The 57,671-nt window shown below is 37.6% G+C and carries 55 protein-coding genes and 1 other RNA gene (2 of these 56 running past the window's edge); 16 read left to right on the forward strand and 40 right to left on the reverse strand.

The features are described from left to right. On the forward strand, positions 1-40 hold the 3' portion of the coding sequence (locus I573_RS02115) for a 5-bromo-4-chloroindolyl phosphate hydrolysis family protein (RefSeq protein WP_016184923.1). Its footprint begins 605 nt before the window's first position; only the last 40 of its 645 coding nucleotides appear in the window; its start codon lies beyond the left edge, outside the window; it ends in the stop codon at positions 38-40. Positions 41-110: 70 nt separating this feature from the next. Next, on the forward strand, positions 111-1,292 hold the full coding sequence (locus I573_RS02120) for a toxic anion resistance protein (RefSeq protein WP_016184924.1): 1,182 nt from the start codon (positions 111-113) through the stop codon (positions 1,290-1,292). Between the two features lie 33 nt (positions 1,293-1,325). Here the strand turns inward: I573_RS02120 and I573_RS02125 are convergent, their stop codons facing one another. From I573_RS02125 to I573_RS02255, 27 genes are all read right to left on the reverse strand, one after another. Further along, positions 1,326-2,000 (reverse strand): CPBP family intramembrane glutamic endopeptidase, encoded by a 675-nt coding sequence (locus tag I573_RS02125; protein ID WP_016184925.1) that lies wholly within the window; start codon positions 1,998-2,000, stop codon positions 1,326-1,328. Further along, complete coding sequence (gene sapS / locus I573_RS02130) at positions 2,001-3,035, reverse strand: two-component system sensor histidine kinase SapS (protein ID WP_016184926.1); 1,035 nt, start codon at positions 3,033-3,035, stop codon at positions 2,001-2,003. 10 nt (positions 3,036-3,045) lie between these two features. After that, positions 3,046-3,720, reverse strand: coding sequence for a two-component system response regulator SapR (gene sapR / locus I573_RS02135; protein ID WP_016184927.1), 675 nt, complete (start codon positions 3,718-3,720; stop codon positions 3,046-3,048). 111 nt (positions 3,721-3,831) lie between these two features. Next, positions 3,832-4,539, reverse strand: a complete 708-nt coding sequence (gene nagB, locus I573_RS02140) for a glucosamine-6-phosphate deaminase (protein ID WP_016184928.1) — start codon at positions 4,537-4,539, stop codon at positions 3,832-3,834. Between the two features lie 81 nt (positions 4,540-4,620). Next, a complete protein-coding gene (locus I573_RS02145) occupies positions 4,621-6,120 on the reverse strand; it encodes a phosphohexomutase domain-containing protein (protein WP_016184929.1) in 1,500 nt (499 codons plus the stop codon). 125 nt (positions 6,121-6,245) lie between these two features. Continuing rightward, positions 6,246-7,676: a 6-phospho-beta-glucosidase gene (locus tag I573_RS02150; protein ID WP_016184930.1), complete on the reverse strand. Its 1,431-nt coding sequence runs from the start codon at positions 7,674-7,676 to the stop codon at positions 6,246-6,248. Between the two features lie 319 nt (positions 7,677-7,995). Then, positions 7,996-8,586, reverse strand: coding sequence for a sugar O-acetyltransferase (locus I573_RS02155; RefSeq protein ID WP_016184931.1), 591 nt, complete (start codon positions 8,584-8,586; stop codon positions 7,996-7,998). Between the two features lie 54 nt (positions 8,587-8,640). Continuing rightward, the gene (locus I573_RS02160; protein WP_016184932.1) at positions 8,641-9,408 is read right to left on the reverse strand and encodes a tyrosine-protein phosphatase; all 768 of its coding nucleotides are present in this window, start codon (positions 9,406-9,408) and stop codon (positions 8,641-8,643) included. 99 nt (positions 9,409-9,507) lie between these two features. Continuing rightward, positions 9,508-10,983: a helix-turn-helix domain-containing protein gene (locus I573_RS02165; RefSeq protein WP_016184933.1), complete on the reverse strand. Its 1,476-nt coding sequence runs from the start codon at positions 10,981-10,983 to the stop codon at positions 9,508-9,510. Between the two features lie 130 nt (positions 10,984-11,113). Further along, positions 11,114-11,911: a class A sortase gene (locus I573_RS02170; protein WP_016184934.1), complete on the reverse strand. Its 798-nt coding sequence runs from the start codon at positions 11,909-11,911 to the stop codon at positions 11,114-11,116. After that, entirely contained in the window at positions 11,889-12,977 is a 1,089-nt protein-coding gene (locus tag I573_RS02175; RefSeq protein WP_016184935.1) for a WxLIP family cell surface protein, read from the reverse strand. Before I573_RS02175 ends, I573_RS02170 begins: the two co-directional genes overlap by 23 nt. Positions 12,978-13,053: 76 nt before the next feature. Next, complete coding sequence (locus tag I573_RS02180; RefSeq protein ID WP_211213389.1) at positions 13,054-13,827, reverse strand: WxL domain-containing protein; 774 nt, start codon at positions 13,825-13,827, stop codon at positions 13,054-13,056. Between the two features lie 8 nt (positions 13,828-13,835). Next, positions 13,836-14,618 (reverse strand): WxL domain-containing protein, encoded by a 783-nt coding sequence (locus I573_RS02185; RefSeq protein WP_016184937.1) that lies wholly within the window; start codon positions 14,616-14,618, stop codon positions 13,836-13,838. 23 nt (positions 14,619-14,641) lie between these two features. Further along, positions 14,642-15,388, reverse strand: a complete 747-nt coding sequence (locus I573_RS02190) for a WxL domain-containing protein (protein ID WP_016184938.1) — start codon at positions 15,386-15,388, stop codon at positions 14,642-14,644. Then, a complete protein-coding gene (locus tag I573_RS02195) occupies positions 15,385-15,735 on the reverse strand; it encodes an EF2685/EF0750 family sortase-dependent surface protein (protein ID WP_016184939.1) in 351 nt (116 codons plus the stop codon). Before I573_RS02195 ends, I573_RS02190 begins: the two co-directional genes overlap by 4 nt. A gap of 12 nt (positions 15,736-15,747) precedes the next feature. After that, positions 15,748-20,265: a WxL domain-containing protein gene (locus I573_RS02200; RefSeq protein WP_016184940.1), complete on the reverse strand. Its 4,518-nt coding sequence runs from the start codon at positions 20,263-20,265 to the stop codon at positions 15,748-15,750. Positions 20,266-20,418: 153 nt separating this feature from the next. After that, a complete protein-coding gene (locus I573_RS02205; RefSeq protein WP_016184941.1) occupies positions 20,419-22,242 on the reverse strand; it encodes a bifunctional lytic transglycosylase/C40 family peptidase in 1,824 nt (607 codons plus the stop codon). A 233-nt stretch (positions 22,243-22,475) separates the two neighbouring features. Beyond that, entirely contained in the window at positions 22,476-23,987 is a 1,512-nt protein-coding gene (locus I573_RS02210) for a helix-turn-helix domain-containing protein (protein ID WP_016184942.1), read from the reverse strand. Between the two features lie 206 nt (positions 23,988-24,193). Then, on the reverse strand, positions 24,194-25,090 hold the full coding sequence (gene rbsU / locus I573_RS02215) for a ribose/proton symporter RbsU (RefSeq protein WP_016184943.1): 897 nt from the start codon (positions 25,088-25,090) through the stop codon (positions 24,194-24,196). 16 nt (positions 25,091-25,106) lie between these two features. After that, positions 25,107-25,502, reverse strand: coding sequence for a D-ribose pyranase (rbsD, locus tag I573_RS02220; protein ID WP_016184944.1), 396 nt, complete (start codon positions 25,500-25,502; stop codon positions 25,107-25,109). Then, complete coding sequence (gene rbsK, locus I573_RS02225) at positions 25,499-26,413, reverse strand: ribokinase (protein WP_016184945.1); 915 nt, start codon at positions 26,411-26,413, stop codon at positions 25,499-25,501. Before rbsK ends, rbsD begins: the two co-directional genes overlap by 4 nt. A 97-nt stretch (positions 26,414-26,510) precedes the next feature. Continuing rightward, a complete protein-coding gene (gene rbsR / locus I573_RS02230) occupies positions 26,511-27,509 on the reverse strand; it encodes a ribose utilization transcriptional repressor RbsR (RefSeq protein WP_016184946.1) in 999 nt (332 codons plus the stop codon). Between the two features lie 129 nt (positions 27,510-27,638). Then, positions 27,639-28,082, reverse strand: a complete 444-nt coding sequence (gene dtd / locus I573_RS02235) for a D-aminoacyl-tRNA deacylase (protein WP_016184947.1) — start codon at positions 28,080-28,082, stop codon at positions 27,639-27,641. 2 nt (positions 28,083-28,084) lie between these two features. After that, entirely contained in the window at positions 28,085-30,298 is a 2,214-nt protein-coding gene (locus I573_RS02240) for a RelA/SpoT family protein (protein WP_016184948.1), read from the reverse strand. Between the two features lie 100 nt (positions 30,299-30,398). After that, positions 30,399-31,160, reverse strand: a complete 762-nt coding sequence (locus I573_RS02245) for a 16S rRNA (uracil(1498)-N(3))-methyltransferase (RefSeq protein WP_016184949.1) — start codon at positions 31,158-31,160, stop codon at positions 30,399-30,401. Next, on the reverse strand, positions 31,138-32,103 hold the full coding sequence (gene prmA, locus I573_RS02250; protein WP_016184950.1) for a 50S ribosomal protein L11 methyltransferase: 966 nt from the start codon (positions 32,101-32,103) through the stop codon (positions 31,138-31,140). Before prmA ends, I573_RS02245 begins: the two co-directional genes overlap by 23 nt. A gap of 11 nt (positions 32,104-32,114) precedes the next feature. After that, positions 32,115-32,600 carry a DUF3013 family protein gene (locus I573_RS02255; protein WP_016184951.1) on the reverse strand — a complete coding sequence of 162 codons (486 nt, stop codon included), beginning with the start codon at positions 32,598-32,600 and terminating at the stop codon, positions 32,115-32,117. Positions 32,601-32,733: 133 nt separating this feature from the next. Here I573_RS02255 and I573_RS02260 point away from each other — a divergent pair, with 133 nt between their 5' ends. Further along, positions 32,734-34,014: a replication-associated recombination protein A gene (locus tag I573_RS02260; protein WP_016184952.1), complete on the forward strand. Its 1,281-nt coding sequence runs from the start codon at positions 32,734-32,736 to the stop codon at positions 34,012-34,014. 62 nt (positions 34,015-34,076) lie between these two features. Then, positions 34,077-34,271, forward strand: a non-coding RNA gene (gene ssrS / locus I573_RS11655) — 6S RNA. Between the two features lie 68 nt (positions 34,272-34,339). On the opposite strand, the gene I573_RS02265 is transcribed toward ssrS, so the two are convergent. After that, positions 34,340-34,765, reverse strand: a complete 426-nt coding sequence (locus I573_RS02265; protein WP_016184953.1) for a phosphate-starvation-inducible PsiE family protein — start codon at positions 34,763-34,765, stop codon at positions 34,340-34,342. A gap of 137 nt (positions 34,766-34,902) precedes the next feature. Here I573_RS02265 and I573_RS02270 point away from each other — a divergent pair, with 137 nt between their 5' ends. Next, positions 34,903-35,184 carry a hypothetical protein gene (locus tag I573_RS02270; protein ID WP_016184954.1) on the forward strand — a complete coding sequence of 94 codons (282 nt, stop codon included), beginning with the start codon at positions 34,903-34,905 and terminating at the stop codon, positions 35,182-35,184. 66 nt (positions 35,185-35,250) lie between these two features. After that, positions 35,251-35,727: a universal stress protein gene (locus I573_RS02275; RefSeq protein WP_016184955.1), complete on the forward strand. Its 477-nt coding sequence runs from the start codon at positions 35,251-35,253 to the stop codon at positions 35,725-35,727. Between the two features lie 38 nt (positions 35,728-35,765). Here I573_RS02275 and I573_RS02280 read toward each other — a convergent pair whose 3' ends face one another. Then, positions 35,766-37,160 carry a 6-phospho-beta-glucosidase gene (locus tag I573_RS02280; protein WP_016184956.1) on the reverse strand — a complete coding sequence of 465 codons (1,395 nt, stop codon included), beginning with the start codon at positions 37,158-37,160 and terminating at the stop codon, positions 35,766-35,768. Positions 37,161-37,302: 142 nt separating this feature from the next. Between I573_RS02280 and I573_RS02285 the strand changes: the two genes are divergently transcribed. Together I573_RS02285 and I573_RS02290 are read left to right on the forward strand one after the other, a co-directional pair. Further along, positions 37,303-38,283 carry a LacI family DNA-binding transcriptional regulator gene (locus I573_RS02285; RefSeq protein WP_016184957.1) on the forward strand — a complete coding sequence of 327 codons (981 nt, stop codon included), beginning with the start codon at positions 37,303-37,305 and terminating at the stop codon, positions 38,281-38,283. A 93-nt stretch (positions 38,284-38,376) separates the two neighbouring features. Further along, complete coding sequence (locus I573_RS02290; protein ID WP_016184958.1) at positions 38,377-40,116, forward strand: pyruvate oxidase; 1,740 nt, start codon at positions 38,377-38,379, stop codon at positions 40,114-40,116. 41 nt (positions 40,117-40,157) lie between these two features. Here I573_RS02290 and I573_RS02295 read toward each other — a convergent pair whose 3' ends face one another. From I573_RS02295 to I573_RS02315, 5 genes are all read right to left on the reverse strand, one after another. Further along, positions 40,158-40,469 (reverse strand): heavy metal-binding domain-containing protein, encoded by a 312-nt coding sequence (locus I573_RS02295; RefSeq protein WP_016184959.1) that lies wholly within the window; start codon positions 40,467-40,469, stop codon positions 40,158-40,160. Between the two features lie 109 nt (positions 40,470-40,578). Continuing rightward, the gene (locus I573_RS02300) at positions 40,579-41,604 is read right to left on the reverse strand and encodes a CAP domain-containing protein (protein ID WP_016184960.1); all 1,026 of its coding nucleotides are present in this window, start codon (positions 41,602-41,604) and stop codon (positions 40,579-40,581) included. Between the two features lie 322 nt (positions 41,605-41,926). Then, the gene (locus I573_RS02305; RefSeq protein ID WP_016184961.1) at positions 41,927-42,448 is read right to left on the reverse strand and encodes a DUF6580 family putative transport protein; all 522 of its coding nucleotides are present in this window, start codon (positions 42,446-42,448) and stop codon (positions 41,927-41,929) included. A 29-nt stretch (positions 42,449-42,477) separates the two neighbouring features. Beyond that, complete coding sequence (locus tag I573_RS02310; RefSeq protein WP_016184962.1) at positions 42,478-42,879, reverse strand: DUF4430 domain-containing protein; 402 nt, start codon at positions 42,877-42,879, stop codon at positions 42,478-42,480. A gap of 96 nt (positions 42,880-42,975) precedes the next feature. After that, positions 42,976-44,415, reverse strand: coding sequence for a glycoside hydrolase family 1 protein (locus I573_RS02315; RefSeq protein ID WP_016184963.1), 1,440 nt, complete (start codon positions 44,413-44,415; stop codon positions 42,976-42,978). 513 nt (positions 44,416-44,928) lie between these two features. On the opposite strand from I573_RS02315, the gene I573_RS02320 reads away from it, so the two are divergent. The 7 genes from I573_RS02320 to trpA are packed head-to-tail and all read left to right on the forward strand — an operon-like array spanning position 44,929 to position 51,153. Then, positions 44,929-46,290: an anthranilate synthase component I gene (locus I573_RS02320; RefSeq protein ID WP_016184964.1), complete on the forward strand. Its 1,362-nt coding sequence runs from the start codon at positions 44,929-44,931 to the stop codon at positions 46,288-46,290. Continuing rightward, a complete protein-coding gene (locus tag I573_RS02325; RefSeq protein WP_016184965.1) occupies positions 46,287-46,847 on the forward strand; it encodes an anthranilate synthase component II in 561 nt (186 codons plus the stop codon). Before I573_RS02320 ends, I573_RS02325 begins: the two co-directional genes overlap by 4 nt. Positions 46,848-46,862: 15 nt before the next feature. Then, positions 46,863-47,879 carry an anthranilate phosphoribosyltransferase gene (gene trpD, locus I573_RS02330; protein ID WP_016184966.1) on the forward strand — a complete coding sequence of 339 codons (1,017 nt, stop codon included), beginning with the start codon at positions 46,863-46,865 and terminating at the stop codon, positions 47,877-47,879. Next, positions 47,876-48,637, forward strand: a complete 762-nt coding sequence (locus tag I573_RS02335; protein ID WP_016184967.1) for an indole-3-glycerol phosphate synthase TrpC — start codon at positions 47,876-47,878, stop codon at positions 48,635-48,637. Before trpD ends, I573_RS02335 begins: the two co-directional genes overlap by 4 nt. Beyond that, positions 48,634-49,233, forward strand: a complete 600-nt coding sequence (locus tag I573_RS02340) for a phosphoribosylanthranilate isomerase (RefSeq protein ID WP_016184968.1) — start codon at positions 48,634-48,636, stop codon at positions 49,231-49,233. The genes I573_RS02335 and I573_RS02340 overlap by 4 nt, the downstream gene beginning before the upstream one ends. Then, the gene (gene trpB / locus I573_RS02345; RefSeq protein WP_016184969.1) at positions 49,214-50,404 is read left to right on the forward strand and encodes a tryptophan synthase subunit beta; all 1,191 of its coding nucleotides are present in this window, start codon (positions 49,214-49,216) and stop codon (positions 50,402-50,404) included. Before I573_RS02340 ends, trpB begins: the two co-directional genes overlap by 20 nt. Continuing rightward, positions 50,401-51,153, forward strand: coding sequence for a tryptophan synthase subunit alpha (gene trpA / locus I573_RS02350; RefSeq protein WP_016184970.1), 753 nt, complete (start codon positions 50,401-50,403; stop codon positions 51,151-51,153). Before trpB ends, trpA begins: the two co-directional genes overlap by 4 nt. A 2-nt stretch (positions 51,154-51,155) precedes the next feature. On the opposite strand, the gene I573_RS02355 is transcribed toward trpA, so the two are convergent. From I573_RS02355 to I573_RS02370, 4 genes are all read right to left on the reverse strand, one after another. After that, entirely contained in the window at positions 51,156-52,220 is a 1,065-nt protein-coding gene (locus I573_RS02355) for a DUF4767 domain-containing protein (protein ID WP_016184971.1), read from the reverse strand. Between the two features lie 113 nt (positions 52,221-52,333). Then, complete coding sequence (yghU, locus tag I573_RS02360) at positions 52,334-53,119, reverse strand: glutathione-dependent disulfide-bond oxidoreductase (protein ID WP_016184972.1); 786 nt, start codon at positions 53,117-53,119, stop codon at positions 52,334-52,336. Positions 53,120-53,222: 103 nt separating this feature from the next. Beyond that, a complete protein-coding gene (locus I573_RS02365) occupies positions 53,223-54,398 on the reverse strand; it encodes an MFS transporter (RefSeq protein WP_016184973.1) in 1,176 nt (391 codons plus the stop codon). 12 nt (positions 54,399-54,410) lie between these two features. Continuing rightward, positions 54,411-55,250: an aldo/keto reductase gene (locus I573_RS02370; protein ID WP_016184974.1), complete on the reverse strand. Its 840-nt coding sequence runs from the start codon at positions 55,248-55,250 to the stop codon at positions 54,411-54,413. 129 nt (positions 55,251-55,379) lie between these two features. Here I573_RS02370 and I573_RS02375 point away from each other — a divergent pair, with 129 nt between their 5' ends. Continuing rightward, positions 55,380-55,727, forward strand: a complete 348-nt coding sequence (locus tag I573_RS02375; protein WP_016184975.1) for a winged helix-turn-helix transcriptional regulator — start codon at positions 55,380-55,382, stop codon at positions 55,725-55,727. A 35-nt stretch (positions 55,728-55,762) separates the two neighbouring features. Here I573_RS02375 and I573_RS02380 read toward each other — a convergent pair whose 3' ends face one another. Next, positions 55,763-57,388, reverse strand: a complete 1,626-nt coding sequence (locus I573_RS02380; RefSeq protein ID WP_016184976.1) for a glycoside hydrolase family 13 protein — start codon at positions 57,386-57,388, stop codon at positions 55,763-55,765. Between the two features lie 22 nt (positions 57,389-57,410). Next, positions 57,411-57,671: the end of a carbohydrate ABC transporter permease gene (locus tag I573_RS02385; RefSeq protein WP_016184977.1), read on the reverse strand. 591 nt of this gene lie beyond the right edge of the window; the window shows 261 of its 852 coding nt (coding positions 592-852); its start codon lies beyond the right edge, outside the window; the stop codon is at positions 57,411-57,413.

Consider the following 57,671-nt stretch of genomic DNA (forward strand, 5'->3'; position numbering starts at 1 on the left):
ACTTTCTTTAGCCAAACAAAGTATCCAACAACAGAAATAAAAAATGGCATAAAAATCTAGCAGAATATGCTAGATTTTTTGCTACGATATCGCCTTTAGGAGGAAAAATTATGGATGAACAATTGAAACCTAGTACAACTCAAACAGATGCATTAGATGATCTTTTAGCAGATCCGTTTGATTTTCCATTGGAGCAAGCTACAGCAAATGCACCTGTAACACCTGTCAATACTCAAAAATTAATCGATAAATTACCAGAAGAACGTCAAAAGCAAGCACGCGATTTAGCAGAAAAAATCGATGTCACCAATCAGCAAGCTGTCATTACGTATGGTGCGAATGCCCAAACAAAACTAAGCCAATTTTCACAATCAATGCTTGATCATGTCCAAACTTCAGATATCGGACCCATCGGTGATTCTTTGAGCGAATTGATGTATCGATTACAAGAAGCGAATCCTGACGAACTTCGTGCTGGTGAGGGCAATATTTTTCAACGAATGTTTGGAAAAGTAAAACAATCCATTTATGAAGTTACGGCAAAATATCAAAAAATCGGCGCTCAAATCGATAAAGTAGCGGTCAAATTAACCCAAGAAAAAGATGGCTTATTAAAAGACAATCAGATGCTTGAAGAATTGTATCAAAAAAATAAAGATTATTTTGATGCATTAAATATTTATATTGCAGCCGGCGAGCTAAAAATAGATGAATTGCAACAAACGATCATTCCAGAAGCGACTGCAAAAGCGCGTGAGACTGGTGATCAAATGGATGCACAGATCGTCAATGATTATACGCAATTTTTAGATCGTTTAGATAAACGGACGCACGATTTAAAATTAGCTCGACAAATTACCATTCAGCAAGCGCCACAAATTCGTTTGATTCAAAATACGAACCAAGCTTTAGCTGAAAAAATCCAAGCATCTGTCTCTACGGCCATTCCATTATGGAAAAATCAAGTTGTGATCGCGTTAACGTTACTTCGTCAAAAAGACGCCGTGACTGCTCAACGACAAGTCTCCGAAACAACAAATGACCTCTTGAAGAAAAATTCTGAGTTGTTGAAGATTTCCGCTATCGAAACGGCTAAGGAAAACGAACGAGGCATCGTGGATATCGAAACGCTGCAAAAAACTCAAAATGACTTGATTGAAACGATTCAAGAAACCTTGCGAATTCAACAAGAAGGAAAAGAAAAACGTCGAAGTGCAGAACTAGAGCTTCATACAATGGAAAATGATTTGAAAGACAAACTGTTAGATCTAACAAGTCAACGAAACCAATAAAAAAACGAGATATCATAATGATATCTCGTTTTTTTAATTAATAAGTTTAGCCAATAATAACAATAGTGCCGGAAACAGGCTATTGCTTGCATTAAAAAATAAATGAGTAAAAATCGAACCCCAGATATTTTTAAAGAAATAACAAATCAATGCAAAATATGCACCTACGATCATATATGGTACGGTATCAATAACAGAGCCGTTAAAATTAAAGTAATGGATTAGTCCAAATAAAACAGAAGAAACAAAAAACATAAGGACTTTCCCTACTCCGGGCTTGATTTTCATAAATAGCAGATAACGAAATGTTAACTCCTCTGAAAACGGCGCCATTAATGGTTGGATACTAGCGGCGATCATCACGAATAAAGAAGCATACGTGATGGATTCTAAAGGATTGGCTTCTAGAGAACTTCCCATCAATCCTCTGGTGAAAGATAAAAGAATATACGCCCCAAGCGTCAGAATAATGTTTAAAAGCAATTTTAGCCATAAACGTCGCTTGTAATGTTGAAATTGCTCTTTTAAAAATGGTCCAAATAGATAGAGCATCGTAAGCAATCCTAATCCAAAAATAATAAAATTAATAATTAATGAAGCATTTGCACCAATATGTTTAAAGAATACTTTAAAAATCAAAACGGAAATCAACAATTCTATCGGAATCACACAAAGACCCAAATACTCTTTTTTTGTCCAACTGTTCACCTACTCATCCTCCTCGTATTCATTATAATAACTTAATTTAGGGAAGAATAAAGAAACAGTCGTTCCTTCCTTCCATTGCGATTGAACCGTCAACTCGATTCCTAATTTTTGTGCTAAATTTTTCGCTAGATAAAGTCCTAGCCCTGTAGAATGGATTTGGGCATTACGGCCATTCGTTCCGGTAAATCCTTTGTCGAAAATTCGTTTTAGATCTTCTGGAGGAATACCTATTCCTGTATCTACGATATGTAACATCACACCACGCTTTTGTTTTTCGATTCGTGTCATGACAACTCCAGCATCATCTGTATACTTAATGGCATTTGATACTATTTGTCGATAGATGAATGCGACCCACTTCGGATCAGTCAATACGACTTCATCTTCGCCAATCAAAGAAAAACGAATATTTTTTTGAATAAAATAATTCGCCTGACTACGAATGACTGGCTGAATCGTTTCTTTTAGCGAGCTTTCTTGGATCAAATAATCTTTTGTAAAACTTTCTAATCGCGCAACGTATAAGACTTGTTCAACATAATCATTCATGCGCGTTAATTCATTTTCTAGTGCGATATATTTATCATCTGGTATATCAAATTCGATTGAGCGTAGTAATAATTGACTAGCTGCTAAAGGGAGTTTGATTTCATGGACCCAAGAATCAATATATTCTTTTTGTTCTTCTTGCGCGGAGATTACTTCTTGCATCATCGCTTGATGCTCTTGAATAGCCTGATTTACATACTGTTGCTGCAATTTTTCAACTGAACTCCGCGCTCCGGTTAAATAATTTTGCAATACACTGTAATCTTCTGAGACTGCTAATTTTCGCCACCAACTACGTTTTAAAACATAATGAATCGACTGGATCCCGACTAGTCCGATAAATTCAATCACAAATAGATATCCCGCAATACTCCATTCGAATGGATAATTGGGCGTCAACCATATGACAAATACCGTAAGCATAAAAAATACGATCCAGCCAAGATACGTCAACCACTGATCCTTGATATAATTTCGTATCGTCATACCACTATCCTCACGGCACGATATAGCCTTGGCCTACTTTCGTTTCGATATAGCCGTAAACTCCCGCTTGTTCGATTTTACGACGAAGCCGATTGATATTCACAGTTAATGTATTATCATCAACAAATCGTTCATCGTCCCATAAAGCGCGTAATAATTTTTCTCGACTTAAAATTTTCCCGTGATTTTTCATTAAAATATACAGTAATCGATATTCATTTTTACTCAAATCAACAAGTTCACCTTTGATCTCGACACTACTATTGTCGACATTCAATACAAGCTCGTTATGAGATAAAGTTTCCTGACTAGCTTCAACATAGTTATATGATCGACGCAACAGTGCATTGATTTTAGCTACTAAAACATCTAAATCGAATGGTTTTGTAACGAAATCGTCTGCTCCCATATTCATTGCCATGATCATATCCATATTAGTATTACGACTTGAAATAAAAATAATCGGTACCTTCGAGATTTCACGGATTTTTTGACACCAATAATAGCCATCAAAAACAGGCAAGTTGATATCTAATAACACAAGTTGTGGTTGTTCTTGTTGAAAATCGTCAAATACTTTTTGAAAATCTGTAGTTCCGTAAGTTTCAAATTGCCATTTTTCTAATTCTTCGCTAATTAATTCACGAATCACTTTTTCATCTTCTACAATCATTATTTTCGCCATGATAACGTCCTCCTTTAATCCTTAACCCGTTCATATCCACTAAACGTATAGTTTATTTTCTTCTCCATTGTAACAAAAAAAAGAAGGAGATGCTCTCCTTCTTTACTCAATTTATTGACTTAATTCACAAGTTGCGTCTGAATCGGCAATAATAATCACATTTGGATGATTTTGCAATACACTTGCAGGCAGCTCTTCTGTGATCGGGCCTTCGATCATTCCTTTGATCGCCTCCGCTTTAGCTGTGCCAAAAGCAAGTAAAATAATCATGTTACTCTTCATAATCGATTGAATCCCCATAGAGATCGCTTGTGTCGGTACGTCTTCGATCTTATCGAAATAACGTTGATTTGCTTGAATAGTAGATTCGGTCAATTCAACTACATGTGTTGGTGTATCGAATGCAGTTCCAGGCTCATTAAAACCGATATGTCCATTACGTCCGATTCCTAAAATCTGCAGATCAACTGGATGATCCATTAAGATTTTTTCGTAACGCTGACACTCAGCAGATAAGTCCGTTGCTTTTCCATTTGGAATGTAACTTTCTTTAAATGGTTTTTGTGCGAATAAATGCTCGTGCATATACATATGATAACTTTGTGGATCGGTAGCTGAAAGTCCAACATATTCATCTAAATTTACAGAGGATAGCTTAGAAAAATCTAAATCGCTTGATACCATTTCTTGATAGAGCGTTTCAGGCGTACTACCTGTTGCTAAGCCCATCGTTTCTAAGCCATTTTCCATTGCTTCTTTTACTAAGTCAAACGCTTTTTTTCCGCCTTCTGCTGCATTGTTTACTTGAATAAGTTTCATATTCTGCACCTCTCTCTTTGGTATATACCAAATTTAACATAGGTTTCAAAAAAATGCAAGTATTGTCTAGACCATTTTGGGTTATTCTGCTAAAAAAGCCTTCATATTAGTTTGATCAACAACCGGAAAATGTGCGATTTGCTGCGCAATAGCCGCTGCTATTGCTTTCAAATGCCCAGGTTCATCATTTTCAATTTGTAGGACTAACAAAGGTTCATGAAGACTTAATCGAAGTAAATACCAGCCTGATCCATACGGTTCACTGATTTTCATGCGAATTCCCTCTTCATTTTCTGGATCTAAAGTAAATCCTGATGGTAAAAATGTCTTGAACGAATCAATTACTTGTTGACCATTTACTCGTGCATCTTCTTTGATCAAGAAGCGGATTTCTTTTGTTTCAGCTGGTTGTTTTAAGTCCGCCATCAATTCATCTAAACTTTTTTCTTCTTTAGCTAATTGAGGAAGTAACATCAAAATTTTAGCGATCACATAGGCACCATCATCCAAAAAGTAGTTTTCTTTAAAGGCTGCATGTCCACTAGTCTCGATCGCCAATTGAGAGTCGATCCCTTCGTTGTTTAGCGCGATTGCTTTATTGATGACATTACGATAGCCTGAGATATAACGCACTTGCTTTCCACCGAGTGATTCAATGAATACTTTTACATGATCAGAAGTTGGTGAATTGGTTACAATGCTCGTTCCAGGGTATTCGTGTAGGACAATCTGGCTTAATACAGCAATTAAATTATTACGATTCATCACTTCACCAGACTTTGTCACGACTGCTGAACGGTCAACATCCGTATCAAAGATCACACCTAAATCGGCTTGATGAGCTAGGACAGCTTTTTGAATACTCGCCATCGCTTCTTTATTATCTGGATTTGGAATATGATTAGGAAACGCGCCATCTGGCTCTAAAAATTGTGAACCATCCGTATTTGCGCCAAGTACTTCTAGTACATGTTTCGCAAAAAAACCACCTGCTCCATTTCCGGCATCCACGATAATGTGCCAATTTTTTAAAGGTTGTTCTTGATCTGTCTTCATACCAGCTTTGATTTTTTTTACGAGATCTGCAGCATACGGCGTTAAAATATCAGCTTTTAATAATTCCCCGTTTTCTTTTGTCTCCGACAAATGGCTATGTTCTAAAATAAAGCGAATATCTTCTTTTTCTGCACCACCATCGCGACTAAATATTTTGATCTCGTTAAAATAATAAGGCAAATGACTTGCTGTGAACATGATTCCAGCATCACAATTAAACGCCTCAAATTGTGTCGCCATAAACATTGCAGGTGTTGTCGCCAATTCAAAATCGATTACTTGAACACCTTGAGCACGTAAGGCCTTAATAAAATGCTGTACCAATATCGGTCCACTTAACCGACTATCACGACCTATCCCAATTGTTAAAGGATGTTGATATCCCTTTTGTGACATCAACCAAGATGTCACACCATAAGCGATTTTTTCTACTGCTTCTGGTGTCAAATTTGCTTGATGTTCATCGGTCTCAATCGCAATTCCTCGAATATCCGATCCATTTTGTAACGATGCTAGTGTTCCCACAATCAAATACCTCCCGTACTTTTCTTAATTTTAGTTTTTATTACTATAAAATAAGTGTACCTGAAACTTTTAAAATTAGATAGCAAAAAAACACGCTCTTTTTAAAAGAGCGTGTTCATCATTCTTTAATTGCTTAAATCTTCACCATTTGTCGCAATGACTTGTTTATACCAGTCAAATGATTTTTTCTTCGAACGTTTTAATGTCCCGTTTCCTTCATTGTCACGGTCGACGTAGATAAAACCATAACGTTTTTTCATTTCACCCGTTCCAGCACTGACTAAATCGATACAGCCCCAAGTGGTGTAACCTAATAGATCCACACCATCTAATTCAACCGCATCTTTCATTGCTTGAATGTGCGCTGCTAAATACTCGATACGATAATCATCGACTACATAACCATTTTCGTCAGGTGTATCGACAGCTCCTAAACCATTTTCTACGATAAACAATGGTTTTTGATAGCGATCATACAGGTCATTCATCGTTACACGTAAGCCTAGTGGATCAATTTGCCAGCCCCATTCACTTGCTTCTAAATAAGGATTTTTAACAGAAGCAAAGATATTGCCCGCGGTTTGTTCATTGATTTTTGGATCTGTTGATTGAACACGAGAAGAATAATAAGAAAATGAGATAAAATCAACTGTGTGTTCTTTCAATAACTCTAAATCGCCGTCTTCGATTGGCAATTCGATTCCTTTACGCGCCAATTCTTTTAAGGCATAAGCTGGATATTCTCCACGTGATTGTACATCGATAAAGAAGAAGTTTTCACGATCTGCTTTACGTGCTGCCCATACGTCTTCTGGTTTACAAGTATATGCATAGTTCGTTCCAGCTGCTAGCATACATCCCACTTGGTTTTCCGGATCAACTTCATGTGCGATTTTTGTTGCAACAGCACTTGCTAATAATTCATGATGTGCCGCTTGATATTTTACTTTTTCTTGATCTTCGCCTTCTTCAAAGTAAAGTCCTGCACCCATAAATGGAGCATGTAAAATCATGTTGATTTCATTAAATGTTAACCAATATTTTACAAGTCCTTTGTAGCGAGTAAAGATCGCACGACAAAGATTTTCATAAAACCCAACCATCTCACGGCTTCTCCAAGCACCGTATTTTTCAACTAAATGCATTGGACAATCAAAGTGCGTGATGGTCACTAACGGTTCGATCCCATGTTTATGACATTCTTTAAATAGATCTTCATAAAATTGTAGTCCGTCTTCATTAGGCTCTGTTTCATCACCTAATGGAAAGATACGACTCCAAGCAATCGACAAACGATACGTTTTAAAGCCCATTTCACCAAATAAGGCAATATCTTCTTTATAATGATGGTACATATCGATTGCTTCTTTTGCTGGATAAAAATGCTCATCGTCAAAATCAAACATTTTCATTTCGCCAGTGATCACTGGAAAACGATCTTTTCCAACAGGTGCTAAGTCAACATTTGCTAAACCACGTCCGCCTTCATTATAGCCACCTTCACATTGATTGGCTGCTGTTGCGCCGCCCCATAAAAAGTCTTCTCTAAATCCCATGAACTCGATCTCCTCTACTTGTTTAATTTTTGGTTGCGGTTTCACCGCATACTGCTATTGTACCATTTTCGACTGTTTGTTTCAGTCTTACTCCTTGAATATCGACGATTCAATTGGAGTGGGATAGTATAAAAGGTGCTGATCATATGAAAAAATAGCAAAAAAAGACCTGACTTAATAGACATAAAAAGAACACAACTGTATCCTTCATTTATCTAAAAAAATCAGGTCTAGCTTGTATTTAAACAATCACTATCCATCTTTTCTACTCTTTTACTATAACGAATCTGCCCAAAAAAGTCAACGCTTTCATTTAGTTTTAACTATTTTTTCTTTGCACGCGACAAGGATTTCCATATGCGACCACATTGCTAGGAATGTCTTTTGTAACAACACTTCCAGCACCAATCACTACATTATCTCCGATCGTTACCCCAGGCATAATAATCGCTCCGCCACCGATCCAAACATCATTACCTATACTTACAGGTGCAGTGAGTGTTTGACAAAATGAAAACTCTACTTGTTTACCAGTAGAGACAAATCGTTCTTTAGCTGATGTCGGATGATAGGCTGTATAGATTTGAACATTGGGTGCGATCAATGCTCGATCACCAAGTTTAATTATATTGTCATCTAAGAAAGTACAATTCATATTGATCTCGCAGCCTTCACCTAAATAAATATTTTCACCATAATCGACAAAAAAAGGAGGAGTTATCCAAACCTCATTTCCTACTTTACCTAATAATTGGTGCAATATCTCAGATTTTTTTTGACTATTTAACGAATCCAATTGATTATATTCACGTACTAAATCTTTTGCCTTATGCCATCTAGCAAGTAAACTCGGGTCACTGCAATCATAAGCTTCTCCAGCTAACATTTTTTCACGTTCAGTTCGTTTCACATCGATTCCTCCTTTTAGTTGAGTATAACAAAAAAAGACGAGTACTCTCGTCTTTTAAACTAAATAGATCAGTTGTAATTCATTTTTTTCAGCAGGTGTCACTTGGAGTGCTTCTGATAAAAATCGTTCCGTACTGCCATATGTTTTTTCCATTTGTTCAAAACTAGCAGCTAAATATTCTGATTTTGCTTCAAAAAAGACTGGTAATTCTTTGATGATCGCATCAGGTAGCGTCAGTTCCTTCACTTGTTCTTTCATTTGCGACAAGCTTGCAGTCAAGTGTTTATTTGTTTGTAAGTAGTCTTCAAAAATCGTTTCTTTCTCTACATCCATCAACAATAAAAACAAAGCAGCAGCAAAACCAGTTCGGTCTTTTCCAGCTGTACAGTGGAACAAAATACTTTGATCTGGTTGTTCATTTTTCAATAACATATCGAGATAGATCCGATATGTCGCATGAGCTTGTGGACTGGTAATGAAATTACGATATAAGTCTATCATGATCTCGTCTGCAGTTTTATTTTGTTGCAACTGTGTCATCAATCCTTGTGGCGAAGCAGAAGTATCAAATACTGGCAAAAAATAATTAGTTATTCCACACGGCGTGGCATCGGGTTTTGCTTCGCGTTCTTCTTTCGATCGAAAATCAATGATTTTACGTACACCATATTGATATAAGAATTCTTGATCTTCTGTCGACAGTTGACTTAAATCGGCTGAACGAATCAATTTTTTAGACCGAATCGTCCGTCCAAATCGATTTTGATAGCCTCCCATATCCCGTACATTTTCTGCATTATGTAAGTTTAATTGTATTTGCATATCCGCCACTCCTTTTTTGATACTTCTATAATACTCATTATCTACACAAAATTCATGTGAAGAAAAGAGAATTTTTCGAACAAGTTTGTAAGGTAGCGCCTACTTATTTTTATTAAAAAAATCAAAAAGCGCTTGGCGGATCGTAGACATATCTTCTACTAAGAATGCGGACGTCACAAAGCAACGAATCATAGGTTCTTGAACTTGTTTGGAGACCCGATGTTCATACTGATTCAAATGGATCATAATATCTGGAGCATCGTAGTCAAAAGTGATGTTATACAAATAAGAAAAAGATTCTCGGACGATATTTTCTGCTGTTCGAATTTCTAAAATCGTACGTGCTCCAATAAAACCAACTTTGATTTTTCGTTCCTGAAAGGACAAGTTAGTTAAATAGGCCACTAATTTGCCATAGTTTTTTTGCAAAACTTCGATCGGACCAATAATATAATTTGGATAGTACGCATTTAATTCTTTTAGATAGTTTGCCAAGTTATCCATTAATTGAGGCACACGAATATCTAATTCACGGTAATGAATCGAATTGATCCACTTTGGAAATAGCCAATCATTCAAATGAATCGTTAAAAAAAATGGATAAAGTTCGTTTTGATAAGAAGTAGAAAGTGCTGTGATTTCATATGAAAAAGCTGTCATCGCACTTTTTAAAAACATAGTTAAAGGCAGTTCTTCCGATGTAATCAGCGTCAGCACTTGTTTTCCTTTAGGGCGCATATAGAAAAAATCCTTAGCTAAAATTTGGAAAATCAAATATTCTTGTTCAGTAGTCGACAGACGAAATACGTCTAATGGCAATATATTTGCTTGTTGGATCAGTTCAATTACTCGCACGTTTTCTTGTAATCGTTCGGATAATTGAACTTTATATCCTAACTTGACACGAGTCATCTGAATCGCTAAATCATATTTGATTGTTTGGATGACTTCTGATTCCATTGCGCGTCGATACTTAAAATCAGAAAGTTCGAATACTTTTTCAATAAATAGATCGATTTGACGCTCGTCTACTGATTCGAATGGCCACGGTGAATATTCATATAAATTCATCAGTCCATCTCGTGCCAATCGACGAATGATGGATTCATCTCCTATCAGTATCAACTCTCCTTGAGATGTCTTGATATTTAAGGCGTATTCTTTTAATAGCTTTCGCATACTACTTAACCGGCGTTTTAAAGTCGATTCAGAAAGATAAAATTCTTCCATAAATTGAATTCGATTGACACGCTTTCCTAAGATCAAACGTACACCTAATTGGACGATGGCACATTGTTGGACGATATAATTCCGAAAAAAACGATAGTCACTGATATCATATACTTCCCACGTTACAATGTGATTATCAAAAGCAAATTCAATCGTGTGCACACCACTTTTTTTTAGAAAAGATGCAATCAATTCTCCATAACGCATGACTGTTTTTTCGTTCATCTCTAGCTGAACGGCAAGATCTTTCAATAAAATCTTTCCATCGACACGTTCTAGTGCATTTAATATATAAATTACTCGTTCAATCTCTGGATCGTACAATTGCGATAGGTCACTCCCCATATTACCTCCTCCTTTATATCCATTCACCAACATATAAAAAATAACACAAATATCATTTATCAACTTATATGATACTGTATAACATAATATATTAAAATAAAAATAAGACTATATGATTATTCATAAAGTCTTATTTTAAATAATATTTAAATAACATCCTATTAACTAAGATGATTATAAATAATAAAATTAAAATAACGATATAATTTATTTTATAAACTGTTGACTGTTCTTTTTGATAATTCGTCACTTTTTGCAGCTGTTTGTTTTGATGTTTGAGAGTTAACTGTTCAACGTTTGTTTCTGGATATGCACGAATCACAAATCGTTGACTCGTCACTACAGGTGTCGGACATGTAAATACAGTTAAAACTGGCGTGTCACTCGATTCTAAGATAGTTAGGTCTTGTTCATCGATCAAAAAAATATCACTGATTCGATACGTGCGTACTTCATCCAGATATGACACTATAATTTCTTGTCCAACACGTGCATTTGTCACCAATTGGCCAAACAAAAGTTGCTCTAGACCTAAATGATGACCAAAAATCACCATATTTTCTTTGGCTAATGTTCGTGTAGGAAACATGACGACACCACCATAAAATAAATTTTGGTTCGTCATGCCTACATAAAGTGGTTGGATCCAATCTAGTTCCGGGATTTGGATCGTTCCATACATGGTCAACTCTTTAGGTCCAATCTGTTTAAGACTATCTTGAAGTGATAAAGAATGGATTTTTTCTTCTATTGGATATGCCTCAGGTAATTCATTTGCATATTCTATAATCGCTTGATGATTGATTTGTTGACTAATTACTTTATCTTTCCATAATGGATACGTCAAAAGAACTAGACTAATGATCAATAACCCATCTATCAATAATTCAAGCGCTACATATTGATTATTTTTTTGCTTCTTCTTCATCCTTTTGCTTCTTTCGTTTCCAAATTAAGAAAAGAATAAGGAGGGCAATAATCAATAGAAGTAATCCAATGATCCAATATAACCAATTCGTATCACTTTTTTCAATCGTGACGTCTTGTTTATTGTATTTTTTAGCGGTTTCTCCACTGATTGAAAAATCTTTATCAAATTCCCATTGATTTGCAAATTTTGCAGTTTCTCCATTTTTAGTTTCTACTGAAATGGTCCCATCACTACTTTTATTTCCATAAGCGATCAAGTGTAAATGATAATTTCCTGGCTCCAAACGTTGACCATTCAAGGCAACAGGATATGAAAAATTAGAGTTAGGTGCCATCTGCAATCCTTCAGCATCGATCGTATAGTTTAGATCAGGATTGTCTTTATTTGTAATTTCACCTACTAATTTCAACTGATTCAAATAGCGTGCAACTGGATTTTGCAACTGGATATCAATCACATTTCGTGCATTGACTTGATTGGCTTCTACATTCATTAGATTCAACTTTGGTTCTACAAGATTCGCATTTTCTCTCATCAATAATGCAATGACATAAGAATATTCATTTTTGATTGCTAATCCTTTATCATTAGACGTTTCTTTCTTTTCTGTTTGTTTTTCTTTAAACGTTATTCCACCTGCTATCACTCCGTCAAATGTTTCTTTTGGCATGTGGATCTCAACAGGAACTTCAACTACACTTTTAGCTGGAATGGTAATTTCTTGTTCAATGTTCGCATATTCTTTTAAATTAAATGCTAACGTTTCATCAGGTTCAATCGCATTTTGACTATATTCAACTACCCCATTTAAGTTGGTTGTCGCACTATTGATTCCGGCTTCGATCACTACTTCTTTATCGGTATCATTTTTTAGTTGAATCTTTAGTGTCTGCTTTTGATCGGGAGATAATTTTAAATCAAAATAAGATTTATCTTTGTCTATTTGGTTATCTGGTATAACTGGATTTACTGCAAAGTTAAATTCAGATGCGTGAACGAATGTCGAGATCCCTAAAAACAGCAGGGCGATACCTAGCGTATATATAACTTTTATTCTTCTCATGATGATTCTCTCCTATTATGTAAAGGAAAAGGAAGTATTCCTTTTCCTATGCTTTTGCTTATGTGGCTACAGTTGTTTAGTTTTCTGGAATCTCCGACAATGTCCAAGTAAACGTTGTTGTATACTGTGTAGCATATTTCGTGGTTGATCCTGGAACTTCTAAAGCAATACTTTTTGCAGCAGTTTCAGCATCTGATCCCCAAGCATGTAGATAGGTCCCAGCTCCTCCGCCTTTTTCTGCATTCATTACAATCGATTCAGCACCATAATTTTCTGAATCTGGCGTATCTGATGCTGGAGTCAATTCGATGATTTCCTTTCCTACTGGTTTAGTTGAACTTGAATTTGTCACTACATTCCCTTGATTTAATGTAATTTTAGCACCAACTAACTCTTTTCCATCTGTATTTTTAAATTGACCATTTTGTTTTACTTTTAAAACCCAACCTTTTTCTGTCCCTCTATTATCCGTGACTTGAACATAGTTTGGCCCCTCAGTTGCCGTTCCATCTTTTGTCGTATATTTTTGTGTTGCAGCATAATATGTTTCTGTTGTAGAAGTAATTTTTTGTTCACCAAATTGTAAACTAGAGGCAAAATCAATGGATAACGGACCAGCAGTTCCTGGTGTTACCTCGCCTGGGTTTCCATTTTCATCTGGATTCGTTGGATCGGTTGGTGTGATTGGATTTTCTGGATTTAATGGATCAACTGGTTTCGTTGGATCCGTATTCGCGGTAAACGTTACCGCACCATTTGAAGTATACACTGCTCCTGTTTCTTCCGCTAAAGCAACTGCAGGTAATAACATCGCACTTAGCATCAAACCTGCCAACATATATTTTTTCATGTTCATGATTATTCCCCCTGTTCGTTTCCTGGTACATCTGTCAACGTCCATGTCAACGTTGTTGTATAAGACACGGCATCTTTCGGTGTTTTTCCTGGTACAGTCAACGCAATCGCTTTTGTGATCGCTGCTTCTACATCCTTGTTATCCGCATCTTTTTCAGTTACTGTCTCAACTGTCCCAAATGCGTCTACCCATGTTCCTGCACCAGCATCTTTAACAGCTTGCATGACTCGTGATTCTGCCCCACTTGGATCAAGTGTGATTTCATCTTGTGCAGTTGGCGATGTAACACCGACTGTAGCTGATTTTACTGTAGGTTCTGTAAGTTTGATCTCTGAACCTGTCAATTCTTTGTTTAATGTATTCTCATTTTTAAATTGACCATTTTGTTTTAATGTCAATGTCCAACCCGCGTTCGATCCACGATTATCTGAAATCTGAACGTAGTTTGGTGTGATCAATCCTTCTTCTTTATATTTTTGAGCACGTGCATAGTATGTTTGTGTTTTATTTGAAATTTTATTTAAACCAAAATCAAAACTTGATGCAAAGTCGATCGATAACGGACCTTTTGTCCCAGGTGTTGGATCTGTACCATCAGGATTCGTTGGATTTACTGGTTTATCTGGATCAGGATTTGTTGGATCAACCGGATTTGTCGGGTCTGTACTTGGCATAAAGGTCACCGTTCCATCCGTTGTATATGCTCCTCCATCTTCTGCAAAGACTAATTGCGAACTAAATAATGTTATCCCCATTCCTAAACAAAGTACGATTGCTTTTTTCATGTTGTCTTCCTCCTTAAATTTAACTATTCATTTACTGGTTTACTTGCTAATGTCCAAGTCAATGTTGTCGTATATTCTTTTGCTAATTTGATCGACTTTCCTGGGATACTTAATTTGACACTTTTATCCCCCGTCGTCTCATCACCAAGTCGATATAGCCAAGTTCCCATTCCTTGTTTTTCAGCAGCCGTCATGATCGTTGTTTCCGTGCCTGGCACTAGAACTGTTTCTGTTGCTCCAGCATTGATTGTAGGTTTATATTGTTCATCTACAGCTGAAACTGCTGTAGCATTAGCAAAACTAATCGCGGCACCGTCTAATGTTTCAGCTGCTGCCGTTTTAAATTGCGCCTCCTGTTTCACTGATAACGACCACCCAAGTTGTGTTCCTCTTTTGTCTGTGACTTGAACATAGTTAGGACCTGTGGATAGATCTGTTGCACCTTGTTTTTTATAGCTTTGTAAAGCTGCGTAATATTCTTCGTTTGTTGTAGTTATTTTTTGTGTACCAAATAGAAAATCTGATGCAAAATCAAGCGATAATGGTCCAGGAGTCCCTTTATCTGGATCTACTTCATTTCCATCTGGATCCGTTGGTGTAACTGGATTGTCTGGATTTAATGGATCAACTGGTTTTGTTTGTGAAGTATCCTCTTCAAAGGTAATACTCCCTTGAGACGGATACACTGCATCCTCAGCGTGCACGCTCAATGTATGCACACCTCCCCCTAGAATCAACATACTACTGAATAAAATAACCTTTTTTTTCATTTCATTTCCTCCTTTTGTTTCATTTGATAAAGCATCCCAAAAACTCCTAATAATAATGAAAACCCTATAACTGAAACTGTATATCCTACGTCACTACCTGTGGAAGGTAAAATACCAAAACCATCCGAGTTAACTTGCTGATTTCCAATACTTGGTGTTGTCTGATTTGGCGTTGTTGGATTCGGTTTGGAATCTGGTATCGACGAACTTGAAGAACTTGTTTCCGGCTCATACACCCCGTAGAAACCTGCTTGGCCAGTTGTAGAATAGTCATTACTTTCTGCAAATACACGAATTGGAATGCATAAGATCAATAGAGTGAGTATTCCTATATAGATTCGTTTCATCTCACAATCCTCCTAATCATTTCCTGGTGCGTCTACAAGTGACCAAACTAAAGTACCTTCATACGAGCCTTTCTTTTGTTGCTCCACTGGAACAGTAAGTTGTAGCCCTTTTTTATTTTGCGCTGACCAATCGGTATTGATCTCGTATGTTTTATCTTCTGGATTTTCTATTCCAAAAATCGGGATCGCCCCTTGATTGATCTCGAAGATTGATGTTTGATCTTGGTAAAATAAGACACTTTCGAGTTGATCTTTATCATTGGTTTTATTCGTCAAAGGTTGCGTTTGTGTCACCATCAATTGCCATGGAGATCGCTGCTTCCCTCTAGTATCTCGAACCACTAAATTATCGGATAAATTCGCCCAATATGTCATTGTTTTCGTTGTGACTTTTTGTGTTCCAAAATCAATATTTGCGGGCGTTTCAAGCAATTCTAAAACGCCATAGATATATACTTGTGTCTCTTTTTTGATCGTTATATCGTTGCTTTGATAGTAATAGACAGCATTCACTGTATTTGGTAATTGCTCTGCTGTAGTTTGTTGGATCGCTGAAAACGTCGCTGGATCTAATTGCGCTATCGTATCTGGCTTGGTTTCAGCGAAAATTACTGTCGCTCTTGTCAATTGATCTAAATCGCTTTGATTTTTCAACGCATTTGCTTGTAGTCTAGGAATTTGAATATCTTGTGTATAAAGCGCGACTTGTTGATCAGTTGAAATAACACTGCTATCTGGTACAACGACTAAATTTTTAGTCTGAGATAACGTATTCTCTCCGCTAGTCCCAGCTTCATATGTGATGGCATATTTTTTTGACAGTTCATTTTCTGAGAATGTTGTCGCTTGGATATCGGCTAGCTGTTCGTTTGTTAAACTTGTTTTAAAAAATGGTCGTCCTTTGGCATTCATCAATGCATCGACTTGCTCGATACTCGTCAATTGTTTCGCTTGCGTTTGTGTGACGATAACATGGCGCGCATTAAGTTCTACTTTATTGGAATACGTAACGTTGACTTGATAACTGTATTCTCCACTTGGCGAAGTCCAATCAACTGGTTGAGAACCAGGTTGTTCTTCAATTTTTGTAGCAGAATCATTTACTTTTGAAGAAGTAATCTTTCCTTCATACACCCATGAACCAGTATTTGGTCCTTCAGGTTCAAAAGTTAACTTAGGTAAGATCGCATTTGTATATGGAATGACTAACCGACCTTTTTGCACTCTAGTTTCGGCTTTCTCTGTCCCCCATGCTTGTAGTGTCAAAGGCTCATTATTTTCTTTTACTTGTGTGACATCATGAAAAATCGAACCTATTCCTTCAGCGATTCCTGGGTTAATCACCTGATAGTCAATAATGGAACCTGGAATCGCAACCCCATATCCATTCGCAGTTCCAGTGATATCATTGTCTCCAATATATGTTTTCCCACTAGCTTTTTCGATTCCTTTAAAATTACGTGGTCCAACTTTTGATGCATTTTCTTTGGTTGGATTGATCGTCAATACTTGATACCCTTTTAATTTTCCAAAATAAGTTCCCGTAATATCCAGTAGGGACGTCGTATCAGTCGTATTTTTGATCCATGTCAATCGATCCGTGTCCATATTAGGTGTTTCAAAATCAGAAAGATTGATTTTTCCTGTCCCTTGAGGAGATTCGATAGTTCCTTCATCTTTTACAGTCAATTTACCTAAAGAAAATAGATTACTCGCATTTGCGATACCTAATCCAGCATTTTTGCTTAACGAAACCGAACCAAAATTATTATAAGTCGTACTATGATTTGCTGCACTAGCACCTCTACCGTTTGCAATATTCCCTCCATTTGCAAATAACTTAATTCCATTTGTGATATTTAATTCATTGAAATTAACGATTCCTATTCCGGTAATATTAATCGGATCAGTTTGGTAGTTGTCCGTATTGTCGATATTGTTGCCAAAATTATAAGTCACTTGATTACTAGAATTGGCCACGATCGTATTGGTGAAATCATCACTAGCATTTCCACCAGATAACCCATTGATCTTACTTGCTCCTTGAATATTCGCCTCTACGCTACGCAAGATTCTACCATTTACTATATTTGAATATTGTGTCGCATACAGCGTTCCGATACTAGAACCTGTCGCCTGGATATTCATTTTTATCGAACCGCTTTTGGTATTCGCACCTGAATTTCCACCTCCATCGCCATAGATCGTCGCACCATTTAATGAATCGACTCCAGGTTTGGTAAAGATATTCAATGTGATGGTATTTTTATCTGTCGAACCTAGATTCGTATTGACATTAAATGGCCGCCCACCCGTAATGTAGGTTCCTGTCGGCAATTTAAATTCTTTTTCATAGTGGCGTAAATCAATAGTTAAACTTGTATCGCCTAAAAGTGAGCCATTATTTGTGACGCCACCTGAGAACCCATTATTTCCTGTACGTGGCGTACCTGAGAAATCGCCACCATACACGAACATTTCTCCATTTCCTGTGACAGTATGAGAACTTGCGACTCCATAAGTGGCCCCCATCGACGCATTGATTGTTCCATCATTTACCGTCACCTTAGCATTTCCGACAATTTTAGAATCATCCCAGCCTCCGCCAGTTAAAAACCAGTCAACTTGTCCATTGTTGACCGTCGAACTGCCATTTCCATAAACCCGCGCACCATTATAACCAGTACCTTCCATCGTATCGATCAAGCCACTGTTTAACGTATGAGAAGAATTGCCTTCGATCACTCCTGTAAATGATCCACCATAAGTCCAACGTGCTACGGCATTATTGATGACTAATTTCGTGTTTCCTTTGATATACATATCCCAGCGTCCATTGCGGACCGGGTCACCCCCGCCACCAACGATATCCCAGTTTGTATAATATCCTCTAGTCTTATTAGAAGTAGAATAATCTAAAGCATATGTCGGATAATTTCCCCGGTACACCATTCCGGCACCACCGGGTTTATTGTCACTATTCGCTACACCAATTTCAATACTAGTATCTCCTTCAACATAGCCTCCTCGACCTGCTGCTGTTGTATAATAAGAATCTCCACGGAGTGCACTATTGCTAACTGATCCACCAAGGATTTTAGTTGAAATATTGCCAAATACTTTAAAACTTGCTGCATTTTTAGCAAGTGCGGCACGCTGTTCAGGTGTGCTTGCGTCATAGTTTGTTTCATTACTTGCCCCCATGGAGCTTTGCGACAATACGGCGATATCATTTCCGCCACCGCCATTGACATCACCTAAGCTTCCAGCCTGATAGCCACCTGCTAATAATGTATTGTTAATCTCCCCATAAATCGTTCCTTGATAGCGATTGGCCCCTTCAAATTCTGCTTGTCCCGCGCTATATTGACTGGTGTCTAGATTCGTTTGAATCGCTACTTGATTTCCAGGAGTTCCAATATCTCCATAATTGGAGCCACCAGTAAAACGACGAGAATTTGTCGTCCATCGTCCATATCCTACAAGCGTATTCGAGATCCCCTTTTGAATATTTCCGTAATTCACACCCCCTACATAATCGGTTAAACGAAATCCGGTTGTCTTATCTTCAATATTAAATTCACTTGTGACTTTTCCTGTAACGTTTGCCGGATTAGATGCATTCGTTCCGTATCCCCCACCGTAATAAGTCCCTAAAGTTCCATTCAAATTAGAAATTTTAGTCGTTACATTTCCATCGACTGTTCCGACACGAGCTCCACCGTAGATCCCAGCAATATTTCCACTTGTTTGATTGACTACAATCATCGAATTTCCTGTAAGTGTCCCGCCGTTATAATTTCCACCGTAATAATTCCAAGTTCCACTTCCAGTCGTATTGATCGTCAATGTCGGATTTCCTGTAACATCGCCACTATCTGTTCCACCATAAATTGTCAATCCATTTCCATAAGCTCCACCATTTGACGTATAGTGATATCCATTTAAATAAAATGTTGTGCCTCGATAAGTCATGTTTCGAAATTGAACATGACTCCCAAAATAAGCATTTGTTGGAAATGTGATGATCTTTGCCCCAGTTGGAGCGGATTGATTCAGATTGATTGGATCATCTGACTGCGCAGTAAATGTCAGACTATTGATTTTATTCCGTAGAGCATAAAATGTTATTGTATTCACATCAGGAGTATCTGGATTCGTTTTTGCCAGTGTATTCGCTGAGAATGTCATATTCGTTCCAAAATAAAGAACGTAGTCTGCCTGATCTGCCTTTTGATACAATTCTAATAATGCTTGTTTGACACCTGCTTCTGTATTTTCATATTCCTTATATGCTTCACCTGTAGGACTCGGAATTAAAATAGTTTTGGTTTTATCCGCATCTGCAATAATCGTTGAAATCGATAAGTCACTTGTGCTTGCTCGAGAACGAGAAGGTGTCGTCTTGACAATCTGAGGCATAGTTCCTTTTGCTTGCGTCAGTTCGGTTCCACTTACTTGACTACATAGCATGGTAAAACATCCCACAAATATCCCTATCAGTACCAAGATCATGTTACGTTTTTTCATGATAGATTACTCCTCCCCAAATCGTTCCCTTACTTTCTGAATTCATCATATCACTTGTAATTTAACGAAAAGTTCAATTTTTAACTGAAATCTGGAAAAAAATGAACAAAAAAAACACCTGAAATCTGAAATAAGATTTCAAGTGTTTTATGATCAACGATTTAGATTTAAATGTTCTTTCGCATCGAATACTTGACTCAGCTCTGTTACTCGGCGTACACCAGCAAAATGCTGTTGCCAATAACTATCTTTAAAATTATGATAACCAACGCCATTACCGTTACTTCCAAACATTGTATTTTCATCAACATAAAATTCAACGTGTGAAATAAAATCAGCATCGCCATAAGTTCCTTTAAAGAAGATTAAATCTCCCGGACGAGCATCTTCTAATTTAACTGGTGTTGTCATTTGCCATTGACTTACCGTATAAGAAGGTAAAGAGATGTCCAGTTTAGCTAATCCCCATGAAACGATCCCACTACAATCGAATCCCATTGCTGGATTCTTACCACCAAACACATATTCTTGTCCTTGGAATTCATCAAGTGCCATTAAAATAGGCGAAAATTCTTGATAAACAAATGAGCTGACAATATTTCCATAGTAATAATTTCCACCATTCCAATATAAAAATTCATTGTTTGCAGCTTGTGAAAAGAAATTAGAATATTTATACGTCTTGCCTGTGGTATTTCCTAAACTAGGTGCCACAACATCTTTAGAGTATTTTTGAGCTACGCTTAAGTTATAATACCCGCCATGTGTATGGACATAGTCGATAAATCCTGGCCCATAGTTATATGCTTGCGCGATCAATTTAATATTTTTTTCGTATCCTTTATTATAGCTTGCTGCTTTTTCCACGACATTACGTAAATGTTTGACACCTTGCTGAACAGAAGCTTCTTCAGTTTGGAAGTAGTTCATCCCATGACCTGCTGATTCACTACTTTGCATGATATCTTTCGTTCCCGTACCATTTGACTCTACTTGAATAATGGCTAAAATAAGTGGTACATATTGTTCCATGCCTTGTTCTTTGGCTACTTTTGTCACCAAATCTTTCCATTGTAAGACACTATCTGATAATTTAAATTGTTTTTGTGTCATATTGTTTAAAACGTGGTCCAAATTAAATGTCGAATCTACAATTGAAGAAGATGTATACGTATTTCCAGTAGTCACAGTTGGTGTAGTATACGTATAACTAGGTGTTGTTGGACGCGCTTGTTCAATTGGTTTTACAACGATTGGACGAGGTGGTGTTTTCTCACTCAATGAAAGTGACGTCGATGTACTTACTGACATCGCATGTGCCTGTGATAAACTCATCGACTGACTCTTCTTCATTGAAGAAGAATGTGACATACTAGTTGAAGCACTTGTTGAATGTGACGTCGAATGGCTCATGCTCGTTGAATGTGACAGGCTTGTCGAATGTGACATTGAAGTGCTTGTTGAGAGTGAAGTGGATTCACTAAACGATGTCGACTGCATCACACTTGTAGACGTACTCAATTGTTCTGAAGTTTGGCTCGTACTTTGACTAGTTTGCGAAGTACTCTCAGAGGTCGATGTCGTATGACTCATACTTTGTGAAAGTGTTTGACTTTGTGATTCTTGTGTCGAGCTGACTGATGTCAGTGATTCACTTAAGCTTGATTGTGAATGTTCACTTTGTGCTGTTGAACCTGTAATCGAGGTTACTTCGCTCACGACTTGTGTGACTTCTGCTGTCGCGGTTTCACTGCCAACTGGAATAGTCGCTACATCTTGAGTTGCTAAAACGTCAGACGTATCTGATTCTTTTCCTTTAGATAGTGTCGTTTCAGTTTTTTCTTCATTGGCATAAGCTGAAATCCCAGTCCCCAATGTTCCACTCAATGCAGCTACTGTAGCGTAGAAAATTTTATTGGCATGGCTGTATTTCGGCGTATCTGTTGATTTAAATTTTTTAAAATGATTTTCTTTCAAAATAAAGCTCCTTTCTCCCTAAAAAAAGCATGATTATGTAGATATTCGCTATAGTTTATCTTTATTTTTATACAATTTATATTAAGTATAGCACGTTGAATAAAAAAGCTCCGCAATTTTTTGATTATATAACAAACGAATTTTTTGATACTCCTCTAATCTTTAGTATACGTGAAGTAACTCAAAGAAAAAGACCAAACATTTTCTAAGTTTAGATAAATGTTTGGTCTTTTTTATAGGGACTCAATCGCGTCAATTTTAACTTTCATTTCTAGATGTTGGGACAATGCTCGTCGGATCAAATTCATATCTTCTACAACAAACGAAGAAGAAATAAAACAATTTAATACTTGTTTTTGTTTATCTTCAAATAAATAGCGCGCATGTTGATTCATATGAATAATCAAATCAGGATTTTTAGTATCAAATTCAATATTATAGAAAAAGCTAAATGTTTTCTCGATGATCCGCTCTGCAATTTTCATTTCTAAGATACTATTTGTTCCTCTTACCGCTACAAAGATCGTTTCACTATTTATAGAATAATCTGTGATATATCCAATAATTTGTTCATAGGCTTGTTTTAGCATCGTAATTGGACGGACGATCATACTTGAATCATAGTGTTCTAACTTTTTCAAATACGTGGTGAGTGCTTGATTCATTGAGGGTACTCTTGCATCTAAGATTTGATAATGTGACGACCCTTTCCAATTTGGATAGATCAAATTAGACAAATGAATACTTAAAATTATCGGAAAAACATCTTGTTTTTGTTCAGAGGTGATCGGCAAGACATTTTTTTCGAATTCTTCTATTGCAAACGAAATGAAACGGTAGATCGGAGGTTGTAAAGATTGTAATTCTTCTTGTACGGTTTCACTTATTGGCAATAAATAAAAAATATCTTTTGCCAGTAAAGAACACATAAAATAAATTTTTTCAGTACAGTCTTCAAATTCTTCAGGAACCGTCAAAATATTTTGCTCGACTAGTCCATAGAAAAAATCAATATTTTTGATAATGCCTTCATTCAATGAAATACAATAGCCGTTTTGAATCCGGATCCATTGTATCGCCAGATCATACTTCATGATTTTTAACATATCCGCATTGATAAAGTAATCTTGATCCATTCTTTCAACTTCATCAATCCGTAATGCACGCAGCAGGTGTTCTTCCATCAAAGATTCTTCAAACTCGTCAAATGGCCATGGACAGGCAACGAATAGATCGATCAACTGATCTCTAGCCACACGCCGAATCACAGCTTCTTCTCCATGTAAGCATAAATCTCCATTGTTTGATTTGATCGTCAAATTGTAGGGTTTAAAAATTAATTTTAATTGGCGAAATCTTCGTTTAAAAGTGGACTCAGATAAATAAAATTCGTCTAAAAATTCTTCTTTATTTACTTGATTGCCTAATAACAAACGCACGCTTAATTGGATGATCGAACAATTTTGAACAATAAAGTTACGCAAATGAAGATATTGATAAATATCATGTACTTGCCAAATAAATTTATTTTTATTTACAAATTTCAGTTCGAGTTTCGTACTATTTGTCATTTCAATATAATTCGAAATTTGATTCAAATAATTCATTACAGTTATTTTTGATAAGTTAGTACGCTCTGAAAGCAACTTGACATCGATTTCATCAGGCATTTCTTCCAAACAATCCAAAATAATAATAATTTTTTTGATATCCGGATCATATAAGTCAAATAATTCATTTTTCATTTTCAATCGCTTCCTAACTTGGGTAAAACAAATACAACAATACAACATTTCTTTTTTGTCAAGTAATTTTAAATTAAAAAACTCCCTTTATATATTTATATTATAGCTAAATTTTAGAACAACTTCAATTTATTTGTAAGATTATTGGTGTTATCTTAATATTCAAAAAAATGTACATTATCATTTTAGATAATGTACATTTTCTCTTAATTATTTTGTAGGATAACCGTAACAGCGGCTGCTCCAATAATTAAAACCAATCCAATAATAGTGACGATCATTTCTTTTTTTGTTTTTCGTTGACCTAAAAACCAAATCCCTGTCAAAGTAGCTAATACGACTGAAGTTTGCGACAAGATAAAACCTGTAGCTAAACCATTCATATCTGGTTGCGCGGAAATCAAATACGTCAATGCTGCAAAAGCAAAGAAAAATCCTGAAATACTTTGTTTATACGAAACGCTCTCCATAAAGGCAGATTTTTGTTTGTCTTTGATTGATAAAAACAAAGTGTAAAGTACAGCTACTAATAACATACCAATCGCTTGTGGTAAAAAGGCATCCATACGATTGATATCCGTTGCTTGTGGTGCTGCAGAGTATGCCCAGTACCCAATTTCACCGATCAATAATAACAATACAGCTTTTTTCAATGCATGACTATCCGCATGCGTTTTTTTCTCAGACCAAACGGTTAGATACGCACCTAAAATGATCACTACTAAAGCAAGTGCTCCAATGATACGAGCAGATGTCGTCGGCCATTCTCCAAGAGCAAATACGCCCCATAAAGATGCACCTAATAATTGAAATGCAGTTGTGACCGGCATCGCACGAGAGGACCCAACCAATTCAAATGAGCGGAACGTAATAATTTGTGCAGCTGCCCAACCCACACCAGATAAGATAGAAAAGACCAAATTCATTCCAGTTGGGAAACTTGTTCCTTTGATCAAGGCAAAAACGATGGCAAAAATCAATGTTCCAATTGTAGAACCTAAAATTTGGTTAACTGGACGCCCACCAATTTTAGATGCGATCGTTGGATATAACCCCCATCCTAATAATGGACCCAAACCGATCAGTAGTGCTAGTGTATTCATTTAAAAACTTCCTCCTCTAAAATACGACGCCACTTTCTAGCAAAATATTTGCATAAGGTGTCATTTCTCCTGTTCGAACAAATGCTGGTACAGTGTTTAAGCGCTCTTTCATTTGTTCATGCGCAATAAAAACAAATTCAACTTCTGGTAACAAAAGGTGTAACTCATGTAATACTTGTGGATTTTCTTGTTTTATCTCTTCTGCCAAAAAAACTCGTTGTACTTCTAATTCCGTCAATACATTTTCAACAACTTCAATAAAACTAGGTGTCCCATTCGTCAGTGCAAGATCGATTTTTTCTGTTTGCATAGGTACAGGCATTCCGGCATCTCCAATGGCTAAACAATCAAAGTGTCCCATTTGGCTAATCACTCTTGATAGATCCGAGTTGATCACTTTAGTTTTTTTCATTTGTTTGCCTCCTCGATTTCTTCTTTAAATGGAATCGAAGGTTGAGCACCAAAACGTTGGACCGCAATCGACGAAGCCAAATTTCCATACCGAATCGCCTCTACAAAGTTACTTAAGTCTGGACGCAATTGACTAGCAAAAGCACCTATAAATGTATCTCCTGCTGCAGTTGTATCAACCGCTTTCACTTTAAAGGCATCCACGATCCCAGTTTCTTTACCTGTCGAATAAAACGCGCCCTTACTTCCTAGTGTGATGATCACGATTTTTACACCCAAATGATGAAAATAATCCGCTGCTTGCTTCATACTTTGCTCATCAGTAATCGTAATAGTTGTTAAAATTTGTGTTTCTGTCTCATTAGGTACGATGATATCAGTTGCACGCAATAACTCTTCTGGCGCTTGTAATGCAGGTGCGGGATTCAAGATAGTACATACATCAGATTTTCGAGCAATTAAAAAAGCTTCCAACGTACTGTCTATAGGACTTTCAAATTGCGCAATCACACATTGACTGTCCGTAATCAATTGCTGATTTTTTTGGATATCTTGTTTAGAAAAAGCATTATTGGCACCACTATGAATCATTATACTATTTTCTCCAGCTTCATCAACTGTTATAAATGCTTGACCGGTCCGTTTGTTTTCTAATTCTTTGATTCCTGACACATCGATTTCTTCTTGTTTTAATAAATCTAACATCACTTGACCTGCTGCATCATCACCAATCGCACCAATAAAATGCGTACTTGCTCCTGAACGTTTCGCTGAGACTGCTTGATTTGCACCTTTTCCGCCACCTGCAGTATACATCTCTTTTGTATGGATTGTCTCTCCTGGTTTTGGCATATACGCTACACGAAGATTTGTATCTAAATTAATACTACCAACAACTGTAATCGGATTCATTTTTAGTCAACTTCTTTCGTTAGAATAATATTTCTCGTGATTTTTCGAAAATTAAAACGTTTTAATTCCACACCAAAAATATAGCACACCTTGAAAGCTATTTCAAGGGTGCTGTAGAAGTTCTTTTAATTAGTTCAACAGGCAATAAAATCTCTTCCCATTTTTTAGTTGGTTCATCGATTCGCTTGATCAACAACTGTGCAGATAATTGCCCGATTTTAGTGATCGGTTGCGCTATGGTCGTTAATTGTGGGGTCACATAGGTACACATTTCAACATTATCATACCCGATCACACTATAATCTTCCGGAATTTTCTTTCCACATGCAGCTAAGCCAGCATATATTCCAAATGCAAGTTCATCGTTTGCTGCAAAAATAGCCGTCGCTTTACTTGTTAAAATGCTCAACACCGCTTCTTCTCCACCCGCTTTTGTTAAAGGTGCATGTATAACCTTGATATGATTAGATTCAAAAATAGAATATAGACCGAATAAGCGTTGTTGGATATTGCTAGGGGCATTTTGAGGGATAACAATTGCGATTTCTTGATGTCCTAATTCGTATAAGTGCATTCCTGCTAATTGACCACCTACAAAATCGTCAGTGACAACTGCATCACTAAATCCTTCTTCTTTTTTTTGATCGATAATGATAAATGGCTTTTCTTTTTTCCTTAAATGTTCATTGATTTCTTGATCAGATATAGCAGAATTAGCAATAATAAAACCGTCGACACCACGTCTGGTCAATTCATTTAAATACGTGCGTTCCTTTTCTTCTTCTAAATCTGCATTACATAAAAGAGTCATAAATCCTGCTTTATATAATTCGCGCTCAATACCACGAATCAATGTATTAAAAAAAGGATTGGTCACATCTGGAACCAATACACCAATCGTCTTACTTTTCTTCATAACCATTCTTCTCGCAAAATAATCAGGTTCATAATTTAATTTTTGTTTAGCGGCTAGTACCTTTGCGACTGTATTTTTATGAAATTTTTCTTCATGACCATTTAAAATTTGGGATACTGTAGCAATCGATACTTCTGAAAGTTTTGCTACTTCTTTGATCGTAACTTTTTTCTTTTTCATTGCCTACACCTCCACCACATCTCTATACTTAATTTTACCATGATTTCAAAAAAGTAAAAGCCCTTTCATAAAGAACGTGACGAATTTTATGTATAAAAAAACAGCAATATTTGCATATTGCTGTTTTAGTTATTCTTTCGTATCATAGACAATCGTAACCGGACCATCGTTAAGTAATTCCACTGCCATATCCGCCCCAAATTCGCCAGTTTCAACTGTGATCCCTTGTTCGATCAACAATGTATTGAATTGTTCATATAAAGGTTTTGCGATTTCAGGTCGTGCTGCTTTAATAAAACTTGGTCGATTGCCTTTTTTTGTTTGAGCATATAGAGTAAACTGTGAAATACTCAAAATTGCTCCAGAGATGTCTTGAATACTCAAATTCATTTTTCCATCTTCATCTTCAAATACACGTAATTGCGCAATTTTTTTTGCCAGATACTGCGCATCTTCTAGCGTATCCTCTTCATGGACTCCAAGTAAGATCATAAATCCTTGTTCGATTTGTCCACTGATTGTGTCTTTGATTGTGACACGTGCATGTTTTACGCGTTGAACAACTGCTCTCATCGTTATCCTCGCAATCGACGTACGCTATACACGTCAGGTACTTGTTTAATTTTTTCTACAATTGAGCGTAGATGAGATAAGTTTTGAATACTTACCGTAATTTTGATTGTTGCCGTTTTTTCTTTATTGCTCTTTGCTTCCACACCAACAAGACGTTTGGACATCGAACTTACCGTTTGTAAAATATCATTAAGCAATCCGGCACGGTCATACCCGTAGATTTCGATATCTGCATCGTATTCTTTATTCGCATTATCTGTATCTTCCCACTCAACTTCGATCGTACGATCTGCCAAGTCTTCAGCATGTAGCACATTTGGACAGTCTGCACGGTGAATCGAAATGCCGCGACCTTTCGTGATGTATCCTACGATTGGATCGCCTGGAACTGGATTACAACAACGACTGATCCGTACTAATAGATTGTCCACACCTTGAATTACAATTCCACCTTCATGGCGAACTTTCATTTTCTCCGGTTCTTTTTTGACAGGTTGTGTGAGTAAATCTTGCACTTGTTGTTTTTGTTTTTCGATTTCTCGTTCTTTACGTTCTTCTTCTGTTAACCGGTTAGCTAAAGTGGTCGGACTAACTTCACCAAATCCTACTGCAGCAAACAGATCATCATCGCTTTGGTAGTTAAACTTTTGCAAGGCCTCTTGTAACTTCGCTTTGGTCAAGCATTCTTTAGGGACAAAGCCCATATCATTCAAGGTTTTGACCAACATATCGTGCCCTTTTGCAATATTCTCATCACGATCTTGTGTTTTAAAGAAACGCTTGATTTTATTTTTCGCTTTACTTGTGCGGACCAATTTGATCCAATCACGACTTGGTCCAAATGAATTTGGAGAGGTCATAATTTCGACGATATCACCATTTTTCAACTTATAATCCAGTTGTACCATTTTACCGTTGACCTTGGCACCGACTGTTTTATTTCCAATATCGGTATGGATGTTGTACGCAAAATCAAGCGGTCCCGATCCTTGAGGTAATTCTGACACATCTCCATTAGGTGTAAAGACATATACCTTATCACTAAAGATATCGCCTTTGACCCCTTCCATAAAATCAGAAGCATCAAAGCTTTCATCTTGTAACTCCAAGATTTCTTTGAACCAGCCTACAGCCGGTGTTAAGTTATCTCCTTGGACTTTATCCGTTTTACCTTCTTTATAAGCCCAGTGTGCAGCTACCCCAAATTCAGCGATTTCATGCATTTCATGTGTTCGAATTTGGATCTCAACTGGATTTCCTTGAGGTCCAATCACGGTTGTGTGAAGCGATTGATACATATTGGCTTTTGGTACAGCAATATAATCTTTAAAGCGCCCTGGCATTGGTTTCCATTTTGTATGAATCGTACCCAACACCGCATAACAATCTTTGATCGAATCTACTAGTACACGAATCGCCAGTAGATCATAGATTTCATCGAATTGTTTTTTCTTATCGACCATTTTACGATAGATCGAATACAAATGCTTTGGACGACCATAGATTTCCGCATAAATATCTAATTCCTCTGTTGCCACTCGTAGTTCTTCTACTGTTTCTTCCACGTACGCTTCCCGCTCTGTACGTTTTGTTTTCATTAAATGAACGATTCGGTAGTATTGTTGTGGATTGATATAGCGTAACGAAGTATCTTCTAATTCCCATTTGATTCGACTGATCCCTAAACGATGCGCTAGAGGAGCATAGATTTCCAAAGTTTCTTGCGCAATTCGTCGTTGTTTATCTTCACGTAAATGTTTTAACGTGCGCATATTATGTAGACGGTCTGCCAATTTGACCATGATGACACGTAAATCTTGCGCCATCGCGATCAGCATTTTACGATGATTTTCAGCTAATTGTTCTTCATGTGATTTATACTTGATTTTCCCAAGCTTCGTCACACCATCCACTAACATGGCGACATCGGCACCAAATTCTTTCGTTAAATCTGCTAAAGTGATATCCGTATCTTCAACTACATCGTGTAAAAATCCTGTTGCAACTGTGTGGGGATCCATTTGTAACTCTGCTAAAATACCGGCAACTTGAATCGGGTGAATAATATACGGCTCACCAGATTTACGAAATTGATCGGCATGGGCTTTCGTCGCAAACTCTAACGCTTTTTGAACAAAAGCAACATGCGGTTCACTCATATATCTTGAAACAATATTTATTACTCCGGGGCCGGTCAAAATAATTTCTTTTGCCATAATTTACCCTTTCTTTCCCACAAAGGGACTGTTGTTTCATTCTCATCTTTTTACTGAAAATAAGTGTCATCATTATACAAATATTTTCATATTTTTTCAATTATACATTTAAAGATGCCATTAGCTCTGTTTGGTAACTGATTGCACTTAACGCATAAAATGGGGCAGTTTCCGCGCGTAAAATACGCGGTCCTAAACCACAGCACTGTGCACCCGCTGCTTCAAATGAAGCGATCTCTTTAGGCGAGAATCCACCTTCTGGCCCAAACAATAGTAGTAAAGAGTCCTCTTGTTTTAACTTGGTTAACGTTTGAACGAATTTCCCTTTTTCGTTTTGCTTAGCAGATTCTTCATAAGCAACTAACACATGGGTATACTGCGAAAACGTCGCGATCAGCTCTTGTTGCTGCTCATACAATCGGACTGTAGGACAGTAACTACGATGGGACTGTTCTGCTGCTTCAAGTGCGATTTTTTGCAATCGTTCTTGTTTTTTCTGTCGTTTTTTATGATCCCATTTTACTACTGAAGCTGCCGCTGGAAAAGCTTCCAGACCAAACGCACCTAGCTCTGTTGCTTTTTGAAAGATCAAATCTAGTTTATCACCTTTTGGGTAGCCACTGGCAATCGTTACTCGTACAGGTAACTCTTTTTGTTGTTCTTCTGTTCCCATTTGAATCAACTCGACAGTTTCCGGACCCACTTTTTGAATTTTTGCGACAATAACTTGATTTAAAAAAGCAAGGTAGACTTGATCTTCTTCTGTCATTCGCATTACTCGAATCATATGGTGGTATACATCACCAGAAACTTCGATCGTTTCTTGCTTTTCATACACTTTATTCAGAAAGTAGCGTTGCATCTTCTTCCTCAGCTTTCTTTAAGATAATCGCATGCCAATCTTTTTGAGTAAATATTTGTTCGACTTCAAAACCATGTTGAGCCATATTTTCAAGTACCATCGCTTTTTTCTCCGTAATGATCCCAGAGATAATCAATCGACCATCTGACTTTAATAATCGGGCTGCATCTTGAGTCAATAAGATGATAATATCTGCTAAAATATTGGCCACAATCACATCTGCTTGAATATCGACCCCATGTAAAAGGTCATTCGCTGCAACATGGACATCTTTAGCAACTGGATTCATATCCATATTTTCTTTTGCAGCTGCAACTGCAACATCGTCAAGGTCATACGCATAGACATGTTTAGCCCCAAAATATTTGCTCGCAATACTTAACACGCCTGAACCTGTCCCTACATCTAATACAGTTTCCCCTCCACGAAGCGTAACTTCTAGTGCTTGCAAGGTTAAGTTTGTTGTAGGATGAGTCCCTGTTCCAAATGCCATACCGGGATCTAATGTAATCACTTTTTCTTCCGGAGTCGGTGTGTACGTTTCCCAACTTGGTACAATTGTTAAGTAACGTGTTACCCGTACAGGATGGTAATATTTTTTCCAAGCAGTTGCCCAATTTTCTTCTGCGACTTCGCTTACGGTCAATTCATTGGTTCCGATCTCTAAACCAAATTCTGGTAAACGCGCAATTTGCATTTTAATTTCCGGTAAGATTTCTGGTAAAAAGGTCGTTTCAGGAAAATACGCCATTACGTCGGCCCCTTCTTTGACATGAACAAAGGAGTCTTTATCTAATAACTCACCGAACGCATCTGATTCAAAATTTTCGACATCTAATGCATCTTCAATAGCGACACCACTTGCTCCAGCTTCCATAAAAATATTTGAGATCGCTTCGATTGCTTCACTAGCTGTATGTACTTTTACTTCATTCCACTTCATTTTGGTTCTCCTTAATAACTTGGATACGGCAAAAAGGTTGATTTTGCTTGTTCCGATTCTTCATCTACATAACGGTCAAAAATTTCTTGGTCAAAGCTCAATTCGAATACTTCGATTTCTTCTGAAATCAAAAAGTCCATCAAATCATCTTGTCCAGTTGTTAAAATCTCTGGTAAATAGCGTACTAATGCATGGATCGTAGCTTTTGAAACGCCTTTTTTTCCTTCAAATGCAATCGTTGCTAAAAAATCTTCGGCGTCAAGTTTACTTTTTGTTTGATCATAAAAGATGATCCCATCTTCAAATTCGATGACTTCTTCTTCAGAAGTTACACCTTGTGCATCATCTAAACTAAGCTGCGTTTTATTTTCCGCAAACAAGCGAAACATCACTTCGATCGTATGATTTTTTGTATCCCAATCTATTGCGATATCATACTCACTTAATTTTTTATTTAATTGTGTATCTAAATAACTTAGCATGGTTTCTTTTGCCATAATATCCTCCAAAATCTTTTCTCTGCTCCTTACTAGTTTACCATTAAACACGCGTTTACAAAAGAAACACAATCAGTCTTTTATTAAAGAATATGCTATACTGCACCTATCTAATAAAAAGGAGTGCCCGCTTATGTATCAACCACTTGCTTATCGACTGCGACCTAAAACTTTAGAGGATATTGTCGGACAGGAACATCTCGTTGGTCCAGGAAAAATTATTCGTCGGATGGTCGAAGCAAATCTACTCTCGTCTATGATTTTATATGGGCCTCCAGGGACTGGAAAAACTAGTATCGCCAGTGCGATTGCAGGCTCGACTTCATTTGCTTTTCGCATGTTAAATGCCGCGACAGATACCAAAAAGGATCTTCAAATCGTAGCCGAAGAAGCAAAAATGAGTGGTACGGTTATTTTACTTTTGGATGAAGTCCATCGTCTAGACAAAACAAAACAAGATTTTTTATTGCCTCATTTAGAAAATGGTCGAATTATTTTAATCGGTGCAACGACCGAAAACCCTTATATCTCAATCAATCCTGCGATTCGTAGTCGAACACAAATTTTTGAAGTCCATCCTTTAACACCAGAAGCGATCGAAATGGCTCTTGATCGCGCGTTAACTGCAAAAGATGGATTTAAAGATGAGGATGTTATATTAGAACAATCTGCCAAACGTGAATTGGCTTTTGTAACAAATGGTGATCTGAGAAGTGCGCTTAATGCACTCGAACTTGCTGTTCGTTCCACACCAAAAAATGAAGACGGAACAATTCTAATTACCAAAGAAATCATTCAAGAATGTACACAGCAAAAAGGCTTTAGCCATGATAAAAACGGCGATGCACATTACGATGTGATCTCTGCTTTTCAAAAATCGATTCGCGGAAGTGATGCCGATGCGGCGTTGCATTATCTCGCACGATTGATCGAAGCTGGTGATCTAATCAGCATTTGCCGTAGACTGCTAGTGATCGGCTATGAAGATATTGGATTAGCGAATCCTGCTGCGGCTAGTCGGACACTTGATGCCGTCTTAGCAGCAGAACGACTGGGCCTTCCTGAAGCACGAATCCCGTTATCTGTAGCGGTTCTTGATCTATGTCTTTCGCCTAAATCCAATTCTGCCTATCAAAGTTTGGACCGGGCGTTACAAGATGTCAAAAATGGCAAAGCGACAACGATCCCAAATCATTTAAAAGATTCTCACTATAAAGGTGCTGCGGCATTGGGTAGAGGTCTGACATATCAATACCCACATGAATTTTCAGATGGTTGGGTCGCACAACAATATTTACCTGATCCATTAGCACATACACGTTACTATGAACCTAAATTTACTGGAAGATATGAACAGGCCTTAGCAAAACGATATGAAGAACTGCATCAAAAAAAATCTTCTTCTACTAAATAACGCTTACATTTTTTTGTGCATGTCCGTTGCCGCTTTTTCTAAATTATGATACTATGTAAGTGGGTAATCTGTGATGTACGAATTTTCCCTATCAGTATTGACCGAACATTTTTATTGATATCTCGGGATCCGTCCGGTGTCTCTGTTGGTAACATGCCTTATCATTTGGTAGTTCAAAACGGTAGACCGTGGAGCCCACCTGCTTGTCTTTGCGGGATCAATACACCGGGATAAAAAACGGCATCTACGGAGAATGCCCATTTTTTGAATAATTATCTGTTGCAAAACAGTTCGATAAAAAAACGCTTGGCACATGCCAAGCGTTTTATATTTTGTCTGATTTCTTTTTCGGAGCCATGTGGAACGCTTTGACCTTTTCTAAAATAAAAAGTACCAATACAAGTACTAAAATCGCTAATGCTAAAAACATCGCTTGTAATCCACTATCATGTGCGAGCAATAATTCACGTAAAATCGCGGTAATACTAATTAAAATCAAATAGCGTACTGGAATATGATGTCCCTCTTCTACATAACGTAAGAGCATCAAAATAATTTCTAACAAAATAAATAGCGTGGCGACTTCTTCAACAAGGTCACTTAAACTACTCATCGAGTGTAATGGAATCATGTGCATGACGATATTGTAGATTGCTTCTGCCATCACAACCAAGATGAGAAGCACTAAAAATCCCAACATGATATCGACTAATAAACTGACATATTTTTTAAATACTTTAAAATAATCCATAAAAAACTCCTTTTTCTTTTATTATATACTAAAAGTATTTTTTAACGCGAGTCACAATTATGGATTTTTTTGCTATTTGCTCAAGATACGATTTTCTTCTATACTACAAACAAACAGTCAAAAAATGGAGGAACATCATGACAACGATTTTAGTAGTAATTTTCTCACTTGTATTATTGAGTGTGGGCATCTTCATGTGTAAACAACCACAAGGACTTTTTCAACTGATCCAGTCGACACCACAAAACCAAAAATTTATTAAGCGTTATAGCTATACGTTGATTGGTTTAGGAATAATTGGACTCATAAGTAGCTTCTTTTTAACAAAAGTCATGGCATTATGGTTTATCGGACTTGTTTTACTACTCTCAATGGTCTTTAGTTTGCAATTTTCCAAAAAAATGTCTGCTCGTCTTTAAGATATCCATTTTCTTTTTTTATAAAAAAGCATACAATAGAACTATACTGATAAGGGGGTTACGCTTATGTTACAACAATATAATCGCATCATGGTCGCAGTCGATGGCTCTAAAGAGGCAGAATTAGCTTTTCAAAAAGCAGTCAATGTCGCAAAACGAAACGAATCCGAACTATTATTGGTTCATGTTATCGACACGCGAGCTTTCCAAACTGTCGCATCATTTGATTCTGCACTAGCTGAACAAGCAACAGAAATGGCGCAAAAATCATTGGATGAATATATCGAAAAAGCACATAAACATGGATTGACATCCATCACCTCAACGATCGAATACGGTTCACCAAAAATGATTATTGGAAAACAATTACCTAAAGAAAAAGAAGTCGATTTGATTCTACTTGGCGCAACAGGTCTAAATGCTGTTGAACGTCTATTTATTGGATCTGTATCAGATTATGTCATTCGAAATGCACCTTGTGATGTGCTGATCGTACGTACAGATCTAGACAATCAATTACCACCTAAGAAAAAAGGTGAATAAAAAATACCGGATCAAGTGTGACTTGATCCGGTATTTTTTTAGTTACTTTTCATTAATTCTGTTACATACGCTACTGTATCTGGTTGCTCTGTTTCGATTTTTGCGATCGCTTCACTAAAGTTTGGTAAATGGTCTTTATGTGCGATCAATAATTCGTCTAATAAGGTTTTCGCCATCATCCCTCCTGGAACTAGCGGATTGATTGTAAAGGCGTGTAATGCTGCGCCATAATCTCCATCGATCGCCGCGCGAATGACCGTTTCTTCCATGCCTTTCATCACTTGGATAATCCCACGTGCTGCTGGCGGGAAAGCACCCCAATTGTATGGTTCATGTCCGTGAGCAGTTACAGGACCTGAAACTTCAACCACGCAATCATACGGTAGATCTGTAATGGTCCCGTTGTTTGCTGTCGATACGACCATATCGGTACGTTTGTCATTATAAATCGACGCGATCAATTCACATGCTGCGTCACTATAATGCGTTCCTCCACGTTGTTCTAATTCTTTTGGTTTGTAATCAAGATTTGGGTCTTTATACAGTTCAAACAAGCGCGCTTCAGTATCTTTTACCACTTGAGCACGTGTTTCTCCGCGTTCAAATTCTTCGATTGAATGTTTCAACATTTCATCTTCGATATAATAATAACGATGATAGCCACAAGGTAACATGCCTAAATCCTTGATTTGTTCATAATGGAACGGTGCATTGTGGATATTTTTCAAATGGCTCTCTGAATCTTCTTGTGGTCCATAAATCAAATCAATCAATTCCATCGTGCGTTCATTGCCTTCTTTATCCCATACACGGTGCCAATGGAAATGGTTGATTCCCGCAAATTTAAAGAATAAATCTTCTTCTGGTAATCCTAATTTTTCAGCTGCTTGTTTCCGGTGGCCGATCGGTACATTACATAAACCAGCTGTTTTTTTCCACCCACCATGTTTGATCGCCGCTTCTGTGACCATACCTGCTGGATTGGTAAAATTCACTAACCAAGCATCTGGACAAAGTTCTTTCATATCTTCAATAATACTTAAAATAACCGGAATCGTACGAAACGCTTTAAACATTCCACCGGCACCATTGGTTTCTTGACCTAAAACGCCATGGGATAACGGGATACGTTCGTCTTTGATACGAGCATCTAACAATCCAACTCGAAATTGTGTTGACACAAAGTCCGCATCTTTCAATGCAGCACGACGATCTAAGGTTAAATGGACTTCCCAATCTAAACCTGCTGCTTGAACCATCCGTTTTGCCATTTCACCAACGATTTCTAATTTTTCTTTTCCTTCTTCAATATCTACTAGCCAAATCTCTTTGATTGGCAATTCGTCTTTACGTTTGATATATCCTTCAATCAGTTCTGGTGTATAGCTTGATCCTCCACCAATTGTCGCAATTTTTAAAGCTCCTCTTGTCATGAATGATTCCTCCTGATGAATATGTTATCGTTTACAAATACATCATAAAGTATGGGAACATTCCCATAGCAAGCCTTTTTTTCAAAAAAATTTATGCTATACTCAAATTAAATGAAATCGGTCTCAAAAAGGAGTGCTCGCGTTGTCTACTATTATCGATGTCGCTAAAAAAGCAAAGGTGTCTAAATCAACAGTGTCTCGTGTTGTATCAGGAAAAGGCTATGTGAGTGAGGCCAGTCGAAAAAAAGTACTTTGTGCTATGGAAGAATTAGCTTATGTTCCCAATTCGATTGCCCGTAATCTACAAAGTGGCGAAACAAAAACAATCGGGTTTATCGTGCCTCATTTTATTGATCCATTATCGATTTTTTTAGAATCTTTTTTATCTATCGCACGCCAGTACGATTATTATGTCACGATTTTTTTTACAGATAGTGATAAACAAAAAGAAATCGAGGCCTTCAATCAATTAAAATATAAACAGATCGACGCACTGTTTATATTAACAAGGGCCAATGATTGGGACGTGATCACGTCCTATGCTAAATACGGGCCGATCGCTACTTGGCAACGAATCGATTCCCCCGTTATCTATTCAGCTTATGTCGATCATTATCAGGGGTATTTTGATTCATTGACTTATCTTCATAAGCGCGGGTACCACAAGATTGGTCATGTTTTAGGAAATGCGAAAAATTTAAATACGAAAGCGCGAATGCGTGCTATCAAAGATTTTGAAGCAAGATACCAACTAAAAGTTCCTGAAACATTCTATTTTTATGATTCACTTTATTCGAATGGACGAGCGATTGCCCAGAAATGGCATCAGTTGTCTGAAAAACCCGAAGCAATGGCTATTTATAGTGATGCTGTAGCTGCGCAATTTATCTCTGAACTGGAAAATCTTGGCTATCATATTCCACAAGATGTCGCTGTCATTGGTTTTGATAATAGTGAAATTAGCGAATTGATCCACTTGACGACTGTCGATTATTCCTTGCGCTATCAGGCAGAAAATGCCTTTATTTATTTGTACAATCAGCTCAATCAATTAAATTTACCCATGCATCAGCTATCTATTGAATTGATTGAACGACAAACCGTACCGATCCGTCAACATTAGTTATCTATCATTACTGTCACGCGCTTCATTATCATTGTAAAAAACAAGAGACTCTTCTATTATTAGAAGTATTAAGAGAGGAAAGGTGAAAACATGAAAACAATCAAAGCATCAGAAGCAATGATCAATGTCTTACTCGATTGGGGCGTGAAACGTGTTTACGGATTACCCGGAGATTCTATCGATACTACAATCGATGCATTACATCATTACAGTGAAGAAATCGAATTTATCCAAGTGCGTCATGAAGAAGTTGCTTCTTTAGCAGCAACAAGCGAAGCAAAATTAACTGGTCATATCGGTGTCTGCTTGTCGATCGGTGGCCCTGGAGCGATTCATTTATTGAATGGCTTATACGACGCTAAAATGGATCATGTCCCACTACTTGCTCTTGTAGGACAAGTAAATTCCACTCTGATCAACAGTGACTTTTTCCAAGAAGTCAATACGGCTTCTTTACTAGAAGATGTCGCAGTCTATAATAAAGAAATCCAATCTGCCGAGTCATTACCAAAAATCGTAGATGAAGCGATTCGTACGGCAATGCGCCAAAAAGGGGTTGCTGTACTAACGATTCCAGATGATTTTCCAGATCAAAAAATCCCTGATATTTATAAAACACTCGCTGGTGAGGCAAATCTTTTTAGCCCCCCTGCGTTGATTCCAGAAAAAATGGAGGAAGCGGCACGCTTGATTAAAGACAGCAAACATCCAGTTGTTCTTTCTGGTGTAGGATCAAAACATGCTAGCCGCGCGCTAACGACCTTTATCGAAAAAAATCATATCCCAATCATCCAAACAGTGCCAAGTAAAGGCATTGTAGCAGATGATCATCCAAACTCATTAGGAAATGTAGGAAAACTTGGAACAAAGCCTGCCTATGAAGCGATGAAAGAAGCCGACTTATTGATTATGCTGGGAACAAATTATCCTTATGTAAATTATTTGCCGGATCAACAGTCTTGTAAGGCGATCCAAGTTGATTTAGTTCCCGAACGTTTTGGGAAACGATTCCCATTAGAATTAGCGGTTGAAAGTACCGTAGAAGATTTTCTTACTTCTTTAAATGAATTAGGTGAATTACGTTCATCGACAGAATTTCTAAGTGCTTGCCAAGAGGCGATGAAACATTGGAATAAATGGATGGAAGAACAGCGACAAAATACTGAAGATCAATTTGTGCATCCTGCGTACTTGTTCAATGCAATCGAATCATTAGCCACACCGGATACAATCTATTCGATCGATGTGGGAACATCCACTGCTTGGGCAGCTAAGTTTTTACGTGTTCAGCCACAACAAGACTTTTTGATTTCATCTTGGCTTGGTACAATGGGTTGTGCTTTACCTGGAGCTTTAGCTGCTAAATTGAATTATCCAAATCGACAAGTATTATCCGTAGCAGGTGATGGTGGCTTTGCAATGGTCATGCAAGATTTTGTTACGGCAGTAAAATATAATTTGCCTTTTGTACAATTTATCGTGAACAATCAAAAATTATCGTTTATTGAAGTAGAGCAACAATCTTCTGGTCAACGTAATTACGGGATCGACTTAGCTGATATTGACTTTGCAAAAGCTGCTGAAGCTTTCGGTGGGAACGGGTATACCGTAAAATCAGCAAGTGAGCTAGATGCCATTTTGCCGAGACTAATGGGTGTGACAAAACCTACGATCGTGAATGTTTATGTTGAAGATGATGCGCCACTTCCAGGAAAGATCGTGAAAGATGAAGCGGAAGGCTTTGCTAAATTTACGGTTCAAAGTGTATTAAAAGACCACAAATTCCCAGAACTTCCGCCATTAAAAGAAATTATTCGCCAACTGTTTTAAAAAAAAGCTCTTTGACCCACTTGGATCAAAGAGCTTTTGCTTTATTTAAATTTTACGGCGGTACCATATGCAGTAACAGATTGCATATCTTGACCAATCGATCCAGAATCAAAACGCATCATGACAATGGCATCAGCACCTAGCACTTCGGCATTTTTTTTCAAACGTTCGATTGCACTTTGGCGAGACTCTTCTTGCATTTCTGTGTACGCTTTGATTTCGCCACCTACAATATTTTTCAAACTAGCTCCGATATCTTTGAGGATATTTTTAGAGTTTGTCGTCAATCCAAATACTTCACCAATAATTTCATACTCTTTACCTGGAATTTTTTCTGTTGTTGTTACTAACATTGGTACACTCCCCTTTCATTACGCTACTTCTTTTAGTATAGCAAATCCAGACGAAAAACCCCATAGTTAGAACAACGATTTACCCAACGATTTTGTCACCTGTTGAAGTTTATTTCTTGTATTCACTCCGTTGTAATCCTGCTAAATAAGAAAAGGTCATATCGTATTTTCCTGGACTGATCTCTCTCAGGTGCACACCTACCGCGCCTTCTGTTGTTTGCTGATTCAACAGATTTTTATTATGTTCTGGTGAATTGACCCAACCATTAAAGATTCGTTGTGCTCCATTATTGACATACCAGTCTAAAGATTCATTAAAATTAGAAAAACCTAAATTCTCAACATATGGAATTCCTTGATATCCATAATCTAACGGCGTGGATAATCCTCTTCCACCATTAGGTCGCGTATGTGAAAAATTCGTAACGATTTCTTCTGCACGTACATTCGCACCTTTTCTAATCGTAGCTTCCGTCCGCAGACCCGTTAATCCTTTAGACCGGCGGTAATTGTTGATCAACACGAATGTTTGACGTGCCACTTCACTTCGTGCTTCTTGTACGTTCATCGTACTTGGCGGTGTAGTCGTATCTTGCGGTGTTTGATTAACTTGTTCTTGCGCGCTACTTACTCCATACCAAGCAATTCCTTCATTATTCCAACCAGCTCGAACTAAATTATTTTTTTCATTACTATTGATCGTGTAATGATGCGTTCCTCCTTTTTTAGGGTCTGGATTGTATACACGATGTAAAGGGATTTCTTTATTTTTAGCTGATTGCCAGCCGATACCTTCATATCGCCAACCAATTTTTACTAAATCGTTTTTCTCCTGTTCATTCATTGTATAATGGTGTAACCCTGTAGCACGATTATATAAACGATAAACAGGATCACCGTAACTTGGCGCGATCCAACTCACCCCTTCAGCACGCCAACCTGCTTTCACTAATTCATTTTGCTCCGTTAAATTAGCTGTGTAATGGTGCTCGCCATTATTTGGATTATACATGCGATACATTGTGACCACTGGAGACTTTGTATCCGCTTTCACAAACGATTCCGTCATAGCACAATTTACTAAAAACAGACCAAAAGCTAACAGACATAATTTACCAAATAGAGTTTGTTTCATTTGCGTTCCCTCCTATTTGATTGCTAACTTTAGTCTACCATATTTTGTGATATCATCGAGTCCAATAGTTTCTTGTAAAAGCAGAATAATTGAGCGCTTTCACTATCGTTTTTTTTATATACTAATTGTTCACAGCTATTTTTATATTTTTTTTCATAAACATTCCTATTTTAAAACGAATTTTATCATATTTCGTTCACAATTTGATACTATAGTATACCCATACCCAAACAAACAACCCTAATATTTTTTTCATTTCTTACTCCCTCCCACTAGTTATACTAGTGGGTATTTTTATACACAAATCACGCGATGACTAAGTTTAGTCATCGCGTGATTTGTGTATAAATTGATAGCGTGTAAAAATTTTGATCAAAGGATAGCGCAATACAATAAAAAACAGTACTGTTCCTATACTATGCATCATATCAAAAGAAATCCCCATCAAATAATACGGCCAAAATGCGGTTACGCCCCAAAACGGTGCGAGCATCAACGTCACTAAAAAACCGTATCCCATACTGACTCCTACGCATAAAAAAAGTTGGATAACTAGATATTTTTGTAAAGGAATCATTTGACGAATAGCTCCTACTATCAATATCAATAAAATATAGGTCAAAATTTGTGCAATTGTCCAAATTCCAGTACCCAAATAAAGATTTGTAATCAACATTGATAATGTGCTAATGATCATAGCTGCAGGTATACTGGTATAAATCGCAACGAATAGAATAATTGCCGTAACGGGTTGTACATTAGGAATCGGACTTGTTAATAAACGTCCTACTACACATAATGCGGTCAATAACGCAATGGTAGTGAGTTCTTTCGTTTTAAACATTTCAAATTTCCTCTTTCATCTTCAACCGATCATACTTTGGATAAGTTAAAGACAATTTTATCATTTGCTTTTAAAAGAGTGTCTTTAGCGCCTTTACTTGCTTCTTGACCGTTGATCGTGTACATCCAATATTTGTTGGCTGCAGGATCTTGTTCTTTACCATCGATTTTTGTGATAAATCCATCTTGATCTTCAATAGCGAAAGATTTTTTTAACGCATCGTACACACTTTGTCCTTCGGTTACTTCAATTGTTTTTGACGACAATTCTTTACCATCTTCTTGAAGTATAATCGTCGCTTTTTGTTCCACAACTAAACTCGTTGATGTACTCTGACTCACTTGATTTTCTTTTGTCGTTTTAGTATCTGTACAAGCAGCTAAACTGATCATGCTTATTCCTAAAAGAAATACGATCCATTGCTTTTTCATTTGATCTCCCTACTTTCATTCTGAATTCTTTGAAAGTATACCATATCTAAAACGGAAAAAATGGTGCAATCTGACATTCGATTGCACCATTTTTTCTTAAGTTAAACTTCCACCATTGCTTTTGATCACGTCTTGGTACCAATAGTAACTATCTTTTTTATAACGATTCATCGTACCACCAGCTTCATCACGATCAACATAAACAAAACCATACCGTTTTTGGTATCCATTTAGCCAACTCAGTAAATCTGTAAACGACCATGTACAATACGCCCAAATCTCACATCCAGCTTGACTTGCATCGATCAATGCGTTGATATGTGCTTCTAAATACGCGATTCGGTATGGATCATGAATTTCATTTTCTGACGTTAAGGTATCAAATGCCCCTAAACCATTTTCTGAAATCACAATCGGTAACGCGTAACGACTCGTAATTTCCTTACATGCATAACTCAACCCCATTGGATCGATCGACCAATCCCAATCGGTCGTTTCTAAATAAGGATTTGCAGGATTTTTATAAACACCTGGAACACCGGTAACTTCATTAGTCCCTTTTTTACCCGAAGTATTCATTTGTGCATACGGCGTCGCACCATCTAATGGATTGTATTCACAAACGGTTGTTTGATAATAATTCACACCCATAAAATCAACTAAACTAGCGGCTTTTTTTAAGAGAATCGCTTCTTCTTGCGTCACTTTTGGAGCCACACCTTTTGATTCTAGATAAGTATACGCAGTTTTTGGATAGCGACCATATGCATATACATCCATCCACCAGAAATTTTTCAAATTGTCAAAGTCCATTTTTGCCATAGCATCTTCTGGTTTACTGGTTAATGCATAACTTGGACTATAAGCAAAACTTGCACCGATTTTTCCATTCGGATGAATTTCTTTAAACGCACATACCGTTTTCGCATGCGCTAAAAAAGCATGATGATTTACTTTATAAAATAACGCTTCTTCATCAAATTTACCTGGTGGATGCATTGCAGTTAACCAGCCAAATGTTGTAAAGATATTTTGTTCATTCAACGTGATCCAATACGTGACTTTTTCTTTGAATCGTTCAATCAAATACGTCGCGTAATGAACGAAATCGTCAACGACTTGTGCATTTTCCCAACCACCATATTCTTCGACTAATGCTTGTGGGATATCCCAATGATACAAAGTGATCATCGGTTCAATCCCATATTGAACACATGTATCGATGATCGCTTCATAGAATTTCACCCCAGCTTCATTGACTTCGCCTTTTCCTTTTGGGAATATTCGAGTCCATGCAATCGAAAAACGATAGGTTTGCAATCCCATTTCAGCCATGAGCGCAATATCTTCTAGATAACGATGATAATGATCGACAGCCACTTCACCAGTGGATTCTTTAAATGTTTTTCCTGGAATCTTTACGAATTCATCCCAGTTGGATAGCCCTTTGCCATCTTCTTGATAAGCTCCTTCAATTTGATAAGCAGCAGATGCGCTACCCCATAAAAAATTTTTTGGCATTGTTTTTTTTGACATCTATTTCACCTCATATAAGACTTATATTATTCTTTAGTGATAGATTTAGTATACGCGATAAAGCAAACGTTTGCACGTTTTTTATAAATCGCTTTCTTTTGTTTTTTTAACCAAAAGAATATCCGTACATTTTGTGTTATTTTTTTAAAAACATTCATTTTTTCTAGTTGACTTTACTAAAAAAGCACGCTATAGTTCTAATCACAACTTCATAACTCATGCAATACAAAAGAGAAGTAACATGATACTTGACCTTTTAAAGAGAGCTGCCACTAGTGAGAATGCAGTAAAGGCAAACATGCGAATGGGCTTTTGGCTATCGTGCTGAACACAGTGTCAGTAGGTGCGATCGGGTACTCCCGTTATAGAGAAAGGCCATTGTTAGATGGCTGATTCGAGAAGAATATAGTTTTTTTGCTGTATTCACATATGAGGTGGCACCGTGTAGCTTACGCCCTCAGTAGTCTTTGGACTACTGAGGGCTTTTTTGCGCTTAAGAAAGGATGACCCCTATTGAAAACAATCGATACTATTTACCATACAACGCTTACGGACACTCAGCTTTATCGTCACGTAAAAACGAAACAAGCATGCTTGTTTCACTATACAACTCCATCAAATGAACAGCTGAGTATCATTGGATTTGATCCAGTTTATCACTTAGCATTTAAAGAGCAACTCCTTACTGTAAACGGGGAATCGACACCCTGTCTCGATCCACTGTATGCATTAGAAGACTATACGTATACTGACGAAGCACCTCTGTTAGACCTTCCGTTTCAAGGAGGTGCTATCGGATATACAAGTTATGATCTAGCGTTTGTCTATGAGCCTTTGACCCATCAAGCAATCGATACTTTACAACTGCCGGATATGCAATTTTATCTATATGAGACCTTTATATTATTAAATGAAACGACAAACACAGTCTCGATCATCTGTAGCAATATGTACAGTCATGTTGAAGAAGCGGTTCTATCTAATAGACTACGATCGCTAAAAGAAGAACTAATAAGACTTGAACAACAAACCGAATATCCTGATCAAGCACTTGTCCCGATCGAATTTTCTAGCTCGATGTCCACTGCACAATTTAAAACGGTCGTTAACAAAGCGAAAGAATATATCAAAAAAGGAGATCTTTTTCAAGTCGTCCCTTCACAACGTTTAAGTGCTTCATTCACACAAGATGTTTTAAGTTACTATCACGAATTATCCAAAGAAAATCCGACAACTTACCGATACTTGCTTTCTTTTCCAGACGTGGTCGTTGTTGGTTGTTCTCCAGAAACCTTGGTCAAAGTCGAGCAGAGAAATATCACCACTAATCCTATTGCAGGTACCAGAAAACGCGGAAAAACCTATTCTGAAGATCAAGAATTCGCACAAGATTTACTACAAGATGAAAAAGAACGTGCCGAGCATCAAATGCTAGTCGATCTTGGACGAAATGATTTAGGGAAAGTCAGTCAGATTGGAAGTGTTCGTTTGCCATTATTTATGCAAATCAAACGTTACCACCATGTGATGCACCTTGTTTCAATCGTTCAAGCAACACTTTTAGAGTCTGCTCATCCAATCGATGCCTTAAAAGCAACACTTCCTGCCGGAACCGTTAGCGGAGCACCAAAAATTCGAGCCATGCAACGAATCTATGAATTTGAAGCAACGACTCGTGGAATCTACGCGGGAGGCATTGGCTTTTTATCTCATGATCAACAACTCGATTTTGCGATTGCGATCCGAACCATGGTGATCAAAGATGATATCGCTCATGTTCAAGCTGGGGCTGGCATCGTATTTGACTCTGATCCTGAATTAGAATATCAAGAAACATTGAACAAAGCGAAAACATTACTGGAGGTGCTTGTATGATTTTATGCATCGATAATTACGATTCATTTACCTATAATCTTGTCCAACAAATCGATACGCATAACGTACAGATCTGTCGCAACGATGATCCAGAAATTTTTTCGCTTGCCGCACAAGCAGATGCATTGATCTTATCTCCTGGACCAGGTCATCCCAAAGAAGCCGGTGCTTTAGAAGAAATCATCCAAACATTTTATCAAACAAAACCAATTTTAGGGATTTGCCTCGGTCATCAAGCGATCGCTGAAGTATTTGGGGCCACGATCGTCTCTGCTCCAAAAATCTTACATTGCAAACAATCACAGATTATATGTCAAGATAGCGTATTGTATCAACAGACACCCATGCAACAACTAGTAATGCGGTATCATTCACTCATCGTCGACCCAACACAACTCACAGATAAATTTAAAGTGATTGCTGCTACGACTGATGGGCTGATCATGGGGATCGAGCATCGTGACTATCCTATTTTTGGCATCCAATACCATCCTGAGTCCATTGGTACACCTTATGGAAAAGACCTAATCGACAATTTTTGTCGTCTTATTGCATAGAAAGAAGGAATCGATATGAATGAATTACTTGAAAAATTATATGCACAACATCATCTAACACGAGAAGAAATGCAGCTGATTGCCACAAAAATGTTGGATGGTACACTTTCTGATCTCCAAATTAGTGCAGTCTTGATCGCGTTAAAAATAAAAACCATTACGCCTAGTGAACTAACAGGTTTAGTGACCGTCATGCAACAACACGCGATCGCTTTACCAGATGTTCCTTTTTCCTTAATGGACAATTGCGGTACTGGTGGCGATCATTTAAAAACGTTTAATATCAGTACCCTTACTGCATTTGTACTCGCTGCAGGTGGTATAAAAATGGCGAAACATGGCAATAAAAGTGTTTCAAGCCGCTCTGGTAGTGCTGATTTATTGGCCTCTTTTGATTTGGAATTTACAAATGATCCGATGTTGATCGAATACCAATTAAAAACAGCTGGCATCACTTTTTTATACGCACCGGCATTTCACCCAATGATGAAAACTGTCGCACCGATTCGTACGGCATTAAATACGCCTACTATTTTTAACTTATTAGGACCGCTATTAAATCCCTATCCCCTAGATACCCAATTGATGGGGACCTTTGATCCACACTCACTAGATTTACTACGCGACACTTTGATTCAATTAGGTCGTAAACAAGTGACTATCGTCCACGGCGCACTTGGAATGGATGAAGCAAATTTAGCTGGACGCACCACATGTCTTTTATATCGTAACGGTGTAAAAGACATGATCACGTTCACACCAGAAGAAATGGGCTTTAAACCGTCTCCGATTCAGGCGATCCAAGTCGACTCGATTAAGCAAAGTCATGAACAAACATTAGCGATTTTACGTAATGAAGCCTCCGTCGCACTCGATACGGTTTGTTTGAATGCTGGTTTAGGATTTTTTACAGCAAATAAAGTGCCTTCGATTCAAGCAGGTATTCAATTTGCGCAACAATTGCTACGTGACGGTGCAGTATATGATACATTTACGCGCTTACTACATACTCAACAGGAGGTTTATGCATGAATTTTTTAACTGAAATACTCACAAAAAAACAAGCGGAATTACAAGATTTAGAACCCGTTGTTCCTGTTGAAAATCCCATTTCACGTCCATCACTTGTAAACTTGTTAAGCCAGCATCCTAAACACGTACAACTGATCGGTGAAATCAAACGAGCCTCTCCTTCAAAAGGTAGTATCAATGAACAAGTCGATATCAAAACTCAAGTCGCTCGTTACGAAGAAGCCAATGTTTGCGCGATCTCGGTATTAACTGATCCTTATTTTTTTCACGGCTCGATCCAAGATCTTAAAACTGTCGCGAGTTTAACAACGCTCCCTTTATTATGTAAAGATTTTATTTTAGATGAACGGCAAATTATTCGTGCCAAACAAGCAGGTGCGAGTATCATTTTACTGATTGTCGCTTGTCTATCCAGCAAACGTTTAGCTGAATTATTTGCTTTTGCGACTACTCTTGGTTTAGAGGTGCTCGTTGAAACACACGATGAAGCAGAGATCAAACAAGCACAAGCTTTACAGGCACCCTTGATTGGAGTTAATAATCGTAATTTAGAAACATTTGAGGTATCCCTCGAGGTGAGTGAGCGTTGTGCTCCATTGAAACAAGAACATTTTTATATCAGCGAATCCGGTTTTAAAACAGCTGAAGATGTAAAACGCGTAGCACATGCCTATGATGCGATTTTGGTTGGTGAAACTTTAATGAGAAGTTTAGATATCAAAAAAACTGCACACGCACTGCAGGTGATCCGAACATGACGAAGATCAAAATTTGTGGGATCCAAACACCAGAAGATCTAGTTTACGCGACCGCTTACGGGGCGGATTATGTAGGATTTGTATTTGCAAAAAGCAAACGAAAAATCAGTGCACAAGATGCGCAAACACTAGTCAAACTTGTCCCGCATCCAGTAAAAACAGTCGGTGTCGTCGTCTCGCCTTCAATCAAAGAATTACGAGACATCCAGCGTATCATATCTCTTGATTTCTGGCAGATTCACGGCGAGATTCCCTCTCCCTATCCAAAAGATCTCGCTCCTTATATTGTCGCTACAACAGCCGATGATATTTCTTACCTTACACCGTATGATCAAGTATTAGTAGATGCGAAACAAAGCGGTCACGGAATTTGTTTTGATTGGGACACACTGGATATATCCAAAGTCCGTGCCAAAGAGGTTTGGATCGCAGGTGGACTAAATGCAGAAAATGTCAACGAAGCGATTCAACATTTTCATCCCACTGTAGTCGATGTTTCAAGTGGAGTCGAAACAAATGAGAAAAAAGATCCTAAAAAAATCCGCGCATTTTGCCAAGCAGTCAAGGAGGAAACTTATGTACAATCAACCCAATGAACAAGGATTTTACGGAGAATTTGGTGGACAATTCGTCCCTGAAACGTTGATGTATGCCTTAAAAGAATTAGAAGAAACCTATCGTGCTTCACAAAAAGATCCAGAGTTCCAAGCAGAATTAGCGTATTATCTCAAACAATATGTCGGACGTGAAAATCCACTATATTATGCCCAACGTTTATCACAAGAACTTGGTGGTGCAAAGATTTATCTAAAACGGGAAGACTTAAACCATACAGGGGCGCATAAAATCAACAACGCAATCGGACAAGTTTTATTAGCTAAGAAGATGGGGAAAAAGAAAATCGTTGCTGAAACTGGTGCTGGCCAACACGGGGTTGCAACGGCTACAGCTGCTGCTCTTTTTGGGATGGATTGTATTATTTTTATGGGTGAAGTCGACGTACAACGTCAAGAGTTGAATGTATTTCGCATGGAACTATTGGGGGCTAAAGTTCAACCGGTGACTTCTGGAAGTCATACCCTAAAAGATGCTGTAAATGAAGCACTCCGCTACTGGGTCGCACATGTTGAAGACACTCATTATATTTTGGGTTCGGTTTTAGGTCCGCATCCTTTCCCAGAAATCGTTCGCGATTATCAAAGCGTAATTGGAAATGAAGCACGTGCTCAACTTTTAAAAAGTGAACAGGTCTTACCCGATATTGCTCTAGCTTGTATTGGTGGTGGGAGCAATGCGATGGGACTATTTTACCCATTTTTAAATGATCCAGTACGCTTAATTGGAGTTGAAGCTGCTGGAAAAGGGCTAAATACAACTGAACACGCCGCTTCTTTAACCAAAGGAGAAATCGGAATTTTGCATGGAACCAAAATGCACGTATTACAAGATGAAGATGGTCAAATTCAAGAAGCGTTCTCAATTTCAGCAGGACTTGATTATCCTGGAATTGGGCCAGAACATTCCTTCTTACATACAACAGACCGAGTAGAATACACGTCTGTTACCGATCAAGAAGCATTAGATGCCTTTCACTTTTTAGCTAAAACAGAAGGAATCATTCCCGCTTTAGAAAGTGCACATGCTATCGCTGAAGTCATCAAATTAGCCCCTACTTTATCTAAAGAACAACGAATCATCGTCTGCTTGTCTGGCCGTGGGGATAAAGATGTTCACCAAGTCAAACAGTATATGGAGGAAAAAGAATGAAACTAGATGCGAACAAAAAGCAATTTATCCCTTATATTATGGCTGGGGCAAATGGATTAGATCGCTTAGAAAGTGAACTACGTTTATTAGAAAAACATGGAGCGACCGCAATCGAACTTGGCATCCCTTTTTCTGATCCGGTCGCCGATGGTCCAGTGATTGAGCAAGCTGGAATCAGCGCACGAAAAAAAGGTGTGACACTGCAAAAAGTTCTCAACTTTTTGCAACAACATACCTTTTGTGTTCCCATTATTTTAATGGGCTATGCAAATTCTTTTGTCCACTACGGGAGTTCAGCTTTAGCAAAAGCTCTAGAACACACTCAAGTTCAGGGCTTGATTATTCCAGACCTCCCTTATGAACATCGCGAACTGATCACAGCAGATTTACCAGATTCGATTACCTTGATCACCATGGTTTCACTAACTAGTTCACCAGAACGTATTCAACTGTTAACTCAAGAGGCTACTGGTTTTATCTATGCCGTAACCCTCAATGGTGTCACTGGAAAACAACAAGCGCACACCGAGCTTGCGCCTTATTTTCAAGCAATCAAACAGACAACTGCTATTCCTGTTTGTGCCGGTTTTGGAATCCATACTGCACAAGATGTAGCTTATTTTTTATCTATCTGTGATGGGATCGTGATTGGTTCTGCTATTGTACAAAAATTGGCAACAGCTAGCCTAGAAGAAGTCGATAGTTTTTTAACAGAACTATTAGCACCACTTCATCATCCTGTTTACTAAGATTATTGACTGATCTCACCTGTCATAAATTTCGCTAGTGGTTCAGCTAACTCATCTGAGATATCTGAAATCTCTAGCGTTTTCGCTTGATCAAGGATATCGTTTGCCATTTGTTTGCCTTTGACTGGGTCATCCCAATTTTTATCTTGAAAATGAGTCGGTATCGGGTAATCCATAACGGTTCCATCTTCATTATTATGATACGTTACCATTCCTCCAGCTAAGGGAGAAGCTGTAATCACGGTCACAGGTTTATTGATCATGACACCTGTACTCCAGATTTGTAAAGAAGGTGCACTATATACATCTAATGCTACGAGTGCTTGCATCGCGCTATTGATCTGTTGTGCAGTGGTTAAATTATAATGCTTGATCCATACTTTTGCAGCAAGTAGTTTACTATTTTCAATCGGTTGACTTAGCTTTGCGACTGTCATTTCACTAGTTGTTGTTTGCTCCGATACCACCGGTGTGCGTGCAATTTGAACAAATCCAGCTTGTAATTCTTTATTTTTTGTTTTGGTAAAATGCAACCGATTATCCGGCATCGCTTGGTTTTGCTCCGTGATCAATACTACAGGTTCCTTTGTTTGAGTAAAGGCAAATAAATACAAATGCCCCCCGATAGTTCCCCCATCTACATCACAATAAACGGCTACAACATTATAATCTGCTTCGCCCAATCCATTTGTCGACCACGCAATCGTCGCCGTAACTTCATCGACGGCCATCGTATATTGACCAAAATCAGCGGGAAAATGCAATCCAGCATAATTTGAACTATGTGCTTCATCATAAGAGGTATACTGTTGATTCATACTTTCCCCCCACGTCTGCATGAAAGCCGCTAATTCTTGTTTTTTTTGTGCGTCCCATAGAAGTGATACTGCTTGAGTTGTTTGCGTTGTTGTTTGCGTTGACATCGAACTTGTGGTTTCTTGTGGTTTAGAAGAAGTTGTACTCATTTGTGTTTGACTTGTTGTCGTTGATTTTGTTGTCGTTGTTTGCGCACAAGCACTTAACGCAACACAAAAAATTGCTAATGTAATCCAATGAAATGTTTTCACCTGTTTCGCTCCTTTATTCACCTTTACTTTTAGTATACGTGATTTTTAGAAGAACAGGAAAAAGAAAATAAAAAAAACAATCGTCTTTTTAACTAGACGATTGTTTTTTTTATTTAATCAATTGATTGATAATCCGCATTCAATCCTTTTTGAACACCTGGACGTTCATTAATGCGCTGTGCCCATTCTAAAACATGAGTATACTCCTCCATATTTAAGAACTCATAAGACCCAGCATATAATTTATCTAATGCTAAGCGACCATACCATGACCAAATCGCAATATCCGCAATGGTATACTCATCACCTGCGATATACGAACGTTTAGCCAAAGTTTGATCCAATAGATCTAGTTGACGTTTTGTTTCCATTGTAAAACGATCGATCGCATATTCGATTTTTTCTGGTGCATAGTTGAAGAAATGACCAAAACCGCCGCCAACATAAGGACCTGAACCAATTTGCCAAAATAGCCAGTTCATCACTTCTGTACGCTTATGGATTTCTTTAGGTAAAAAGTGTCCAAATTTCTCAGCTAAATAAACTAAAATCGAACCGGATTCAAATAAATCTACACGTGGCGTTACACTTTGATCAAACATCGCTGGGATTTTTGAATTTGGATTGATCGCTACAAAATCAGAACCAAATTGATCTCCTTCTCCAATATTGATCAAGTACAAATCATACTCTGCTTCTGTTACACCGGCTTCTTTTAACTCTTCAAACATGATTGTGGCTTTGATTCCATTTGGTGTGCCTAGTGAATACAATTGAAAAGGCGCTTTACCAATTGGTAATGTTTTCTCAAAACGGCTTCCAGCAGTGGGACGATTGCCGGTTTTATTTTCGTTTTCATCTTCCCATTTCCACACTTTAGGTACTTGATATTCTGACATGGTATCACTCCTTGATTATAGTAAATCTATCATACTATGGAAGTTTGAATTTTAAAAAAGATAGGTATTCTCAACAGGCAGATAAATTTTTTTGATTGCTTAACTAAGCTATCTTTTCTGACCAAATTTTTGCAATAATACTAGCTACAACTACCATTACGAATCCATACAATGGTGTATAGCTCAACGATTGAGTAGCCACGACCTGACCACCAATAGTAGAGCCTAAAAAGATTCCAACATTAAAGGCTGAAATATTTAGCGCGGATGCCATCGCTGTTGCCTGAGGAACTTCCCGTTCTGCGATAATGACGGCATAGAGCTGTAAACCTGGTACACTCATAAACATGAACAGTCCCATTAATAATACAGCTCCTAAACCAAGCATGCGATTGTTAATGAAGAGAAACAACAACAATAATGAAATGGATAACCCAATAAAGGCATAAAAGATAAATCGTAGCGGTTGTTGATTGGCCCATTTGCCTCCCAATGTGTTCCCTAGCGCAACAAATAATCCATAGATGACCAAAATGATAACACTAGCTTGAGAAGAATAACCAAAATAAGATTCTAAAATAGGAGTAATGAACGTATACACGGTAAACGTTCCACCATAACCTATTGCAGTCAACAGCAAAATCAGTAACATCTGTTTATTTTTTAATACAGCTAGGCTATCTGCTAAAGATATCGCTTGGCTTTTAGTTAAAGTACTTGGTACTAATAAAAAATTCGCAAGCCAACCAATAATCCCAATCCCAGCTATAAATAAAAATGACCACCGCCAATTGATTGCTTGCCCAATAAATGTTCCTAAAGGTACACCGGTTACCGTAGCAACTGTGAGTCCTGTAAACATGATCGAGATCGCGCTAGCACGTTTATCCGGCATTACAACTTCTGCTGCAATCACAGAAGCAACTGACATAAACACGCCGTGCGCAAATGAAGCAATGATTCTTCCTACAAGCAATAGACTAAAAATCGGTGCGAAAGCGGCAATTAAATTCCCTAAAATAAAAACTGTCATAACGAGTAATAAGATTTGTTTTTTGGCTAATCTTGAGGTCAATGCCGTTAGAATCGGTGCACCAATCGTGACACCTAGTGCATAAATCGATACAGTTAATCCTGCCTGATTTAATGAGACACCAAAATCTTCTTTAATCAACGGCAGTAATCCGACACTGATGAATTCAGTCGATCCGATTCCAAACGCGCTAATAGCTAAAGCAAATAAAGTTAAAGCGGCATGATTTGTTTTGGTTTGTTCCATATCGTTCTCCTTTTACTTGAAATCAAAGTGATCAGGATCAGGCCCAATCCGAATGTTCTCATTCAATTTTGTAATTAGCTCCATATCTTTGGGTGTAATGTCAAATTCTAGTGCAACATTTTCTTCCATTCGCTCTACTTTGTTAGATTTGACTACAAGTAAGTGGTCTTGTTGCAAATGCCATTTTAAAATGATTTGTGCAGGTGATTTTTTATAATCTCGAGCTAGCTTACTTATTAACTCTTGTTGTAAAAGTTCACCTTGCATAAGTGGTGACCATGCTTGAACGACGATATCATGTTGCATACAAAAAGTGACTAGTTCTGTTTGATTTAATTTTGGATGCAACTCGATTTGATTGATGACTGGTTTCACAGCAGCCTGTGCTAAAAGTAATTCTAGATGGTGACGATTGAAATTACTGACACCGATCGCTTTTACTTTTCCTGCTTTATATAAACTTTCGAGCGCTCGCCATGCAGGCATAAAATCTTGTCTTCCTGGCCAGTGCAGCAAATATAGATCGAGATAGTCCAAACCAAGATCCGTTAAAGTCTTTTCAAAAGCTGCAATCGTTTCTTGATATCCTAAATGATTATTCCAAACTTTCGATGTGATAAATAACTCTTCACGTGAGATCGATAATTGTGAACAAGCATCTTTGACCCCTTGACCTACACCTAATTCATTACCATAGATTTGTGCCGTATCAATGACACGATATCCCGATTTGATACCATTAAATACGATATTTGCTGTATCTTCGTTAGCTATTTTAAAAACACCTAGTCCCAAACTAGCGATTTTACTCCCATTTGATAATACAATTTGTTTTTCCAATAATTCGTTCACTTTGTATCCCCCTTTAGATTATGTTAGAATTCTAGCAAATTGTGCCAAAATAAAAAGTACGCACTTTTTTGTGACATAGTATGGTTTTGGTAACAATTGTGTCTAATAAGCATTTGGGAAGGAAATAAAATGAAAAAAAATTATCATATCGGAGTCGAAGTAACCATGGATATCATTGGGGGTAAATGGAAACCGATTATTTTATGTAATTTACGTGATCAAACATTACGAACTGGTGAGTTGCAACGTAAAATACCGGCTATCAGTCGTAAAATGTTGACGCAACAATTACGAGAATTAGAAGAAGCGAATATTATTATTCGTAAAGTCTATAATCAAGTCCCACCTAAAGTCGAATATTCACTTAGCGAATACGGTAAAACTTTAAATACAATCTTAGATCATCTTTGTACGTGGGGAGAAGCACATGCACAAACCGTTGATAATATCGAGTTCTATGAAAAAATTGAAGCCTAAAAAAGAGTCATCTCAAAATGGAGATGACTCTTTTTTTACGCTAATTCAATAGCGAATGCTTCATATGGATGTAATTCAATCGTCCCTTCAAATTCAGTACGAGAATAATTGGCAATAATCGCTTCACCAATTGTTTTTGGCATCTCAATTGACTGGATGTCTTCAGAAATATTTCCTACAACAAGCCAACGTTTGCCTTCGTAACTTCTAATATAGGCAAATACTTCATCGACTGTTTCTACAAGGTCGAATTCTCCCCAAGCTACGAGAGGCTCGGTTTGACGAAGTTGGATCAAGTGTTGATACGTATAAAAAATAGAATGTTGATCCGCTAAAGCCGCTTTTACATTGATCGTATGATAATTTGGATTGACATGTAACCAAGGTGTGCCGGTAGTGAATCCGGCATGTTCCGTATCGTCCCATTGCATAGGGGTACGTGCATTGTCGCGACCTTTTGTATTGATCGATAGCAACACTTCTTCTTTAGTATACCCTTTAGCAATACGTTCATGATACAAATTAATGGTTTCGATATCATTGGCTTCTGAAATATCTGTAATTGGATAATTGGTCATTCCAATTTCTTCACCTTGATAAATATAAGGGGTTCCCTTCATCAAATGCAGCAAGATCGCAAATAATTTCCCACTTTCAACGCGATACTCTTGGTCATTTCCCCAACGCGAGATAATTCGTGGTAAATCATGATTATTCCAAAATAAACTATTCCATCCTTGATCGCCTAGGGATGTCTGCCATTTCGTAAACACCGCTTTCAACGCTTTGATTTCTAATGGACGTAGATCCCATTTTTCTTTTCCTTCTTGTTGATCTAGCCCAATATGTTCAAATTGAAAGACCATCGACAATTCATGACGCTTCGGATCTGAATAAAGTTTTGCGATTTCAGGAGTCGCTCCCCATGTCTCGCCTACTGTCATCACATCATATTGTGCTTGTCCGAATGTCGCCTGATTCATTTCTTGTAAATACTCGTGTAATTTAGGTCCGTTTCCAGTGATGCCTTGATCTGGTTGTTTACTAATCAAGTCAATCACATCCATTCGAAAACCACCGATTCCTTTATCTAGCCAAAAATTCATCATTTCATAAATTTTATGACGCAATTCAGGATTTTCCCAGTTTAGATCCGGTTGTTTTTTACTAAATAGATGCAAATAATATTGACCACTTACTTCATCAAATTCCCAAGCACTGCCACCAAAAGCGGCACCTAAATCATTTGGTGCTTTGCCATCGACTGGATCGCGCCAAACATAATAGTCACGATATGGATTTTCTTTTCCTTTTTTTGCTTCAATAAACCAAGCATGTTCATCAGAAGAATGATTGACAACTAGATCCATGACGATTTTGATATTGCGTTGATTGGCTTGTACTAACAGTTCATCCATGTCTTCCATCGTTCCAAATTCTTCCATGATCGCTTCGTAGTCGCTAATGTCATAGCCGTTATCATCATTTGGTGATTGATATACGGGACTTAACCAGATTGCACCGATCCCTAACGTTTGCAAGTAATCTAACCGCTCGATGATTCCGCGAAGATCGCCAATTCCATCGCCGTTACTATCTTGAAAACTTCGAGGATAGATTTGATAAACTGTTGTCGTTTGCCACCATTTTGTTTGTTCCATTTTTACACACTCCTGCTATTTTTTATTTTACTGCTCCATCGGTTACACCGGCTATAATCCATTTTTGGAAAAAGATATAAATCAAAAGTACAGGTAAAATAACCATTAAATACGATGCAAATGCCATGTTGTATTGAGTCGAAAATTGTCCTTGGAAAATATATTGCGATAATTGTAGTGTTTGTTGATTTGGGTTACTTAAAAAAATCAATGGCATTAAGAAATCATTCCAAGTCCACATAAAGCTTAAAATCGCTACTGTTGCATGAATCGGTTTGAGCAT

The sequence above is a fragment of the Enterococcus sulfureus ATCC 49903 genome (assembly GCF_000407605.1).
GTDB lineage: Bacteria > Bacillota > Bacilli > Lactobacillales > Enterococcaceae > Enterococcus_G > Enterococcus_G sulfureus.

Bases quoted from the DNA above. Each gene is read 5' to 3' on its own strand.
- I573_RS02120 (WP_016184924.1), top strand. From the start codon at position 111: ATGGATGAACAATTGAAACCTAGTACAACTCAAACAGATGCATTAGAT.
- sapS (WP_016184926.1), bottom strand. From the start codon at position 3,035: ATGACGATACGAAATTATATCAAGGATCAGTGGTTGACGTATCTTGGC.
- sapR (WP_016184927.1), bottom strand. From the start codon at position 3,720: ATGGCGAAAATAATGATTGTAGAAGATGAAAAAGTGATTCGTGAATTA.
- nagB (WP_016184928.1), bottom strand. From the start codon at position 4,539: ATGAAACTTATTCAAGTAAACAATGCAGCAGAAGGCGGAAAAAAAGCG.
- I573_RS02150 (WP_016184930.1), bottom strand. From the start codon at position 7,676: ATGGGATTTAGAGAAGACTTTTTATGGGGCGGCGCAACAGCAGCCAAT.
- I573_RS02160 (WP_016184932.1), bottom strand. From the start codon at position 9,408: ATGCAAATACAATTAAACTTACATAATGCAGAAAATGTACGGGATATG.
- I573_RS02165 (WP_016184933.1), bottom strand. From the start codon at position 10,983: ATGGGGAGTGACCTATCGCAATTGTACGATCCAGAGATTGAACGAGTA.
- I573_RS02170 (WP_016184934.1), bottom strand. From the start codon at position 11,911: ATGAAGAAGAAGCAAAAAAATAATCAATATGTAGCGCTTGAATTATTG.
- I573_RS02175 (WP_016184935.1), bottom strand. From the start codon at position 12,977: ATGAGAAGAATAAAAGTTATATATACGCTAGGTATCGCCCTGCTGTTT.
- I573_RS02180 (WP_211213389.1), bottom strand. From the start codon at position 13,827: ATGAAAAAATATATGTTGGCAGGTTTGATGCTAAGTGCGATGTTATTA.
- I573_RS02185 (WP_016184937.1), bottom strand. From the start codon at position 14,618: ATGAAAAAAGCAATCGTACTTTGTTTAGGAATGGGGATAACATTATTT.
- I573_RS02190 (WP_016184938.1), bottom strand. From the start codon at position 15,388: ATGAAAAAAAAGGTTATTTTATTCAGTAGTATGTTGATTCTAGGGGGA.
- I573_RS02195 (WP_016184939.1), bottom strand. From the start codon at position 15,735: ATGAAACGAATCTATATAGGAATACTCACTCTATTGATCTTATGCATT.
- I573_RS02200 (WP_016184940.1), bottom strand. From the start codon at position 20,265: ATGAAAAAACGTAACATGATCTTGGTACTGATAGGGATATTTGTGGGA.
- I573_RS02210 (WP_016184942.1), bottom strand. From the start codon at position 23,987: ATGAAAAATGAATTATTTGACTTATATGATCCGGATATCAAAAAAATT.
- rbsU (WP_016184943.1), bottom strand. From the start codon at position 25,090: ATGAATACACTAGCACTACTGATCGGTTTGGGTCCATTATTAGGATGG.
- rbsD (WP_016184944.1), bottom strand. From the start codon at position 25,502: ATGAAAAAAACTAAAGTGATCAACTCGGATCTATCAAGAGTGATTAGC.
- rbsK (WP_016184945.1), bottom strand. From the start codon at position 26,413: ATGAATCCGATTACAGTTGTTGGTAGTATTAATTTAGATACAAATCTT.
- rbsR (WP_016184946.1), bottom strand. From the start codon at position 27,509: ATGAAAAAGAAAAAAGTTACGATCAAAGAAGTAGCAAAACTTTCAGAA.
- dtd (WP_016184947.1), bottom strand. From the start codon at position 28,082: ATGAGAGCAGTTGTTCAACGCGTAAAACATGCACGTGTCACAATCAAA.
- I573_RS02240 (WP_016184948.1), bottom strand. From the start codon at position 30,298: ATGGCAAAAGAAATTATTTTGACCGGCCCCGGAGTAATAAATATTGTT.
- I573_RS02245 (WP_016184949.1), bottom strand. From the start codon at position 31,160: ATGCAACGCTACTTTCTGAATAAAGTGTATGAAAAGCAAGAAACGATC.
- prmA (WP_016184950.1), bottom strand. From the start codon at position 32,103: ATGAAGTGGAATGAAGTAAAAGTACATACAGCTAGTGAAGCAATCGAA.
- I573_RS02255 (WP_016184951.1), bottom strand. From the start codon at position 32,600: ATGGCAAAAGAAACCATGCTAAGTTATTTAGATACACAATTAAATAAA.
- I573_RS02260 (WP_016184952.1), top strand. From the start codon at position 32,734: ATGTATCAACCACTTGCTTATCGACTGCGACCTAAAACTTTAGAGGAT.
- I573_RS02265 (WP_016184953.1), bottom strand. From the start codon at position 34,765: ATGGATTATTTTAAAGTATTTAAAAAATATGTCAGTTTATTAGTCGAT.
- I573_RS02270 (WP_016184954.1), top strand. From the start codon at position 34,903: ATGACAACGATTTTAGTAGTAATTTTCTCACTTGTATTATTGAGTGTG.
- I573_RS02275 (WP_016184955.1), top strand. From the start codon at position 35,251: ATGTTACAACAATATAATCGCATCATGGTCGCAGTCGATGGCTCTAAA.
- I573_RS02280 (WP_016184956.1), bottom strand. From the start codon at position 37,160: ATGACAAGAGGAGCTTTAAAAATTGCGACAATTGGTGGAGGATCAAGC.
- I573_RS02290 (WP_016184958.1), top strand. From the start codon at position 38,377: ATGAAAACAATCAAAGCATCAGAAGCAATGATCAATGTCTTACTCGAT.
- I573_RS02295 (WP_016184959.1), bottom strand. From the start codon at position 40,469: ATGTTAGTAACAACAACAGAAAAAATTCCAGGTAAAGAGTATGAAATT.
- I573_RS02300 (WP_016184960.1), bottom strand. From the start codon at position 41,604: ATGAAACAAACTCTATTTGGTAAATTATGTCTGTTAGCTTTTGGTCTG.
- I573_RS02305 (WP_016184961.1), bottom strand. From the start codon at position 42,448: ATGTTTAAAACGAAAGAACTCACTACCATTGCGTTATTGACCGCATTA.
- I573_RS02310 (WP_016184962.1), bottom strand. From the start codon at position 42,879: ATGAAAAAGCAATGGATCGTATTTCTTTTAGGAATAAGCATGATCAGT.
- I573_RS02315 (WP_016184963.1), bottom strand. From the start codon at position 44,415: ATGTCAAAAAAAACAATGCCAAAAAATTTTTTATGGGGTAGCGCATCT.
- I573_RS02325 (WP_016184965.1), top strand. From the start codon at position 46,287: ATGATTTTATGCATCGATAATTACGATTCATTTACCTATAATCTTGTC.
- trpD (WP_016184966.1), top strand. From the start codon at position 46,863: ATGAATGAATTACTTGAAAAATTATATGCACAACATCATCTAACACGA.
- I573_RS02335 (WP_016184967.1), top strand. From the start codon at position 47,876: ATGAATTTTTTAACTGAAATACTCACAAAAAAACAAGCGGAATTACAA.
- I573_RS02340 (WP_016184968.1), top strand. From the start codon at position 48,634: ATGACGAAGATCAAAATTTGTGGGATCCAAACACCAGAAGATCTAGTT.
- trpB (WP_016184969.1), top strand. From the start codon at position 49,214: ATGTACAATCAACCCAATGAACAAGGATTTTACGGAGAATTTGGTGGA.
- trpA (WP_016184970.1), top strand. From the start codon at position 50,401: ATGAAACTAGATGCGAACAAAAAGCAATTTATCCCTTATATTATGGCT.
- yghU (WP_016184972.1), bottom strand. From the start codon at position 53,119: ATGTCAGAATATCAAGTACCTAAAGTGTGGAAATGGGAAGATGAAAAC.
- I573_RS02365 (WP_016184973.1), bottom strand. From the start codon at position 54,398: ATGGAACAAACCAAAACAAATCATGCCGCTTTAACTTTATTTGCTTTA.
- I573_RS02375 (WP_016184975.1), top strand. From the start codon at position 55,380: ATGAAAAAAAATTATCATATCGGAGTCGAAGTAACCATGGATATCATT.
- I573_RS02380 (WP_016184976.1), bottom strand. From the start codon at position 57,388: ATGGAACAAACAAAATGGTGGCAAACGACAACAGTTTATCAAATCTAT.